Source organism: uncultured Nitrospira sp. (assembly GCA_902500695.1).
Classification (GTDB): Bacteria; Nitrospirota; Nitrospiria; order Nitrospirales; family UBA8639; genus Nitrospira_E.
Map to the genome: position 1 here is coordinate 1 of CABVRQ010000011.1, position 56690 is coordinate 56690.

58 protein-coding genes and 2 tRNA genes (1 of these 60 running past the window's edge) are annotated in these 56690 nt (G+C 50.3%); 31 read left to right on the forward strand and 29 right to left on the reverse strand.

Annotated features, from left to right (window positions below; translation table 11 throughout):
* Both AAH187_RS04390 and AAH187_RS04395 read right to left on the reverse strand, forming a co-directional pair.
* On the reverse strand, positions 1 to 437 hold a 437-nt coding region (locus AAH187_RS04390), incomplete at its 3' end, for a response regulator (protein ID WP_342347221.1).
* Between the two features lie 343 nt (positions 438 to 780).
* A complete protein-coding gene (locus AAH187_RS04395) occupies positions 781 to 1134 on the reverse strand; it encodes an STAS domain-containing protein (RefSeq protein WP_342347222.1) in 354 nt (117 codons plus the stop codon).
* 1067 nt (positions 1135 to 2201) lie between these two features.
* Here AAH187_RS04395 and AAH187_RS04400 point away from each other — a divergent pair.
* The 4 genes from AAH187_RS04400 to AAH187_RS04415 all read left to right on the forward strand — a co-directional run bounded on the left by AAH187_RS04400 (position 2202) and on the right by AAH187_RS04415 (position 4383).
* Positions 2202 to 2277: transfer RNA gene (locus AAH187_RS04400), tRNA-Arg, on the forward strand.
* 534 nt (positions 2278 to 2811) lie between these two features.
* Positions 2812 to 3486, forward strand: a complete 675-nt coding sequence (locus AAH187_RS04405) for a hypothetical protein (protein ID WP_342347223.1) — start codon at positions 2812 to 2814, stop codon at positions 3484 to 3486.
* Positions 3487 to 3604: 118 nt separating this feature from the next.
* Complete coding sequence (locus tag AAH187_RS04410; protein WP_342347224.1) at positions 3605 to 3970, forward strand: STAS domain-containing protein; 366 nt, start codon at positions 3605 to 3607, stop codon at positions 3968 to 3970.
* 2 nt (positions 3971 to 3972) lie between these two features.
* Positions 3973 to 4383 carry a PilZ domain-containing protein gene (locus AAH187_RS04415; protein WP_342347225.1) on the forward strand — a complete coding sequence of 137 codons (411 nt, stop codon included), beginning with the start codon at positions 3973 to 3975 and terminating at the stop codon, positions 4381 to 4383.
* A 237-nt stretch (positions 4384 to 4620) separates the two neighbouring features.
* Here the strand turns inward: AAH187_RS04415 and AAH187_RS04420 are convergent, their stop codons facing one another.
* The 4 genes from AAH187_RS04420 to AAH187_RS04435 all read right to left on the reverse strand — a co-directional run bounded on the left by AAH187_RS04420 (position 4621) and on the right by AAH187_RS04435 (position 7226).
* On the reverse strand, positions 4621 to 5229 hold the full coding sequence (locus AAH187_RS04420) for a RusA family crossover junction endodeoxyribonuclease (protein WP_342347226.1): 609 nt from the start codon (positions 5227 to 5229) through the stop codon (positions 4621 to 4623).
* 71 nt (positions 5230 to 5300) lie between these two features.
* Positions 5301 to 5741, reverse strand: a complete 441-nt coding sequence (locus AAH187_RS04425; protein WP_342347227.1) for a hypothetical protein — start codon at positions 5739 to 5741, stop codon at positions 5301 to 5303.
* Positions 5742 to 5835: 94 nt separating this feature from the next.
* Positions 5836 to 6183: an FmdB family zinc ribbon protein gene (locus tag AAH187_RS04430; protein WP_342347228.1), complete on the reverse strand. Its 348-nt coding sequence runs from the start codon at positions 6181 to 6183 to the stop codon at positions 5836 to 5838.
* A gap of 299 nt (positions 6184 to 6482) precedes the next feature.
* Positions 6483 to 7226, reverse strand: coding sequence for a ComF family protein (locus AAH187_RS04435; RefSeq protein ID WP_342347229.1), 744 nt, complete (start codon positions 7224 to 7226; stop codon positions 6483 to 6485).
* Between the two features lie 154 nt (positions 7227 to 7380).
* Here AAH187_RS04435 and AAH187_RS04440 point away from each other — a divergent pair, with 154 nt between their 5' ends.
* Positions 7381 to 8043 (forward strand): ABC transporter ATP-binding protein, encoded by a 663-nt coding sequence (locus AAH187_RS04440; protein ID WP_342347230.1) that lies wholly within the window; start codon positions 7381 to 7383, stop codon positions 8041 to 8043.
* A gap of 6 nt (positions 8044 to 8049) precedes the next feature.
* On the forward strand, positions 8050 to 8979 hold the full coding sequence (locus AAH187_RS04445; protein ID WP_342347231.1) for a dihydroorotate oxidase: 930 nt from the start codon (positions 8050 to 8052) through the stop codon (positions 8977 to 8979).
* A gap of 100 nt (positions 8980 to 9079) precedes the next feature.
* Here AAH187_RS04445 and AAH187_RS04450 read toward each other — a convergent pair whose 3' ends face one another.
* Positions 9080 to 9370, reverse strand: a complete 291-nt coding sequence (locus tag AAH187_RS04450) for a response regulator transcription factor (protein ID WP_342347232.1) — start codon at positions 9368 to 9370, stop codon at positions 9080 to 9082.
* A 74-nt stretch (positions 9371 to 9444) separates the two neighbouring features.
* Between AAH187_RS04450 and AAH187_RS04455 the strand changes: the two genes are divergently transcribed.
* A complete protein-coding gene (locus AAH187_RS04455; protein ID WP_342347233.1) occupies positions 9445 to 12021 on the forward strand; it encodes an FtsX-like permease family protein in 2577 nt (858 codons plus the stop codon).
* 50 nt (positions 12022 to 12071) lie between these two features.
* Here AAH187_RS04455 and bioB read toward each other — a convergent pair whose 3' ends face one another.
* The 7 genes from bioB to rplU all read right to left on the reverse strand — a co-directional run bounded on the left by bioB (position 12072) and on the right by rplU (position 17181).
* Complete coding sequence (gene bioB, locus AAH187_RS04460) at positions 12072 to 13088, reverse strand: biotin synthase BioB (protein WP_342347234.1); 1017 nt, start codon at positions 13086 to 13088, stop codon at positions 12072 to 12074.
* A 76-nt stretch (positions 13089 to 13164) separates the two neighbouring features.
* On the reverse strand, positions 13165 to 13602 hold the full coding sequence (gene rsfS, locus AAH187_RS04465) for a ribosome silencing factor (protein ID WP_342347235.1): 438 nt from the start codon (positions 13600 to 13602) through the stop codon (positions 13165 to 13167).
* A complete protein-coding gene (nadD, locus tag AAH187_RS04470) occupies positions 13590 to 14261 on the reverse strand; it encodes a nicotinate-nucleotide adenylyltransferase (RefSeq protein WP_342347236.1) in 672 nt (223 codons plus the stop codon). The genes rsfS and nadD overlap by 13 nt, the downstream gene beginning before the upstream one ends.
* Positions 14262 to 14356: 95 nt before the next feature.
* Positions 14357 to 15493, reverse strand: coding sequence for a glutamate 5-kinase (proB, locus tag AAH187_RS04475; protein WP_342347237.1), 1137 nt, complete (start codon positions 15491 to 15493; stop codon positions 14357 to 14359).
* Positions 15475 to 16494, reverse strand: a complete 1020-nt coding sequence (gene obgE / locus AAH187_RS04480) for a GTPase ObgE (RefSeq protein ID WP_342347238.1) — start codon at positions 16492 to 16494, stop codon at positions 15475 to 15477. The genes proB and obgE overlap by 19 nt, the downstream gene beginning before the upstream one ends.
* A gap of 80 nt (positions 16495 to 16574) precedes the next feature.
* Complete coding sequence (gene rpmA / locus AAH187_RS04485) at positions 16575 to 16829, reverse strand: 50S ribosomal protein L27 (RefSeq protein ID WP_312646418.1); 255 nt, start codon at positions 16827 to 16829, stop codon at positions 16575 to 16577.
* Positions 16830 to 16863: 34 nt separating this feature from the next.
* On the reverse strand, positions 16864 to 17181 hold the full coding sequence (gene rplU, locus AAH187_RS04490; RefSeq protein ID WP_312744357.1) for a 50S ribosomal protein L21: 318 nt from the start codon (positions 17179 to 17181) through the stop codon (positions 16864 to 16866).
* A 168-nt stretch (positions 17182 to 17349) separates the two neighbouring features.
* On the opposite strand from rplU, the gene AAH187_RS04495 reads away from it, so the two are divergent.
* Positions 17350 to 18264 (forward strand): branched-chain amino acid transaminase, encoded by a 915-nt coding sequence (locus tag AAH187_RS04495; RefSeq protein WP_342347239.1) that lies wholly within the window; start codon positions 17350 to 17352, stop codon positions 18262 to 18264.
* Between the two features lie 94 nt (positions 18265 to 18358).
* On the opposite strand, the gene secG is transcribed toward AAH187_RS04495, so the two are convergent.
* From secG to AAH187_RS04530, 7 genes are all read right to left on the reverse strand, one after another.
* Positions 18359 to 18730 carry a preprotein translocase subunit SecG gene (gene secG / locus AAH187_RS04500; RefSeq protein ID WP_342347240.1) on the reverse strand — a complete coding sequence of 124 codons (372 nt, stop codon included), beginning with the start codon at positions 18728 to 18730 and terminating at the stop codon, positions 18359 to 18361.
* Positions 18731 to 18761: 31 nt separating this feature from the next.
* A complete protein-coding gene (tpiA, locus tag AAH187_RS04505) occupies positions 18762 to 19520 on the reverse strand; it encodes a triose-phosphate isomerase (protein WP_342347241.1) in 759 nt (252 codons plus the stop codon).
* Positions 19521 to 19566: 46 nt separating this feature from the next.
* On the reverse strand, positions 19567 to 20766 hold the full coding sequence (locus AAH187_RS04510) for a phosphoglycerate kinase (protein WP_342347242.1): 1200 nt from the start codon (positions 20764 to 20766) through the stop codon (positions 19567 to 19569).
* A 79-nt stretch (positions 20767 to 20845) separates the two neighbouring features.
* On the reverse strand, positions 20846 to 21850 hold the full coding sequence (gap, locus tag AAH187_RS04515) for a type I glyceraldehyde-3-phosphate dehydrogenase (protein ID WP_342347243.1): 1005 nt from the start codon (positions 21848 to 21850) through the stop codon (positions 20846 to 20848).
* A 288-nt stretch (positions 21851 to 22138) separates the two neighbouring features.
* Positions 22139 to 23122 (reverse strand): tryptophan--tRNA ligase, encoded by a 984-nt coding sequence (gene trpS, locus AAH187_RS04520; RefSeq protein ID WP_342347244.1) that lies wholly within the window; start codon positions 23120 to 23122, stop codon positions 22139 to 22141.
* Between the two features lie 21 nt (positions 23123 to 23143).
* Entirely contained in the window at positions 23144 to 23827 is a 684-nt protein-coding gene (locus AAH187_RS04525) for a site-2 protease family protein (protein ID WP_342347245.1), read from the reverse strand.
* A gap of 44 nt (positions 23828 to 23871) precedes the next feature.
* Positions 23872 to 25815, reverse strand: a complete 1944-nt coding sequence (locus AAH187_RS04530) for a penicillin-binding protein activator (protein ID WP_342347246.1) — start codon at positions 25813 to 25815, stop codon at positions 23872 to 23874.
* 257 nt (positions 25816 to 26072) lie between these two features.
* Between AAH187_RS04530 and xerD the strand changes: the two genes are divergently transcribed.
* The 5 genes from xerD (at position 26073) to AAH187_RS04555 (ending at position 29818) form a co-directional block, all read left to right on the forward strand.
* Positions 26073 to 27002, forward strand: a complete 930-nt coding sequence (xerD, locus tag AAH187_RS04535) for a site-specific tyrosine recombinase XerD (protein ID WP_342347247.1) — start codon at positions 26073 to 26075, stop codon at positions 27000 to 27002.
* Between the two features lie 203 nt (positions 27003 to 27205).
* Positions 27206 to 27391, forward strand: coding sequence for a hypothetical protein (locus AAH187_RS04540; protein ID WP_312646431.1), 186 nt, complete (start codon positions 27206 to 27208; stop codon positions 27389 to 27391).
* 74 nt (positions 27392 to 27465) lie between these two features.
* Positions 27466 to 28101: a flavodoxin family protein gene (locus AAH187_RS04545; protein ID WP_342347248.1), complete on the forward strand. Its 636-nt coding sequence runs from the start codon at positions 27466 to 27468 to the stop codon at positions 28099 to 28101.
* A gap of 10 nt (positions 28102 to 28111) precedes the next feature.
* Positions 28112 to 28813 carry a hypothetical protein gene (locus AAH187_RS04550; RefSeq protein WP_342347249.1) on the forward strand — a complete coding sequence of 234 codons (702 nt, stop codon included), beginning with the start codon at positions 28112 to 28114 and terminating at the stop codon, positions 28811 to 28813.
* A 234-nt stretch (positions 28814 to 29047) separates the two neighbouring features.
* The gene (locus AAH187_RS04555; RefSeq protein WP_342347250.1) at positions 29048 to 29818 is read left to right on the forward strand and encodes a hypothetical protein; all 771 of its coding nucleotides are present in this window, start codon (positions 29048 to 29050) and stop codon (positions 29816 to 29818) included.
* Positions 29819 to 29859: 41 nt separating this feature from the next.
* Here the strand turns inward: AAH187_RS04555 and AAH187_RS04560 are convergent, their stop codons facing one another.
* Positions 29860 to 30180 (reverse strand): tetratricopeptide repeat protein, encoded by a 321-nt coding sequence (locus AAH187_RS04560; RefSeq protein ID WP_342347251.1) that lies wholly within the window; start codon positions 30178 to 30180, stop codon positions 29860 to 29862.
* Between the two features lie 217 nt (positions 30181 to 30397).
* Between AAH187_RS04560 and AAH187_RS04565 the strand changes: the two genes are divergently transcribed.
* From AAH187_RS04565 to AAH187_RS04590, 6 genes are all read left to right on the forward strand, one after another.
* Positions 30398 to 31348 (forward strand): histone deacetylase, encoded by a 951-nt coding sequence (locus AAH187_RS04565; protein ID WP_342347252.1) that lies wholly within the window; start codon positions 30398 to 30400, stop codon positions 31346 to 31348.
* 4 nt (positions 31349 to 31352) lie between these two features.
* Positions 31353 to 32675 (forward strand): multiheme c-type cytochrome, encoded by a 1323-nt coding sequence (locus AAH187_RS04570; protein WP_342347288.1) that lies wholly within the window; start codon positions 31353 to 31355, stop codon positions 32673 to 32675.
* Between the two features lie 12 nt (positions 32676 to 32687).
* On the forward strand, positions 32688 to 33557 hold the full coding sequence (locus AAH187_RS04575; protein WP_342347253.1) for a sulfurtransferase: 870 nt from the start codon (positions 32688 to 32690) through the stop codon (positions 33555 to 33557).
* Between the two features lie 75 nt (positions 33558 to 33632).
* The gene (smbP, locus tag AAH187_RS04580) at positions 33633 to 33989 is read left to right on the forward strand and encodes a small metal-binding protein SmbP (RefSeq protein ID WP_342347254.1); all 357 of its coding nucleotides are present in this window, start codon (positions 33633 to 33635) and stop codon (positions 33987 to 33989) included.
* A 69-nt stretch (positions 33990 to 34058) separates the two neighbouring features.
* Positions 34059 to 34859 (forward strand): nitrilase-related carbon-nitrogen hydrolase, encoded by an 801-nt coding sequence (locus tag AAH187_RS04585; protein WP_342347255.1) that lies wholly within the window; start codon positions 34059 to 34061, stop codon positions 34857 to 34859.
* A 164-nt stretch (positions 34860 to 35023) separates the two neighbouring features.
* Complete coding sequence (locus AAH187_RS04590) at positions 35024 to 35785, forward strand: hypothetical protein (protein WP_342347256.1); 762 nt, start codon at positions 35024 to 35026, stop codon at positions 35783 to 35785.
* 206 nt (positions 35786 to 35991) lie between these two features.
* Here the strand turns inward: AAH187_RS04590 and AAH187_RS04595 are convergent, their stop codons facing one another.
* The 6 genes from AAH187_RS04595 to rpmB all read right to left on the reverse strand — a co-directional run bounded on the left by AAH187_RS04595 (position 35992) and on the right by rpmB (position 43048).
* Positions 35992 to 36747 (reverse strand): ABC transporter ATP-binding protein, encoded by a 756-nt coding sequence (locus AAH187_RS04595; RefSeq protein ID WP_342347257.1) that lies wholly within the window; start codon positions 36745 to 36747, stop codon positions 35992 to 35994.
* Positions 36740 to 38026: an FtsX-like permease family protein gene (locus AAH187_RS04600; RefSeq protein WP_342347258.1), complete on the reverse strand. Its 1287-nt coding sequence runs from the start codon at positions 38024 to 38026 to the stop codon at positions 36740 to 36742. Before AAH187_RS04600 ends, AAH187_RS04595 begins: the two co-directional genes overlap by 8 nt.
* The gene (lysS, locus tag AAH187_RS04605) at positions 38023 to 39510 is read right to left on the reverse strand and encodes a lysine--tRNA ligase (protein WP_342347259.1); all 1488 of its coding nucleotides are present in this window, start codon (positions 39508 to 39510) and stop codon (positions 38023 to 38025) included. Before lysS ends, AAH187_RS04600 begins: the two co-directional genes overlap by 4 nt.
* Before the next feature lie 358 nt (positions 39511 to 39868).
* Positions 39869 to 40991, reverse strand: a protein-coding gene (gene prfB, locus AAH187_RS04610; protein WP_342347260.1) for a peptide chain release factor 2 whose coding sequence is annotated in 2 segments (ribosomal slippage) — positions 39869 to 40930 and positions 40932 to 40991 — 1122 coding nt in all. Because the reading frame shifts where the segments join, the coding sequence is not laid out codon by codon here.
* Between the two features lie 20 nt (positions 40992 to 41011).
* Complete coding sequence (gene lnt, locus AAH187_RS04615; protein ID WP_342347261.1) at positions 41012 to 42640, reverse strand: apolipoprotein N-acyltransferase; 1629 nt, start codon at positions 42638 to 42640, stop codon at positions 41012 to 41014.
* A 216-nt stretch (positions 42641 to 42856) separates the two neighbouring features.
* On the reverse strand, positions 42857 to 43048 hold the full coding sequence (gene rpmB, locus AAH187_RS04620) for a 50S ribosomal protein L28 (RefSeq protein ID WP_342347262.1): 192 nt from the start codon (positions 43046 to 43048) through the stop codon (positions 42857 to 42859).
* A gap of 301 nt (positions 43049 to 43349) precedes the next feature.
* On the opposite strand from rpmB, the gene AAH187_RS04625 reads away from it, so the two are divergent.
* From AAH187_RS04625 to AAH187_RS04645, 5 genes are all read left to right on the forward strand, one after another.
* Positions 43350 to 43724: a hypothetical protein gene (locus AAH187_RS04625; protein ID WP_342347263.1), complete on the forward strand. Its 375-nt coding sequence runs from the start codon at positions 43350 to 43352 to the stop codon at positions 43722 to 43724.
* A 682-nt stretch (positions 43725 to 44406) separates the two neighbouring features.
* Entirely contained in the window at positions 44407 to 46623 is a 2217-nt protein-coding gene (gene recG, locus AAH187_RS04630) for an ATP-dependent DNA helicase RecG (RefSeq protein ID WP_342347264.1), read from the forward strand.
* Positions 46624 to 46760: 137 nt separating this feature from the next.
* A tRNA-Leu gene (locus AAH187_RS04635) sits at positions 46761 to 46847 on the forward strand.
* A 244-nt stretch (positions 46848 to 47091) separates the two neighbouring features.
* Positions 47092 to 47847: a hypothetical protein gene (locus AAH187_RS04640; protein WP_342347265.1), complete on the forward strand. Its 756-nt coding sequence runs from the start codon at positions 47092 to 47094 to the stop codon at positions 47845 to 47847.
* A gap of 150 nt (positions 47848 to 47997) precedes the next feature.
* Positions 47998 to 48222, forward strand: a complete 225-nt coding sequence (locus AAH187_RS04645) for a sulfurtransferase TusA family protein (protein WP_342347266.1) — start codon at positions 47998 to 48000, stop codon at positions 48220 to 48222.
* Here the strand turns inward: AAH187_RS04645 and rsmI are convergent.
* Positions 48204 to 48950: a 16S rRNA (cytidine(1402)-2'-O)-methyltransferase gene (rsmI, locus tag AAH187_RS04650; RefSeq protein ID WP_342347267.1), complete on the reverse strand. Its 747-nt coding sequence runs from the start codon at positions 48948 to 48950 to the stop codon at positions 48204 to 48206. The two genes, AAH187_RS04645 and rsmI, sit on opposite strands and share 19 nt — an antisense overlap.
* Positions 48951 to 49929: 979 nt before the next feature.
* On the opposite strand from rsmI, the gene ccsA reads away from it, so the two are divergent.
* From ccsA to AAH187_RS04685, 7 genes are all read left to right on the forward strand, one after another.
* On the forward strand, positions 49930 to 50739 hold the full coding sequence (ccsA, locus tag AAH187_RS04655) for a cytochrome c biogenesis protein CcsA (RefSeq protein WP_342347268.1): 810 nt from the start codon (positions 49930 to 49932) through the stop codon (positions 50737 to 50739).
* Positions 50736 to 52094: a glutamyl-tRNA reductase gene (gene hemA / locus AAH187_RS04660; RefSeq protein ID WP_342347269.1), complete on the forward strand. Its 1359-nt coding sequence runs from the start codon at positions 50736 to 50738 to the stop codon at positions 52092 to 52094. Before ccsA ends, hemA begins: the two co-directional genes overlap by 4 nt.
* Before the next feature lie 3 nt (positions 52095 to 52097).
* Complete coding sequence (gene hemC / locus AAH187_RS04665) at positions 52098 to 53042, forward strand: hydroxymethylbilane synthase (RefSeq protein WP_342347270.1); 945 nt, start codon at positions 52098 to 52100, stop codon at positions 53040 to 53042.
* Positions 53039 to 54610 carry a uroporphyrinogen-III C-methyltransferase gene (gene cobA / locus AAH187_RS04670; protein WP_342347271.1) on the forward strand — a complete coding sequence of 524 codons (1572 nt, stop codon included), beginning with the start codon at positions 53039 to 53041 and terminating at the stop codon, positions 54608 to 54610. The genes hemC and cobA overlap by 4 nt, the downstream gene beginning before the upstream one ends.
* A 67-nt stretch (positions 54611 to 54677) precedes the next feature.
* Positions 54678 to 55070 (forward strand): CBS domain-containing protein, encoded by a 393-nt coding sequence (locus AAH187_RS04675; protein WP_342347272.1) that lies wholly within the window; start codon positions 54678 to 54680, stop codon positions 55068 to 55070.
* Between the two features lie 8 nt (positions 55071 to 55078).
* The gene (gene hemB / locus AAH187_RS04680; protein ID WP_342347273.1) at positions 55079 to 56062 is read left to right on the forward strand and encodes a porphobilinogen synthase; all 984 of its coding nucleotides are present in this window, start codon (positions 55079 to 55081) and stop codon (positions 56060 to 56062) included.
* Positions 56059 to 56690 carry the 5' portion of a bifunctional riboflavin kinase/FAD synthetase gene (locus AAH187_RS04685; RefSeq protein WP_342347274.1) on the forward strand. The gene runs 340 nt beyond the window's last position, so only the first 632 of its 972 coding nucleotides appear in the window; it begins with the start codon at positions 56059 to 56061; its stop codon lies off the right edge, out of view. The genes hemB and AAH187_RS04685 overlap by 4 nt, the downstream gene beginning before the upstream one ends.

A 56690-nucleotide genomic window follows, 5' to 3' on the forward strand; every position in this document is an offset into this window, starting at 1 on the left:
AGGTGGTTGAGGAAAGCAGTAGACGCTCCTCCCTTTTCAAAGAACTGTTGACAGGATTGTTTGAGGGATTGCAGATTAAACGGCTTAAGGAAGAAGCCTTGAGCGCCTTCCTTTAACAGCTGACGAAGGGCTGGGAGGTCTAATCCACCGGACATTGCCAACACCGGCACTTGATACCCTAACCAGCGTAATTCATCGAGCATGGTTCGCCCGTTCATCACGGGCATATGCATATCCAGCAAAATTCCGTCCACCGTATGATTCATAATCAGGTCCAAGCCTTCCCGTCCATTTCTCGCCATACACACGTGATATCCCCAATCTCCAAGGACAGTATTTAAAAGCCTTGCCACTGAAGGATCATCTTCAACCACCAAAATACACGGTTGGGTTTTCCTGGTATTTAAGGAATCATGCATTGGGTCTGGTGTGTTCATTTCTGGATTCTCCAGTTCATTTGTTCCATGGGGGGAGGAAGCTAACAGGTCCATCCTGAAAGGCCTTTCTTTGCTCCTAGCATCTGAAATCGGTTGTTTCAAAAATTGGGTCCTTCCGCATTTCCCCGGGAGCATAGTGACACGTTAAGACCGAGAAATTGTTTGAAAAATTGCTAAATAGCGACAGGGAAAGCGATACCTCACCTCTGCAGACTTCATGGTAGAACTCAGGTTTCTTGCTTAGTGAAATCGAGGGTTGCGGAAATAGCTATTCCAAAAAAGTGGGGAGGGCAACTCAAAGGGAGGGCTACCGCCGTTTCTGAAAATCTGAAAATGGTATTGTTCATACATAAGGAGTCTGGGGTTGAGCCTCCACAGCTTCTTTTTCAGATTGATAGATAGGAACAATCTCTGAGAGGTGGGTCGACTCTAAGAGATTTCTGACCGTCGGTTGCGGGCTGACGATACTGAGGTGCACGTGATTGGGTCTCATCTTGTGATACCAAAGGAACAATTGTCCTAATCCCATCGAATCAATCCAGGTAATCTCAGCAAAATTCAGGATAATATGTTGACAGCCCATTTCTTTTGCTCCGAGGATGGCGACTTCAAGGCCTAACTTGGAACTGGCGTCAAAACTTCCTGAGAGGTCCAGTATTTTTGTGTTGTGCTGACAATGCTCTCTGACGGCAAGCATGGGTTCCTCCTCCCTCTGTTTGGATTCCCTTAGGTCTAGCGGAAATTAATTGGCCGATTTTGCTGATTTCTGGGCTGATGGTGAAGAGATCTTGATTGCATTTTCTTGAACAGTTGACGCTTCGGGGAGATGGGTATCAATTCCCCAGACAGGTTAAATTGAAATACGTATATGCCATGGGGAACTTCAGCAATGAAAAACCGACGAATTCGGCTAAGTCTAAAAATTTTGTCATTCCTTACACTTGCCGAACCGCATGCGGCTTTTGCGTCTCCCTAATCTGGTTCGAGGCGAGGAGGCTTAACCCATGTCCAACTTTATAGGAGGTTCCCCGTCTGTTAGGTAGGAGCATCAGCGTCCTGATTGAAAAGACCAATCACAACGGAAAACTTCCTGTTGAACGAAGCATATGAAAAGCTGGTGTTTCGTAGAGGTTCTGGTTGCCCCATACAGGGATATGGCAAATAACCTGGGTGCCATCAGATGGTAAGAGGGGACCCATTATGTGCGGCGAGTCTAAATTTTGAGCAGGATTTTTGCGTTTCCAGCCTCAAGGCATGAAGGTCAGGAGGCGGCGAGGGATGAGACAAATTAACTGCGGAACAAGTGAAGAATAATCTCAGGCGAAAAATAAATCATTCACACCACAAGAAATATATGAACCTCCAGGCAATATGATCCGATACCTTTTATTAATTAAATTGTGGCCCCTCACACAAGAATTCGCCTATCCGAGGCTTCTTACTATTCACGACCACCTGAATGCCACCGGATGTTTAAAGCATCAAAACTTACAAGGGGCGGTTGGTCCTATTTCTACCAATAGAATTGACGCGTTTAGGAAAGAACCGGTATAAGGCTGGTTGTTACAGAATAGATAGAGGTTGACAGCCTACCCGATTTAAAAATTACCGTATCTAAAGTTAAGATATGAAAAGATAGTAAATGGTAGAGTGGATTTTACCAAGACAATGAGAGGAACGGTTTTTTCTGTTTGGCATTTATTTCACGCGAGTCAGGCTATACTGCTTGACGAACTCACCTAACTTATTGAAAATACAGTAAAAGCGCCCGTAGCTCAATGGATAGAGCACTTGACTACGGATCAAGAGGTTGCCGGTTCGACTCCTGCCGGGCGCACCATCTTCGATTATCCATTTTTAGAACGCCTCACATATTTTTCCAAATCCCCAGGTGTAGATTTACTAGGAGCCAGTCTGAGAGGCTGGCTCCGCTTTTTTCACTTAAGATCTGGGTCATATGCATATCCTTGTCGGTATTAGCTTCCGATAAGTCCCTCCTACTCCCGATCCAGACCTTTCGTAATCAACCTCACGCCCTGCCTGATTCCGGGCTGGTCAACTGGGAGTATTGTTGAAATTCCCATTTACCCCATCAGACAGGAAATTCCTGCGGCCATCTGCAAATAGATGAGATGAACAGAGGTGTGGGCGGAGTGCTGATATTGTTGACCCTTTGATGTTCGGGTGAATCAAAAAATGAAATGTGTCGTGCACGAATCTACTCTTTTCCTCAAACCGTCGGCAGGAACCGAATCAAAATGGTCCTAGGGGGGAATCTGCGGACTGATGAGAGACTCCAACGGAGAATTCTTTAAATGGCTAACCGTTTTTCCTTTTCACCGATTCTTAGTCAGGCATTTCAGTCTGAAAAAACATGAAAGGTAAAAAGGCGCAAGTTATGGAGAAAAATATCGCGGTATTCTCAAAAATCGAAAGGTGGGTAGATCATGTTCAACGATGGGGTTTTTCTTTTCTCATTGGCATCGTGTCGACTGGAATTTGCCCTGTTTCGGCTGAAGTCCTTATGACCACGGATTTTGAATCTGGGAACCTTTCTGGCTGGACGGTGTTTTCTACCTCCAATGGAACCTTAGGGGGAAAGGGCTTTCCTGCCGTCAGTTTGTGTAATCATGGGACCCCGTTCTCTCCGTCTCATTGTCTGCAGGTCCAAGTGGGACAGCTTCATTTCGATCCTACCGGTGAGTTGCAACAAGGTGGAGGGATTGGGCTCACCACAATGACTAATTCCGGCCTCATTCAGCTCTCAGCCCGTGTGGGGGTTACCTACCATTCACCCGATTATAAGAGGAATCTGAACGGGGGATTGTTTGAATGGGTTGTTGATGATCAAGTTATAGCCGATCTCGATGTCGGTCCGGTGGATGATGGTGGCACGGTTCAGCAGCTATTCAGTGGAAAAGTCTCTGTGGCGGCAGGTCGTCATACCATACAGCTTCGGGTGACCCGCCCCTTTCAGAGCGGCGCCGGCAAGCCGGCGCCGGTTCAGTTTGTCGATGATGTCATGGTGGAACTCCTTCCCCAACCCTGAGGGGTCCTTTGATTTTTTGAAGAAAAGAATGTCCTTTGCCTGCATCACGGGTTAAGAGTGGAGGGAGGAAAACCGATACAAGAAGACACCAACGGATATCATCACGAAAGAGTCTTCTATGGTTATTTCCGAACGTAGTCTCAACCACGATACCCTCGTAGAAACTTTTGCAGGTCGGTTTGATCAACATGCCAGACAGGATTTTAAATGGCGGATTGATCATGCCATTCTGCAAGGTTATCGGTTTGTCATGTTAAATATGGTGGCCGTTTCATTTATTGACAGCGCTGCCCTCGGGTGGTTGGTTCTTGCCCAACGGCGTTTTCAGCGAATTGGGGGCAAGCTTGCCATCATTTCTCCGATAGGATTTGTTCGCGATGTCCTGGAGATCACTGAAATTGGGGAATGGATCCCCATCTTTTCCAGCGAAGATGAAGCCTTGAAGACCTTTGAACCTACCAAAGAGCATTCATCGGAGTCGTGACGTTGGGAACATCGACCGCACTGAAACAAGATCTTTGGCGACCGTTACCAATCCCCCAAGGAAATCGACGATCATTTCGACGGATGTCCGTCAAACCCTATCAGGTGCTACCGGTAGCCATTCGTTGTGGATCAGACACGGTGTGTCAGGGCCGTGTGCTCAATCTCAGTCCTCAAGGCATGCTCGTGGAATTTCCCGACGACCAAATTCCTCCTGTGCTGAGGGGGACCCAGGTATCCGTCAAACTGCATTACCTCGGTGACAGCATTTGGTTGCCTGGACTTGTCCGGCATTGCAAGGGCCAAAAGATGGGATTTTTGTTCCCCGCCCTGAGCAATCATCCCACGAGGGGGGCCAAGCACCCACTGACCATTGTTCTACATTCTCTCTCCCGCGCAGTCATCTCTCGGTAACATTCTTTTCTTTCCAATTCCTCCATGTTCCTAATCGTGCGTTAGTATTCATCTAAATACCGAGCAGAACGACAAAATGGGTTTTCCTTGTCCACCGTACCACCGCTAAGGGCACCTGCTTTAGGTTCTTGAGGAGGAGAGGTCATGGGAAAGGAAGGTTGATGGGAAACGGCTTATGGAATACCCGGTGATGGAGAATACCAGCATGGCTCGCTTTGGGCGAAGGTTGCGGTCTGCTTAGGATTGAGGGGAAATGCGGTGACTTGTCTTGGGCACCATCGAGAGAGATCTGGAGGAACGCGTGGAACGGGTAATGGGTTCCTGAATGGCTAAGATACATTCCAGGCGTGGGCGGACCGAATCGAGGTCTTTGTGCAGATGAATTTCGGTAATGCGGTTGTCATTTAAATCGATGGCCTGGCAAATGGCATCCTGCGCAATTTTGAGACCGCCATCGAGATCCCGTCGCAAAGCCGTTTTGAAGTAGAAGCGGAGGGAGAGGCTCAGGGCGTGAGTCTCCAGTTGCGATAAAAATTCGGTCCGATGAGAAGATTGACGCAACACAGTGAGTAAGTGGCTAGCCACGGCCGTTTTGTAATGCCGTCCGGTGGAGGCCAGAACTCTTCGCCCGTTGACGGTGGCGTATTGATGATTAACGCTGGGTGGGAGGGGTAAGACAACAAGGAGTTCACGAGTTGACAGAGCATCGCCCCCAAGATGTTCCCAATGTATTAGGGATCCTGCGGTCTTTGCTTTTCGTTTTTTATGGACGGAGAGGAGTACGAGGCCACCCTTCACTTCTGACTGCAAAAGCTTGGGAAGGGAGGGGATGCGAATAGTTCTCAATGACGGTAGTTCTCAATTGGGCATCTATGAAGGGGATCTGGTACTGGTCGTGGAATGAGAAGGATGGCCAGTTAAAGGAGGCTCTGAATTTTGCTCATGCTGTGTTCGAATGTGTCTTCGTTTATATGGACAAAGCGTCGCCATTCTGATGGATTCCACACTTCAAGGCGATGAAACATGCCGACTAACACCACTTCTTGATCCTCATCGACGGGGACGAGTTTGCGAAACCGGCCAGGGATTAAGATGCGACCGGCCTTATCCATTTCTGAAGCTGAGGCTTCCGAGACCATGTGATACATGAAAAGGCGTCGTTGGTCTTCATCGAGAGATTGTTTGGCGTTTTCTAAGATCTTGGCCCATTCCGGGTTGGTATAGGCGGAAACGGGCATATCCTGCCCCTTGAGGAACATCAGACTATTCCCGTGAGTTTCGATTTCTTCACGAATAGGACTCGGGACAACAAACCGTCCTTTTTCGTCGATTTTACAATAGTATTGTCCGGCAAACATGCAGCAGTTCCTTGGATCTCCTGAACGTCCTATCTGTGAGTGTAGCTTAACGAATGTTTAAGAAAAGTCAAGTAGTTTTGCTTGAGTAGTCTCGCTAATCTCCTTCGGCGGCAGGCATCCCCATATCTATATCGTCGGTGTCCATCCTGTCCATGGCCTCGTCCATGTCCTCTCCTAAGTCTTCCCCCATCTCCTTTCCCATTTTTTTCATGAAGCGGGCCATGCTCTGTGGGTCATTTTCATCAAGGTCGCCAAAGTTGCTGGGATCGGCCAAGGCTTCCATCCGCGCCTCTTCCGATTTGGGTGCCGCGAAGCGGGACATGATGCGTTCCAGTTTGACACTCTGGCAATGTTTGCAGGATGGGGCTGGGGCGCTCAAGGTGAGGATTAAAAAGGAATTGCGTTTCCGGCAATCCTGACAACGGTATTCATATATGGGCATCGAGTCGTTTCTCCTGATCGCAATGTACTGGCTGTATATATCGCAAAACAGGCTTTTTGGGAAGAGTCGGATTTTGATTTCTACGAATGGAAAGATCTCATATGCTTTAATAGAGCGAATCCTTCTGGCTCATTCCGGGAAGCCTCACGATAAGAGGATGGTCAAAGGGGCGGTCGAGAAAGGCCAGGCAAAGTGAGAAGGAAGGGATATGCAGATTAATTTAGAGAAAACAGCTAGCAAAAGAATCTTGCAGGGAGCCTCTTCGCCTCAAGCAATGCAGGGATTGGCAATTAATTCCCTTACACCATTCTAGCGAGTGTCAGCCCATACACCGGGCCTGAGCCGGCACGCCGAAGCGTCTTCGCGCATTCATGCAAGGTTGTGCCAGTGGTAAAGACATCGTCCACCAATAAAATTCGTTTGCCTTGAATGTGGGTCGGCTTGGCGACGGAAAAGGCCCGACGCAGATTCGTGAGTCGCTCCTTCCTTGATAATGAGGTTTGGGGGACCGTGGGTCGAATTCTGAGCAGACATCCCAGTAACAGAGGAATCCCAGTGGAGTGACTGAGTCCGTCGGCTAGCAGCAGGGATTGATTGTACTCACGTTCCCGTAATCGTTGCGGATGAAGGGGGACGGAGATGATGGCATCTAAGGGTGGTAAAGCGGGCAACGCCTCAACCATGGCTTGGGCGAGTGGGTGAGTCAACGACAGTTTTCCACGGTATTTGAATAGGGTAATGGCTTCTTTCAGTGGGGGTTGGTAGGGAAAGAGACTCCAGACTTGCGTGAGGGCCAATGGTCGTGCGCGGCAGGCTCCGCACTGATGGGCCGGACTATGAAGTAAGGCAGTGGGGGAAGCAAAGGGGCGTCCACATCGCGGACAAACCGGGCCTGGAATAGGTTGAAGCCTTTCCCAACACCGGCGGCAAAAAAATGGAACGGGATCGTCCCACAAGGGATTCTGACAGCTAGCACAGGCGGTGGGAAAAATGACATGCAGGAGCGATCGAAGAAGGCGAGTCGCGGTAAGTGGTGGAGCCATGGAGGCGAACTTTCAGAGCTGAGGTCAACAGGGAAATAACCCTAATATTCGTGGGGCGCCTTGGTCCATTTACCTTCGGTATGATATAGGAGGGGTAGCAAATATACCATGATTCAAGTGCGTTCCTGACCGCAGCATTTCCGGATAGGTGTCCGTGATTCAGTTTCAACATGTCTATAAGGAATACCGGCGCGGATCCACTCCGGTCGTGGCGCTGCGGGATGTCTGTGTGGACATTCAGCAAGGAGAATTTTGTGCGCTCATGGGACCCAGCGGGAGTGGAAAAAGCACACTATTGCATTTGGTGGCGGGGCTGGACTGGGTGACCTCCGGCGACATCCTGCTTGATGGCCGATCCTGCCTGGCATTTGGTGATCAGGAATGGACCCGATGGCGTCGGGAACAGGTGGGGGTTGTGTTTCAGGCCTTTCATCTGATCCCGGGATTGACGATCGAAGAAAATGTGGCACTTCCCTTGCGCTTACGGGGTGAAGAATCCCGGACGGTGCGAACACAGACAGCCGACATGCTGGAGAGGGTGGGGATGAGTCATCGGCTGGGTCACCGATCGCATGAATTATCCGGAGGGGAGCAACAGCGGGTGGCGCTTGCCCGAGCCTTTGTGCATCGCCCTCGACTGATCGTGGCCGATGAACCCACCGGCAATTTAGATGGTGAAACCGGGGGGAGAATTGTGTCGTTGCTGCGTCAATGTTCGAAGGAATTTGGCCAGACGGTGCTCTTGGCAACCCATTCATTACGCGCCGCTCAGACGGCGGATCGGATCGTCGCGATTCGAGACGGACAATTGGAGTAATACGCAATGGATCTTTCAACGGAAATTGCCGGTGTGTCGTTTTCATGTGGAGTGATGAACGCGTCAGGAGCCTTGTGCGTGACGCCGAAAGAGCTGGAGGCCCTGGGCATGTCCCATGCCGGTGCGATTGTGACCAAATCCATGACGCCTCTTGCCCGTGAGGGCAATCCCCAACCAAGGTATGTGGCGTTTGACGGTGGCTCGATCAACTCGATGGGCCTTCCCAATTTAGGATTTCCCGCCTATGCGAAACTGATTCCAGAGTTGAAGCGATTCGGGAAGCCTGTCATCGCCAGTCTGGCCGGCCTGCATCCCAATGATTTTCTCGAAGGCGCCAAGGCCTTGGAGATCGCTCGACCGGATTTGATAGAAGTGAACTTGTCGTGCCCGAACATTCCTGGTAAGCCACAGATCGGGTATGACTTTGAGGAAACGGAACGGTTATTAACAGAGATCCGTGCGTTGCTGACCGTGCCGTTCGGAGTGAAACTCCCGCCCTACTTTGATCCCATTCATCATCAGAAAATTGCCGAGGTGCTTCAGCGAAGTGGCGTGGCCTTTGTTACGGTCATCAATTCAGTGGGGAATACCCTTGTCGTTGATCCGGAACGGGAAATGGTGGTGATTAAGCCCAAAGGGGGATTTGGCGGATTGGGAGGACGGATGATTAAGCCTGTGGCCCTGGCCAACGTTCGCGCGTTTTGGAAGATCTGGGGTGATCGGATTCCTATTATTGGTACCGGTGGGGTGGAAAAGGGAGTGGATGTGTTCGAGCATGTGTTGTGTGGCGCCTCAGCAGTTCAGATAGGCACTGTGCTGGTTGAGGAAGGCTGCGAGGTGTTTGCAAGGCTCCAAGGGGAAATTGCCGATTGCTTGCAACGGAAAGGCTATCCGTCGTTAATGGCATGTCGAGGGAAATTACGGGAGATGGATTGAAAAAGAGGGATATTGACCGGCAAGATAGGTAAAGTCAAAATGAGCTGTAGCTCTGCGTTCTTGACCTTTTTATGACAGGCTAGGTTGAAAGATACGTCATCTAGGCCGTTGTGGTCTGGGTCGGTGGGCCCTTGGGAATGATTCGAAGCGCAATGGCTTGCCGGAGTAACTGGGCCACGTTTCTGACCCGTAGACGCCGCATCAAATTGAAGCGATGGACTTCAACGGTTCGCACGCTAATGTTTAGCTGTTCACCAATTTCACGATTGGTAAAGCCTTGAGCCACCAGGCTCAAGATTTCCTTTTGCCGGGCGGTGAGAGATTGGCTCTCGGAATTGGGTTCCAAGAGTTCTTCTGTTGATTCCGATTCCGTCACTTTCCCTTTTGGCATGTTGAGACAAGACCCCACGCATAATTTTCTAGTTGTTTTAACATACGCCCCTTACTTCCGACAACCGCTCTAATATGATACGAATTCTTCTTCTCTTGGTCTTTGACCATGTTCGCCATCGTCCATTTCGAGTCTTTCTCACGGTGGTCGGGGTGGCAATTGGTGTCTCCGCCTGGTTGGCCATTCGCCTGGCCAATGGCCAAGTCTATCAATCCTTTGAACAGTCGGTGGAGTCCGTTGTGGGAAAGGCGTCTATTACCCTGTCCCGAGGGGCCGAAGGGATGGATGAAGCGATCATTGAGGAAATTCAACGTCATCCCGGGGTCCAATCGGCTCAGCCCGTTCTGAAAATTGAGTCCTTGATCCAGGAAGGCTCATCCACGGGTCACATGCTCGTGATTTGGGGAGTCGATCTTCTGAGCAATGAGGAGCTTAGGCCATCAGGGGATTCAACCAATGCGGTTTCGGACAATCAGTGGAAGCAGGTGTTTTCTCCCAGGACCGTCTTTTTAGGAAAAGAGTTTGCCAAAGAATTAGGGCTGAGAGAGGGGCAGACGTTGACCGTGACGGGTCATGGCATTTCTCATGATCTGATCGTGGGAGGTCTGTTGAGATCGTCGGATGCTCTTCTCCAAGGCACTGAGCGACAGGCGATCATGGATATTGCCGCAGCCCAATGGTCGTTTGGCTGGTTGGGACGTTTGCATTCCATTGCCGTGGTTCCTGAACCTGGTGTGGCGGGGGCTACACTTATCCAATCCTTGCAAACCGTGGTGCCTCTGGAAATTCGAATGAGCCAATCCTCGCGACGGACCGGGCAAGTGGAATCGATGTTGAAGGCCTTCCAGTTTAATCTCACCATGCTCAGCGGAATTGCGCTGCTTGTTGGGGTGTTTCTGGTCTATAACACGATGGCATTTTCGGTGGCACATCATCGTCGGGAGATTGGCATTCTGCGGGCACTCGGCATGGAACGGCGAGCCATCACGGGATTGTTTCTCTTGGAGGCGGGTCTGCTCGGCCTTGTTGGCGGAGTCATGGGCTGTTGGTTCGGGGTTTTTCTGGCTGGCGGGTTGACGACGCTCATCGGGCAGAGTGTCGGCGAATTATATGGGGTAACGTCTTTGGGCGTTTCGCAGATTCATCCCTGGCTATTAGCGGAGGCGATAGCGATTGGGTCTGGGGTTTCTCTCCTCGGAGCGCTCCGTCCTTCCTGGGATGCCAGCACGATAGCTCCGGTTCAAGCCTTATCGGTAGGCCAATCCGAAGATGAAGAAACTGGTTCGTACAGGAAGTCAGGGTGGATCGCGATGATCGCCTTTGCTGGAAGTGCGGCCTTGAGTACTATGGCCCCGGTTGATGGTATCCCGGTCGGAGGGTATGCTGCGGCATTTTGTCTTCTGGTGGGTGGAACCGCTCTGGGGCCCGTGCTGTGCGGGTTGATTCATGAGTGGAGGAGAACATGGCAAAGCGGGCGATGGGGCCTCTTGCCGTCCCTCGCGGCAGAACAAATGAGCCGCAATCCCGGTCGGACCAGTGTGACCATGGCGGCGATTGTGGTCGGGCTGGCCATTATGGTTGGGGTGGGCATCATGATTCAAAGTTTCCGGCATACGGTAAACATCTGGATTGAGCAAACGATGCTGGCGGATATTATTGTGGCTCCGGTGTCCTGGCTAGGGGACCAAGATGGCGAGAACGAAAAGCCTGGTCTGCCATTGGCTCTGGTCAAGATGGTGATGATGGTCCCAGGTGTCGAGGCGGTTGATCCATATCGAGAAACGGTGGGGGAGGTTTCAGGACAGACGGTGTCCCTTGTCGCACGCGACTTGCGCCTTCATGCTGGGCGCAGCCGATATCTATTTGTGAAAGGCGATTCCACTAGGATTTTACAAGAAACGATCGAAGGTGAAGGTGTGATTGTGTCTGAAGTGTTAGCCGGGCGGCTGGGGCTGGCGGTAGGAAGCCAAGTAGATTTAAAAACACCTTCAGGAATCCAGTCACTTCCCGTGAAGGGCATTTTTTATGATTATGCCACCGATGGGGGAAAAGTAGTCATGGACGACCAACTCTTTCGTCGGCATTGGGGAGAAACCGACGCGACCGTCTTTGCGGTGTATCTCAAGGCCGGTCAGGCGCTCCCGGTTGTGCGACGTGAGATTGAACAGGTGTTAAAAAATAACATCCCTATCGTCACGATCAGTAATGGAGAACTGAAGACCGAGATTCTTGAAATTTTTGACCGGACGTTTCGCGTCACCTATGTGTTGGAGTTGATTGCCCTGAGCGTGGCGGTGCTGGGGATTATCAATACGCTCATGACCGCCATTACGGAACGCCGGCGAGAGCTGGCCACGTTGCGGGCGTTAGGCGTGAGTCGCCCGCAAATTCAAAGGCTGATCTTCTGGGAATCCTGTTATGTGGCCGGATTGGGTGCCAGCCTAGGAATTCTTGTGGGATTGGCGCTGTCGGTATTGTTGATCAACGTGATCAACAAGCAATCATTTGGATGGACCATCCAGTTCACTCTACCATTGGAAACGTTGGGGATGGCTGTGCTTGTGGCTTTGTTGGCCGCGTTTCTAGGCGGGTGGGGGCCCGCCAGATGGGCCAGCCGGCAGTCGATCGCCGATGATTTGCGGTATGAATGAAATATGTGAAGAGAATGCTAAAAAAGTCTTAAGACAATGTGACAAGCAATTCAGCGTGAACAGGTTTCGGCCTTTGCCGTTTCGAATCCTTCGTATTTTACTTCCACCGTAAAGCCCAGGTCTTCGATCATATCCCAGACTTCTTGGTGTGCAAGGCCCGGTGTCGTTAAGTAGCCATCGACGAAGAGTGAATCCGCCACGTAGAGCGCTAAGGGTTGGAGGGAGCGGAGATTTTTTTCGCGTCCTCCTGCCGCCCGGATTTCCGTTTTGGGGTGGAAGAACCGGAAGAGACAAAGAATTTTTAAGCAGCGCGAAGGTGTGAGATTTTTCATTTCGTCAAAGGGTGTCCCTTCGACCGGGTACAACATATTTAAGGGGATAGAATCGGGTTGGACGTCCTGTAACGCCAGGGCCAGATCCACCAGATCTTCATTCCCTTCGCCCATTCCGACAATACCGCCGCTGCAGAGTTCCAATCCGGCTGCGCGGGCATGTTTCAGTGTGTCGATTCGATCTTGATAGGTGTGGGTGGTGCAAATAGAGGGGTGATAGGCTTCACTGGTGTTGAGATTATGGTTGATCCGATCAACCCCCGCCTCTTTTAGCTGGCTGGCTTGCTCGCTATTTAATAAGCCTAGTGAACAACATATTTGAATGGGCAGCTCTTCTTTGATCTGTTTGACGGCGCTGGTGATGTGTGTGAGTTCTGATTTTAACGGGGAGCGGCCGCTGATCACGATGCAATACCGCTGCGCTTTGGCTTGTGCGGCGCGTCTGGCACCTTCCAGCATTTTTTCCGGAGAAAGAAGGGAATACCGCTCGATGGGGGCGGTGGAAATGGTTGATTGGGAGCAATAGTGACAATCTTCCTGGCAGGCTCCGCTTTTGGCATTGAGCAACATTTGCAGGCGGACGGTTTTGCCAAAATATCGAGACCGAATCCTATAGGCCGCATTCACAAGATCAAGCAGCTCGTCCTGCGGGGTGTCCAGAATGGCCAAACCTTCCTGTCGACTTGGGATGGTTCCCTCCAGCACTCGGTCTGCCAAATTTTGGTATGAGCTCATGGGTTATTCTCCCTTACGTTTTCTTAATATTTTCGATGACTAACCTGCGGATCAAAAAGAAAATGTTCTATATAACTTAGGAAAGCCTGGCGACTCTGGCTGGTGCTTTTGGCGCTCGTGCCACCTGCGGAAAGGGTGTGCGGCTTTCAGGAATAGAAATCTGTGGAGCGTCTGCCCACATACTTTCTAGCGCATAATATTTCCGGATGTCTGATTTGAATATATGGACGATGATGTCTCCATAGTCGAGTAATATCCAATTGGCCGTTTCTTTTCCCTCGATCTCTGGGCTTATTTCATAGCGTGTGGACATGACTTTTTCAATGAACGAGGTAATCCCTCGTACTTGAGGTACTGAATCGCCAGATGCAAAGACGAAATAGTCTGCTATTGACGTCATTGCTCCCACATCAAGCACCAACACCTCTCCGGCTTGCTTTTCTTGAGCCGCCTGAGCGATGAAGACCGCTTGTTCGAGGGTAGGAGATGGTTTCGGGTGGGTTAGTCGGGCCATTGGTACAATCGTTGGTGAATTATATAGGACTCCACGGTGGGCGGCAACCAATGGCTTACGGAAGAACCAAGGGCCAGGTGCTCTCGAATCGTCGAGGCTGATATCTCGCACGGCGGTATGGATAGGAGATAAATGGTCTTACCGGAAGGAAGAAGGATGTCCAGACGCGTCGTGTCCTGTTGGTCAAGGCTTTGAAATGCTTGAGGCTTTGTCGCAGGAAGGAACGGCAGGGCTTGAAGTTGTGTGAAGGCAACCCCTGGTCTTGAGCAGACAATAAAATGACAGAGGGTGAGCAAATGGTCCACGTTCCTCCAACTACAAAAATCGAGAAAAGCATCCAGCCCCACAATAAACCCCAATTCCGTTCCTTCGGGGCATTCATTTTTGAAATGTGTGACCGTGTCGACACTGTAGGACACCGCCGATGATTGGATTTCGTGATCGGATACCGTGCAGTAGGGAAACGGGGCAATCGCCTGCTTCACCATTTCTAACCGATTGTGGGCTGGAGCAAGTGAGGCTGATGGTTTGTGTGGAGGATCTCCTGTCGGGACGAAAATAATCCGATCAAGGTGGATCCTGTTGTAGACATACTGGGCAATATGCAAATGCCCATTATGAATGGGATTGAATGAGCCGCCTAAGAGGCCGATAAACATCAGTCTAGAATTTTCTCATGTGGAGAGTGTTGAAAAAGGCCATCTATATCTATTATGCCAAGGGAGGATTGTGCGATAGCCGAGAGTCATGTCGCTTATGAAGCCTGCGGCTCAGTCAGGACCAGATTGTCCCGGTGAATGACTTCCTCATACTCCAATGTGCCCAGGAGTTGCCTGATGTCTGACGTTTTTCTTCCCTTGATGCGGTGGAGGGTTTCAGCAGAATAATTTGTGAGTCCCTGCGCGAAGGCCATTCCCTCCCTGGTAGCGCATGTAATGGGGTCTCCTGTCAGAAAGATGCCTGTGATGTCCAGAATACCTGATGGCAATAAACTTTTTCCTCGAAGGGTGAGTGCGGCCACGGCGCCTTCGTCCAAGCGGAGCTCACCTTTTGGTCGAAGTGTATAGGCAATCCACTGCTTTCGACTGGTCAGGGGTGATTGGTCTGACGCAAAAAATGTTCCTCCGGGCTTTCCGTTCAGGACCTCTCCTAAGGCATTGGGAGTTTCTCCATTTAATAAGAGGGTAGGGACCCCAAACCGTCCTGCCTGCTTGGCGGCTCTGATCTTGGTGACCATGCCTCCACGGCTGGCTTGTGTTCGAGAAGATCCCGCAAGGTCTTCAATGTCTTTGGTGACATTGGCAACCAGAGGGATTAATTCAGCGGAAGGATTGAGGTGAGGATCCTGGCTATAGAGTCCATCGACATCTGATAAAATCACCAGCAGATCTGCGTCAACTAAATGGGCCACTTCTCCAGCGAGGGTATCGTTGTCACCAAATCTGATTTCATCGATCGCCACGGTGTCATTTTCATTGATAATCGGAATGACCCCTAGCTGAATAAGGGTATTTAAGGTATGGCGCGCATTCAAAAATCGTCGACGGTCGGATAAATCCTGGTGAGTTAAGAGGATCTGGGCAATCTTGTTTTTCGTGTCCTCAAACGCCATCTCGTAGGCTCGCATGAGGCGGCTTTGTCCGACTGCAGCAGCGGCTTGCTGAAGGGGTAATTCAGTGGGATAAGAAGAAATGGCGAGGTGTGCGATGCCGGCAACGATGGCCCCGGAGGAAACCACGACAATTTGTCGATTCTGAGCCTGCAGTGTGCCCAATTCCTGGGCTAAACGGTTAATACGGTCGAGACGTAAACCGCCCTGCGAAGAAGCCACCAGGCTGCTTCCCACTTTGACGACGATCCTCTTGCACGCCGCTAGCACTTGCTCGCGCATGAAGTCTTTGCTTCCAGAACGGCTTTCCCTAAATAGGTCACGAGTGATGGGAGGCCTTCCCTGGTCACGGCCGAAATGGGAAAGAATGGATAGTGGTGTGTAGCGCAATACTCCCGAAGGGCTTCCAAGTGCTGGCCGTTTCCCTGTGAATCCAATTTTGTGGCCACGATGGCAAACGGCCGTTCAAGGAGTTCGGGATCAAAGGCCTGGAGTTCTCGTTGTAACGTTTCAACGATCACAATGGGATCCTCTGAAATCCATTCGGTGATATCGACCAGATATAACAAAAAAGCGGTTCGCTGGATATGTCGCAGGAATTTAACTCCTAACCCTTTCCCTTCATGAGCGCCTTCGATCAATCCTGGAATATCGGCTACGACAAATGACGAATGTTCCATCCATTCCACCACTCCCAAATGAGGGCGAAGAGTCGTGAATGGATAACTGGCAATTTCTGGATGGGCAGAAGAAATCGCTGAAATTAAAGTGGATTTGCCAGCGTTAGGAAAGCCTACCAGGCCGACATCGGCTAACAGTTTTAATTCCAGATTCACCCATCGCTCTTCGCCGGGGGTCCCTGGTTCAAATTGACGGGGCGCTCGATTTGTTGACGTGGCAAAACGCGCATTGCCCTTTCCGCCTTTGCCTCCTTTGGCCACAATGGCGGTTTGTCCTTCCGCAATAAGGTCGGCGATGATGTCGCCGTCCTCGGTTTTCACGAGAGTCCCGACAGGAAGGGCAATTACGATATCGGAGCCATTGGCTCCGTGGCAGTTAGTCTTGAGACCTCTGACGCCGGACGTGGCCTCGTAGTGTTTTTGATATCGCAGGTCGAGCAGGGTTGAGACTCTATTGGAGGCCACAAACACCACGTCTCCTCCATCACCACCGTCGCCACCATTGGGACCACCAAATTCAGCAAATTTTTCTCGTCGAAAGCTACAGTGTCCGGTGCCACCGTCACCAGCTTTGATGAATATCCGTGCTTGATCAATAAACATACTGATCCTTAAATCCTAGCGGACTTACAAGGGACAAATGAAGGAGATGAATTGAAAAAAGCAGGAAATGGGAAGGGAAGCTAGACGGGAGGATAGACGCTCACCTTGCGGCGGGCGATTCCTCCTTCAAACTTAACGATCCCGTCTACTTTGGCAAAGAGTGTGTAGTCGCTTCCAAGTCCGACATTTGTCCCAGGAAAGAATTTCGTTCCGCGTTGACGAACGATGATACTTCCGCCGCTCACCTTTTCGCCGGCATAGGCTTTGACGCCTAAATATTGTGGGTTGCTATCGCGACCGTTGCGGGATGATCCGCCGCCTTTTTTATGTGCCATGAGTCAAACCTCCAAATAATTTCAAAGACCAATGTTAAGCAGATGCCACAATTTCAGTGATTCGAACCTGCGTGAACCCCTGACGATGGCCCTTGGTCCGTCGATAGTTTTTACGTCGTTTCTTTTTGAAAATGGTAATGGACCGGGTTCGCGCATGTCGGATAATCTCCCCTTTGACCACGGCATCTGTAATCATGGGAGAGCCGACAATAGGCGCCTGGTCCGTTTGGACAAATCGTACTGAGTCAAATTGAATGATAGACCCGACATCGCCTTCAAGGGACTCGACTTGTAGGATACCGTTCGGTTCCGCCCGGTATTGTTTTCCACCTGTTTCGATAATTGCATACATAGTGTTTAGCTCCTTAACAAACACGCATTTTGCCAGTATGTTTACATTTATGTCAAGATTTTAGTATATCATCACGCGTTCTTGGTGTCTGACAAAAATAAATCCGTGATGCCCTTGGTTACCACGCCTTGTTTTTTTCAGCCTTATGTCAATCGGAGAAGTATTTCTATGGTGACTGTGTCAAAAAAAATCTGGATGGATGGAGCTCTTGTCGACTGGGATGAGGCCTCGGTTCATGTTCTGACTCATTCTCTCCATTATGGTCTCGCGGCATTTGAGGGGATCCGTTGTTATGAGGGCGAGGCCGGATCAAACATCTTTCGGTTAGAGGAGCATGTCGACCGGCTGTTTGAATCTGCCCATATCACCATGATGCCCATGCCTTTTACCAAAAAAGAAGTGTCGGACGCTATTGTTGAGACGGTTCGAGTCAATCAATTAGCCTCGTGTTACATCCGTCCCATCGCGTATGTGGGGTATGGCGCGATGGGAGTGTACCCTGGTGACAACCCGATTCGTTTGGCTATTGCGGCTTGGCCATGGGGTTCGTATTTAGGGGAGGATGCTCTGGCGGAAGGAATCAGGGCAAAAATCTCATCCTTCACCCGGCACCATGTGAATGTATCCATGACTCGGGCAAAAATATCCGGATATTACGTCAATTCGATCTTAGCCAAATGGGAGGCAAAGAAGTCTGGATATGCCGAATGTATCCTCCTTGATCCTGATGGTTATGTTGCTGAGGGGACAGGAGAAAACGTGTTTATTGTGAAAAAGGGGGTCTTAAAAACGACTCCCTTGACCTCTATTCTTGACGGGATTACCAGGAATTCGATTCTTGAATTGGCGAGAGCAAAAAAAATCCCGGTGATTGAGGAACGCTTTACTCGTGATGCGATGTACGTGGCAGACGAAATATTTCTTACCGGAACAGCTGCCGAAGTGACACCGGTTCGCGAATTGGATGATCGAAAAATCGGCGAAGGTAAGCCAGGACCTCTCACAAAATCCCTGCAAGATGATTTCTTTAGGATTGTGCGTGGCGAAGATGCGGCTTATGCCAATTGGCTGACTCCTATTTAGGAGCTGAAATTCTGACAGGTGGCCCCATGATTCTGGGCCATTCCACCAGTTGTCCTGCGGTCAAACTAGTTGCCGACTCAGCAATTGAAATAGTTTATGGAGTAGTCGGGTCGGCAGTCGTCTCTGGCGCTGGTTCAGTTGCGTTGGTTTCCGTTGAAGGAGTTGCCGCGGGTGTCGATGGAGAAGGCGATTCATGATGGGAGGTTGGGTGAAGATCGATCACCGTGGACGAAGTATTGGCCTGTTTAGAAAGTAGAGCCAGGCTGAGGGATGTCAGCATAAATACAATAGCGGCTCCCACGGTGATTTTACTCAGAAACGTACCGGGGCCGCGGCTTCCAAACACCGTTTGAGAAGACCCTCCAAACGATGCACCGATCTCAGCGCCTTTTCCTGCTTGGAGCAAGATGGCGGCAATCATGAGAAAACAGACTATGATATGAAGAATGACAGTCAGAGTATACATAATGTGTGCGTGTTTATTGCCGTGTTTATGGTTAATTGTAAGCAGCTAATTCGGCTATCTTAACAAAGGATTCGGAATTCAAACAAGCTTTTCCCACGAGAGCCCCATTTATTTGTGGAGATTGAAAGAGACTTTTGGCATTGTCTTTGGTCACGCTCCCCCCGTAAATGATTCTGGTTTGATCAGGTTTGATGTCCCATTGCGTGGCGAGAAAGGATCGGATGTGGCTATGAACCTCGGCCGCCTGGTCGACGGTAGCCGCCTGGCCGGTTCCAATCGCCCAGACAGGTTCATAGGCGATGGTGATCTCTGTAAAATTTTTCGATTCGAGACCTTCAAGTCCTGTTTGTAGTTGATGCTGAATGACTGCCTGCGTTTTATTTGATTGGCGCTCATCCAGACGTTCCCCGACACACAAAATTGGTAACACGGCATGGTGGAGGGCGGCGTGGACTTTTTTATTAATATCCTGGTCGGTTTCTCCGAAAATATGCCGTCGTTCGGAATGTCCAATAATGACATAGTGACAGCCGACGTCCCGTAACATGGGTGGCGAAATTTCTCCGGTAAAGGCACCTTCGTCACTGGCACAGGTATTTTGAGCGGCCAATTTGATGGGTGTGGAGGCCAGCAGGCGTGAGACCGCTGGTAAGGACACGAATGATGGGGCGATGGCCAACTCTACTGAGACCTGTGGTTGATAAATCTTCAGTATATCCTTCACCAGGGACTCGGCCTGGGAAATGGTCTTGTGCATTTTCCAATTGCCGACAATAAGGCGATGCAACATGAGAACCTCTTAACTTTTGGAAGTAAAAAAAGCGGGGTCGTTGGGATCAAAGACGATCGGGTAAGGCTGCAAGCCCTGGCATATGTTTGCCTTCCAGGAGTTGGAGGGCCGCACCACCACCGGTTGAAATGAAGGACATACTTTCGGATTCTCCTGCGCGATATACGGCGAGAGCCGTATCTCCTCCTCCCACAATCGTTTTGGCATAGGCATTGGCTACAGCATGGGCCATGGCAAAGGTCCCGCGTGAAAATGCATCACGCTCAAAGACTCCCATGGGTCCATTCCACAAAATCGTTTTGGCGTTTTGGACGGCTTCACTGAACAGACGGACCGACGCGGGCCCGATGTCCATGCCATACCAGCCCGCAGGGATTTCCTGCACCGGGACAATTTTTGTTTCCGCTTCAGGGTCGAGACTGGCGGCGACGACGCAATCCACGGGAAGATAAAATTTGATTTTTTGAGCCATCGCCTGTTCGTGAATGCGTTTGGCAAAGTCCAGCATGTCTTTTTCGACGAGAGATTGGCCGATCTCCAATCCCATGGCCTTGATAAAGGTAAAGGCCATGCCGCCACCGATGATGACTTTATCAACCACCTTGCCGAGATTTTCAATGACCCCGATTTTCCCCGAAACTTTTGCCCCTCCCAAAATGGCCACAAACGGACGAACGGGGTTCTCCACCGTGCCTTCCAAGGCTTCGACTTCCCGTTTCATCAAAAATCCTGCTGCGGATACTTTGACATATTTGGTGATGCCAACGGTGGAGGCATGAGACCGGTGGGCGGTTCCAAATGCGTCATTGATGTACACATCTGCCAATGAGGCCAATTGTGCCGAGAACTGGTCGTCGTTTTTTTCTTCTTCCGGATGAAATCGCAGGTTTTCTAATACGACCACATCGCCGGGTTTGGCTTTATTGACGACAACTTCCACTGCCGGCCCGATGCAATCGCCAACAAATTCAACCGGTTTATTCAACAGTCGCTGGAGTCGTTTGGCAACGGGAGCCAGGCTGAGTGCCTGGTTGATGGTTCCATCTGGCCGTCCCAAGTGAGAACAGAGAATGACGATAGCGTCTTCATCCACGGCACGATTAATGGTCGGAAGGGCCGCCCGGATCCTGGAATCGTCAGTGATTTGGCAGGAATCATCAAGGGGAACGTTGAAGTCCACTCGGATGAGTACGCGTTTGTTGCGGAGGTCAACCTGATCAATGGTTTGTTTTTTTAAATGCTTCATGCCTTCCTTTCCCTTCCGAGGTCGACGGCTGTATTGCTACACGGGGGAAAGCCCTATATTTCTGCGGTGATGCGATTCTCTAACGGTGTTGAGCGAGAACATTGATCAGGTCGTGTAAGCGGCATGAATACCCCCATTCATTGTCATACCAGGCAAACACTTTGACGAGCCGTTTATTGATGACGGAAGTGAGAGGTGCGTCCACGGTGGCTGAGTATGAACAGCCATTGAGATCACTTGAAACAATTGGGGCTTCAGAGACCTGCAAATAGCCTTTTAGCGAACTCTGAGCAGCTTGTTGAAAAGCCGCGTTCACCGTTGCCGCATCACAATCGCGTTCGACTTCAACTGAAAGGTCAATGAGCGATACATTGGGGGTCGGCACTCGAATGGCCATGCCATCGATTTTCCCTTTTAGTTCCGGGATGACCAGGTACAACGCTTTGGCCGCCCCTGTTGACGTGGGAATCATGGATAAGGTGGCCGCTCGTGCCCGTCGTAAATCCTTATGAGGCAAATCAAGCAGTTGTTGATCGTTGGTGTAAGAATGGATGGTGGTCATAAACCCATGCTTGATACCGAATTCCTGTAAAAGGACCTTCGAAACCGGAGCAAGACAATTCGTCGTACAAGAGGCGTTGGATATGATGGTGTGTTGTTGAGGATTGTAGTCGGAGTCATTCACTCCTAACACGATCGTGATATCCGGGTCTTTGGCGGGTGCTGAAATGATGACCCGCTTGGCTCCGGCAGAAATGTGTTGTCCCGCGCCTTGCCGGTCTGTAAATCGACCAGTGGATTCAATGACGAAATCGACCTGGTGTTCTTTCCAAGGCAGAGATTGAGGGTCTTTGATGGCCAGGATCTGAATCTTCTTCCCATTCACGGTCAAAAAGCCGGGCCCGTCTTGAATATCGGCTTGAAATTTTCCATGAATCGAGTCATAGGTCAAAAGATGAGCCAGGGTTTTTGAGTCAGTCAGGTCATTGATGGCCACAATCTCGATGGAAGGATCATTGAAACAGGTCCGGAAAAAATTTCTTCCGATGCGACCAAACCCATTAATGGCAACGCGGATACTCATAGTTTGATATACCTAACTAAATGAAAATAAGGAAATCTTTCATAGGTATATGATCGTAATTTCACAATAGCATGAAGTCAAGAAAATATCGCAAGTCCGGCTCAAGAAAATTCCTCGTTTGCCGGGTTGTGAGAGCCATTAGCCTTTGTAAGGTCAGGCTATTTCCGTGAACTATGGTTTCTCTGTGAGCACTTTGGAGTGAGGAATATGAAATTGTGGTCCTTGTTGGTCTCTCTGTAGAAGAGTTCTTCTACAGAAGGTGCTCGGGGATTAGGTGATTCGAGGTTGCTAGAGAATTTTCATCGCGGTTTTCACTTCCTGCATCGTCTCGTGCGCCTGCTGAGAGGCGCGTTTCCGTCCTTCTTCTACCATTTCCTGCATGTGTTCAGGATGTTGAAGAATTGTCGCCCGTTTATCCCACATAGGGCTGTAGCGTTCGACCATGGCATCGGCAACTTGTCGCTTGCAATCGATGCATCCTATGGCCGCGGTGCGACAATCCTGGTTGACCTGTTTGACGACGTCGGCCGAGGAATAAATTTTGTGGAAGTCGAATACCGGGCAGACATCAGGATCGCCCTTGTCGGTCCGGCGAACCCTTGCCGGATCCGTCACCATGGTTTTGAGCTTTTGTCGAACGACCGGCTCGGTATCGGACAGATTGATCGTATTGCCGTAACTTTTACTCATTTTTCGTCCGTCGGTCCCCAAGACTTTGGGAAACTGAGTGAGATATTCCTTGGGTTCAGGAAACACGGGTGAATAGAGATTATTGAATCGGCGCCCAATCTCACGCGTGAGTTCCAAATGGGGAAGCTGGTCTTTGCCAACCGGAACGATATCGGGTTTGTATAACAAAATGTCTGCCGCCTGGAGCACCGGATAGCCTAAAAAACCATAGGTGGAGAGATCTTTTTCTTTAATTTCGTCCTGTTTTTCCTTATACGTAGGATTTCGCTCCAGCCAGGGAATCGGCACAATCATAGAGAGAAGCAGATGAAGAATGGCGTGTTCGGGAATGCTGGATTGGACAAACACGGTAGCCCGGTTCGGATCAATGCCGGCTGCCAGCCAATCAATCAGCAATTCCTGTGTGAATTCTTTAATCCGGCTGGTGTCGGCATAATTCGTCGACAATGCATGCCAGTCGGCCACAAAAAAATAGCAGTCGTATTGGGTTTGTAACGTTTTCCAATTTTCCAGCGCACCAAGAAGATTGCCTAAATGCATGAACCCGCTCGGTTGCATACCGCTGAGTACACGTGTGGTCATAGATTAGTATTCCGGTTTTAGTTAAGTGATAAAAGCAGGTAGAAAGAGATATTGAAATATCTGAAACACCATTCCGATAAAACTGCTGATTATGGGGATAGACGAATTCAGCATCAGAAGTCCCAAAATAAGAAACATCCCATAGGGTTCCAACCGGTTTAAGACTTCCGCGGACCTGACCGGGAGAAGGCTTCGGAGGACCCGGCTCCCATCCAACGGAGGAACCGGCAAAAGGTTGAAGGAAAATAACACGATATTAATGATCATGGAAGATAAGGCCATGGCCGTGAGGGGAACCAAGATCATTCCGAGAAGGTCCCGTCGTGGTTCAACTCCTGGCTGGGGAGGCCAATTGGCCTGGAGCGTAGGGTCGAGATAGAGGAACAGGGTTAGCATGAGGCTACTGACAATGGCCAAGAATAAATTCATGAGTGGTCCGGCCGCAGCAACAAATGCCATGTCCCGTCTGGGATTATGGAGTTGTGCGGGATTGACCGGAACGGGTTTGGCCCAACCAAAGACAAACCCTCCAGGAATCAGGGATAACATCAGTGGCACAATAATGCTTCCATAGAGGTCGATGTGCGGTAGGGGGTTGACGGTGAGTCGTCCCAGGTTTTTGGCGGTCTGGTCTCCAAAGAAATTCGCGACCCATCCATGGGCGCATTCGTGTAATACCACTGCGGCCATGAGTGGAACCAGCATGAAAGAGAGGTTATAGAGAAAAGAGGAAAGGGAATCCATGTCGCTTAGTTGAGTTGGGTAAACGCCTTATTTTTAACCTGGAGTAGGTAGAGCCTCCGGTTCAGAATGCCAGCCGAACTAAAAGAGGCAAATCCGCTCAACGCCGGCAAGTCAGAGCGTCGCACAAGTTGGTCCCAGATCCCCTGTCCGGATTGAGCGCCATGGCGGATCGTTTCCATGACCATGGTTGCGGCATCATAGGCTTGAAAGGCAAAGAGGGAGGGTTCTTTTTGAAACTGGCTGCGATACCGATGAACAAACATCTGAATGTTGGGGTCAGGGCTGTTGGGGAAAAACCCATCGACAAAAATATGGCCGTCCAGATCGTGTTTGGCCCACCGAAACAACTCAGGATTATGCCAGCTATTACCGCCTAAAATCGGCACATTCATGTCATAAAATGCCAGTTGGGCGGCAATGAGGGCTAAGTGTACCGGCTGTCCTGGGACAAACACGGCGTCAAACCCTGGTGTGTAGACCGTCCGATCTTCCCCGGTTCGGGTCTTTTCATTTTCGGTTGTGCCGTATGTGGCCAGATCTTTTTCCTTTAAGTGGCGTAATTGTTCACCAATATCGGTCTGGTCGTCAGCATAGCCTTCAGAAGCGATAATTTCCCCGCCGGAGTGCAACACTTCCTTAGCGAACATAGCAGCCATTTCACGTCCATACGCTGTTTGGGGATAAATAATGCCAAAGCGATGATATCCCAGCTTTAGAATAGCGTATTCTACCAGGCGTTTGGCTTGGACGGATGAGGTCATGGCGGTACTAAACCAAAATGATCCAAATTGCCGCACGTTCAAGAGTGTGGATGAAGGGGTAACGAATGGTATGGCATTTTCATCAGGGAGTCGGGCGAGTTCCTGTATCTCACGGGATAACAAGGGCCCCACGACCGCAATGGGCCGAAATTCATCAAGCATTTGTTGGATCTCGACGCGTAACGGGGCGGTGAGGGTTGTGGTGTCTTTTACGACCAGCCCAACCGAGGTCAGTCCCCATTGTTCCTTGGCGATTTCGAGGGCGAGACGAATGCCGTTTAACGAATCTGTGCCATAGTTTTTCATTGGACCGGAAAAAGGCAAGGCGGCTGCCACAATATGAGAATGGAATTTGATCTTGCTGATAAATGATTGCAGGAGGGCCATCGCAGTTTGAGCATAAGGATGGGTGGGATAGCGTTTGAGAAATCCCCGGATATCCCGTTCGGCCAGGACCTCATCTCCGTGGGCGGTATGCAGTTCAATCAGCCGGATGGTCGCGATGTCACCTGGATAGCGGGAGGCATACCCTTCCACAAGTTCCTGGAGGGCAGGTTCGTCTAACTGTTGCAAAATCAGAGATTGAGTGAGGCCTTCTAATTCGAGCCGTTCTGTTTGATCGGCCAGACCCATTTCATTTAATGCAGCTTTTACGGCACCCAGCGGGTTGTGATTGGCTAACTCGGTTTGACGGATCAATTGGAATATTGACCGGCGTAGGTCCAGGTCAGTGGCATAGTCCAGTGCCTGATACAATTGATCCAGGGCAGGCTGATAGTCCTGTAATTCGATATAGAGTTCGGCCATCAAAACACGAGCAGGGTTCGTGGAACGTGAAAAGGGAAATTCTTCCAGGAGTTGCTTTAAAACCGTAAGGGCATCCGTCGGCTGGTGATCATGTTTCAGTGCGGTCGCTTGCAAGAGATAGGCTTCTTCCAGGATATCCGGAGGAGGGAATGAATCAATCAATTTCTCGAGAGTGAGGATGGCGGCTGCAGGGTTACCTGCTTCCAGCTCCGATCTTGCCCTGTCCAGAAGAGGGGGAGTCGAAGCTTGTTGGGCGAATACGAGGTCGGTCGCCACGCCAATGTGGAGTACCCCTCCCTGGTTCAACAGCGATCCCAAGCCCCCAAGGATGAGAATCAATAGGGTTCGCAGCAACAGATATTTGAGTAAGACAATCGTCAAAGGGAATTTACCTACACGCCTTGGAAATGGAAGGGTATGTCCGTATGGATACAGTCCTACACCCGAATGAATGTGTGGGTGGATAATTCAAGAGCAGGATACGGTGACGACAACACTTTTCTTGTTTAGTATATCAGGAAGTTCTCTTACCAAAATAGAAGAACGCAAGAAAAACTCTTGATCGGATTACGGCCGGTGGGGTCATGAAAACGTTTGGGGTTCTTTCATCATGAAGATGAGGGTGGGGCAAAGAGCTAATGCAGGAATTCGTTGATCGCTATCTCACCATGTTGCAAGTGGAGCAGGGCTATGCCGCGAATACGATTGAGAGCTATCGCCGGGATCTCAGAAAGCTCGAGACCTTTTTTCGAGCCCACGACATTGCTGATCCTACGCACCTTTCCAAGCCGGTGTGGTTTCAATTCTTAAGCAGTTTGAAAGCCGAAGGCCTGGCCTCCTCCTCAATTGCCAGGTGCCTGGCTTCTGTCCGGGGTTTCTATAAATCCTTTGAGCGGGGAAAGGATGATCCGACCTTTGACGGCATGTTGAAGGGGACGCCAAAGCAATGGAGTCAATTGCCAAAGCTATTGTCCGAAGCCGAAGTGACCAGATTGCTCACCCTGCCTATCATGGACACCAGGGAGGATTCTCGTGATGCCGCCATGGTGGAATTGTTATATGCGACTGGTCTTCGGGTGTCTGAACTCATCAATTTGGAAGTGGCGCATCTCAATTTGGATGTGGGATTTTTGCAAGCGACGGGAAAACGGGACAAACAACGAATCGTTCCCATCGGAGATAAGGCACGCCAATTGGTCTCGGCCTATTTGCAGTCTTCTCGCCCGGCCTTTGTCAAAAAGCGAACGTCTTCGGCACTATTTCTCACCAGGCTGGGTCGGGCCATGAGCCGGCAATGTTTTTGGAAAATACTCAAAGATCGCACGGTTCGCGCAGGCATCACCAAGCCCATCTCCCCTCACATGCTTCGCCACTCGTTTGCCACGCATTTATTGGATCATGGTGCCGATCTTCGTTCGGTCCAAATGATGCTCGGCCATGCCAGCATTGCCACGACACAAATCTATACCCATGTTGAGCAAGCCCGCCTCAAAAAGGTGCATGACCAGTACTTTCCCCGAAAACAACGTGCCAGGGTCATTGGAGCTTCCAACGGCTCTGAGTCGTGAGCAGGGTTATCCCCCATGTGGCTTTTTCGTTATTATGCCAGGACACTTTAGCTCCCCTCTATCCAAAGGAATTGAGGGAGCCTTTGAGTATGTATCCCATAGGCTGCTATGTCGAGGGATCGTAAGCATCAAAATTTGCAATTGGAAAAAGGCCTATGGCAGGCTAGCACCGGTCGTTTATTTCATATTTGGAGGGTTTGGTTATGAAGTATCGGAAGCAGGTACATTATGTTAAAGGGGTATTTGCCTGCCCCAAATGTCATCAACATTTTGTGCAAGAGAAGTGGTTGGAGGAATTTCGAGTGCGGTGTCATAAGTGTGATTATCGAGGGGCCTTGACGCATGTATCGGTGGAAGAGCAAATGGACGAAGAAATTGAACGGCGATAGCGAAGGGTGATTTCCGCCTGGATTGGTTCTTAAGGTAAAAATAGTTTGTGCCTTTATTCCAATTCAATTCTCCTATGAAGATTTTTCGGGGAAATATCTTATGGATTGCTTTGGCTGTCCTTGTTTGGTTCTGTGGGTGTGTGCAAGTTTCTGCTCAAGTGCAGCCTTCTCAGGTTAGCCATTCCCTGCGGGTCTTAGTCGCCTATCATTCCCTTTCCGGTCATACGGCAGATATGGCCAATGCTGTGCAAAAAGGTGCTGAATCGGTTAAAGGGACTACCGTACTCCTGAAAACGGTAGGGCAGGTGACAGCCGATGAGTTGTTTGGCAGCGATGCCGTCATAGTGGGTTCGCCGGTGTATTGGTCGAATATGTCAGGTGAAGTCAAAACTTTTTTTGACCGGTGGCAGTTTGAATTTGGCGTGTTTCCTGAATGGAAAATGCGCAATAAAGTGGGAGCGGCGTTTGCCACGGGTGGACAAGTATCCAGCGGGAAAGAGGTGACGATGTTGACCATCCTTGCAGCCATGCTCGGGAACAAGATGATTGTGGTGAGTGACGGAGGAGCGTTTGGCGCCTCAGCGACGACGGAGGGTGACAGCCCTGGCATTGATGATGGGGAGCGGGCCGATGCATGGGCGTTGGGGAAGCGGGTGGCGGAAGTGGCATGGATGATCAAGCGAGGACAGGCGCTTGCAGGTCAACCATGAATGACGTTCAATGAGTGCGTTGCCGGGAAGCACAGACGAAAAATGGGTCATTTATTGGGAGCGGGAGTATTCCACCGCCTTTGCTCCGGAACGACTTACGCTTGATTTTCATCCCCATCGTCCCCTGATGACCAACATGCCCTTGTCCGAGCAGCGGGAGGTTGCGGCCAGCGGATATAAGGTCATTCCGGATGATTGCGGGCCGGTTCGCTTCGTCGGGCAATATGGGTGGTTGATCCGTTCGCCGGCGGATTGTCGTATTCGAAAAAAAGGGAGTGGGTTTGAATGGCAGTCTCCGCCTATTCGACCTGAAGAGCAGCTTTTGGGCTACAAATCGTTTTCAGGAATGTATGTTGATACGATTCTTAATAGTGGATTTCCTAAGCTCTATTGTGGAATTCGTTTTTATTACCCCATGCAACTTGGCATGATGATGAAGGATCTTCCCAATCATTTTTATTATTTCCCAAAGCGAACCTTCTCCATCTGGGAAGGGATTGCGACGCAGGAATACAAGGTGACACCGAATGATTTTCTTCCTGGCTACGCAGCCTTTGTCACGAATTTTCTGCTCCAATTGGACGCATCCACCGAGGAGCCTACCACTATATTGCGCGGGGATCCCATTGGCCTTGTCATACCGGTCCTACTCCCCAAGCATTTTACCTTACAAGAGTTGAAGCGCACCCCTGAAGAAGCCTCCAACCCGTAATGTAATGCACGCCCAATCTCCGGTCTGAGAACCCCACTTTTCAAGGTCCTCTTTACAAGGGGAAAACATGATCCATGCCAAGCAGGTAGCCTGAATACGAATGAAGATGTGGTGTGAATCATCTTGTGCTCCGGTTTCAATTCTGTGCCTGGAATCTGCTTTGAGTGGAAGGCCTGCGGGAGTCCGTAAGGTGAGTGATTACCGAAGCCTGTCCGCCGTTTATAAAATAATGGGATGGATGTGAACCTTCGTCCACCTAAGGGGGATTCGATTCTTCGCCAATGGCAGGAACTTGCCCGAGCCTGTCTAGATGGAGAAAGTCAGACTCGCCTGGCGATGCTGTGGGACCACATCAATCGATTCCCGGTCAGGCAGGCGGCATCCGCGCATGCCGAGATCGAGACCGCGTATTTTTTCGCACAAGCGGGATTTTCCGTGGCATTTTTAGAGGCCTCTGGTGGGCGAACGGCGGACTTGGAATGTTATGAGGGCACGCATCGATTTTTTGTGGAAGTGACGGTCATTCAATCGACCCAGGGGGCTACCCGGAAATCACCTGCGGTGCGGCTGCAGCCTCACCAAATTTTAGAATCTTCGGATGAATTTTTTGAACAGGCCTTAGTCAAACGGTTGTTGTCACGTATGGCCGAAAAAGCTAGACAATTAGAACGGTATTGCGCACCCGTGTTGCTGGCAGTCAGTGTTCCTGATTTACCATGGGGGAAAGGGCGTCCTCAGGACATTCCTCCTTTGGATCTTCAGCGATTAGCCGCGATGTTAGTCGGAGTGGTTGTCGACGTTCCTCAGTTCAGTGCCATCCTGCTGACATTGTGGAAGGCCCCGGCTCAGGAATTGCGCAATCCCATTCGTATTCGCCAGGTCACTTGGGTTACTCGACCACCAGGGAATCCGCGCGATCCTCGAATTCGAATGTTGGCAGTGAACCCGGTTGCTCGATATCGTCTCAGCTCCCAAGAACTCAAGAGGATCAAGGAAGAGATGTGAAGACGATGCGGCGGGGGAAAGATTGGAACACGTGAGGGCGGTTAGGATGAAGGCAGTGACGTTTTGAGTGCTTCCAAATCTTTAATGACGAGTAAATTGCCATTCTTCGTCGCGACCGTGATGCCCTCGGTACATATCGCATGGCATTTCTCGAATTCCTGTGCCTGTTTGAGCGATTGAGCCAGCGCTAAATAGGCGGCTGAATACTCGGGTTTCACCAGGATACATTGCTCCAAGGCGGGAATCGCCTCCTTCCAATTTTCGTCACTCATGTAGGCTTTTCCGAGGCCGAACCACAATGTTTCGTCCTTGGGGTCCATTTGGAGCACTTTTTTGAATTGTTCGATCTTAGGATTGGCCATGGGGTGAAATCCAGTCAGAAAAAATGATGACAGAAAATGAACGAAAACCAGCCTATCATGCGGGTGCATGCGTTGTCTAAGCCATTCCCCTATGCTAGGATCTTTCATGTTTTTCCTTCCGGCTCTTCAGTATTTGTAAGTGTTGTTTGGCCGACATTGTTGATCGAGTTTTTCCTCTGTGCATGATTTCCTTTTCCATTTTCCATCTTGAGAGTTTATGAGCATGGGCCGTGTTGGATACGTTTCTCATCCGACCTATGAGCTCCATGAGATGGGCAGAAGCCATCCGGAGTCCCCTGAGCGGCTTCGTGCGATACGGGCGCAATTAGAGCGTTCGGGAACGTGGTCCCGGCTTCATCAGGTCGCACCGCGACGGGCCGAGCGGAAATGGATTGAACTTATCCACGATTCGTCCTATGTGGAGAGTCTTGAACGACGTTCCCCCTCAAGTGGGTATGCTTCCCTGGATCCTGATACATCGATGTGTCCGGGAACGCTGGAGGCTGCCTATCTGGCAGTCGGCGCGGGGTTGGCGGCGGTGGATGCGATCATGAACCACGACATTGATCAGGCTTTTTGCGCCGTGCGGCCTCCTGGGCATCACGCCGAGGCGGATCGAGCGATGGGTTTTTGTTTTCTGAATACCATTGCGATTGCCGCCCGTTATCTTCAGCAACAGTATGGACTACAGAAGATCATGATTGTGGATTGGGATGTGCACCATGGCAATGGCACGCAACAGGCCTTCTATGATGATCCTACGGTTCTGTTTTTTAGTACGCACCAGTCCCCGTTTTATCCCGGGACAGGACGGGCGACGGAAACCGGGGAAGGTCAAGGGAAAGGTCTGACTATCAATGTGCCGCTCTCAGGAGGACAAGGGGATGAGGAGTATGGGGAAATGTTCCAGAGGATCCTGGTTCCCGCCGCCGAACACTTTCAACCGGAATGTATTCTGATTTCCGCGGGGTTTGACGGTCATCGGGATGATCCGTTGGCGAGTATGGTCTTAACGGAGCAGGGCTATGCCGACATGACCACAATTGTCTCGAAGATTGCCAGAAAATTTGCAGGTGGACGAATCGTGTCATGTTTAGAGGGGGGCTATCATCTGAAAGCGTTGGCGGGATCGGTGGATCGCCATCTTCAGGCTCTGCTGGATAATTGACGTGATGAAATCAAAGCGATCATGGGGAGGAAAAGCGTGGCTGTTGCTCCTGTTGGTGCTGGGGGTAGGGATCTACATCTTTTATACGGAAATTCGTCCCACCGTCATATTCGGATTACGGGAGGATTACGCGAAACCCATTCCCTATCAGCAGATTCCAGTGGGATTGCAGAGCTTAAAAGCGGAGGAATGTGGAAGTTGTCATGTCGAAATCTACGAAGAGTGGAAATCCAGTATTCATGCCGAAGCCTTTCATGATCCGTTTTTTCAAGCCTATTGGAAAAAAGATGATAATATTTGGGTCTGTTTGAATTGCCATACGCCATTAGAAAATCAGCAACCGACCCTTATTCAAGACCTTCCCCGTGAACGAGTCGAAAAAGCCGTGCAAATTCCTAATTACCGGTACGATGCGGAATATCAACAAGAAGGTGTGACTTGCGCGGCCTGCCATGTTCGGGATGGGATGATTCTCGGGCCGTATGATGATTCGGCGGCGCCGCATCCCACCCAATTTGATCCTTCCTTCAGAACGACCCAAGTCTGTTATCGCTGCCATAATGTTGTTTCGGGACCCATGCAATTCTACAATGCGGGGCCTTGTGGCACGTATCCTGAGTATGAAGGCAAGTTTTTCATGAAGGAAAAGGGACTGATTTGTCAGAGTTGTCATATGCCGGAAGTCGAGCGGCCGGTTGCCAAGGGTAGCCCTATCCGATTCGGTCGACGGCATCTCTGGCGAGGAGGCCATGATCCGGACATGGTCAAGCGAGCGGTCGCTGTCCAAGTGCAGGCAGACCCTCCCACACCCCAACCAGGTGACGATGTCAAATTGACGCTGACGCTGATTAATGCGGGGGCTGGACACAAAGTCCCGACAGGGGACCCTGACCGGTTTTTTACCGTTGAATTTACGGTGCGCGATTCGAACGGCACGGTGGTGCATGAGCAATCTGATACCATGGGCCGTTGGATCCTGTGGCAGCCGGTGATTGTGGAAGTCTACGATAACCGACTGTTGCCGCTTGCCAGCCGGGATTATTCCTTTGAATATGAAATCCCGGAAAAAGAAAAAGGGTGGATGGTTCAGGCGCGGATTCGGTATCATATTCAGACCGAGAGTCAAAATCAGATGTTGAGAAATCAGTATGGTCTGACGGGTGAAGATCCATATGTCTTTACAATCTATGATCGTGAGTTCCCTTTGGATGCGACCCTGTCTACGGCTTTACAGGATCACGAACCCGATCCTCGGGTAGGGTGCATCGCACCATCCGATGGGCTTGCTCCCCATCACCCGGCAGATACCTCTTCACTTCATTCATAAAGGGAAAGAACTGTGGCTGAAAATTTTTTCATTGATACGGAATCACTAGCCCAAAACCTGGGACGTGAAGACTTAGTCATTATTGATGTGCGTGGACGCGGAGCGTATACGTCTCATATTCCCGGTGCTGTTCATAGCACCTGGCATGAGTACAGCGATCCATCCGCTGTGGCAAAGGGGGTCTTAGATCCTGACCTGGGGAGAATTGAACAGCGCCTTCGATCGCTCGGCATTAACCAGTCCAGCGACGTGGTCATTTATTGTAACCCCTTTGATAATTGGGGTGATGAGGGGCGCATGTTTTGGATGTTAACCTTTTTGGGACATTCCAGCGTTCGAATTCTGGACGGTGGGTGGGTTAAGTGGACCGCCGAGCAGCGTCCCATTGAACATGAAGCGATTCGACCAACGCTGGGTGATTTTACTGTCACGGCCAATCCGGAACTCATTGTGAATAAGGACGGATTAAAAAAACTGCTCAAAGGACCTCACCCGGATACCATAATTCTTGATGCCAGAAGCGTGGAGGAATATGCGGGGAAGGAGATCGATGGGTTGCCTCGGGCCGGCCATATTCCTTCTGCCATCAATATCCCATGGAATCGGTTTTTACAACCGGATGCCACGGTGAAACCTCCCGAGCAGGTAAGGGAAATATTTGAAGATCACGGGCTACGGGACAATCAGGAAATCATGACGTATTGCTTGGGTGGCGTCCGGGCGGCTTGGGTGTTTTGTTTGCTTCGATACGTAGGGTTTCCACGAGTGAAAGTCTATCCAGGATCGTGGTGGGAATGGTCCAGGGATTTTGCGGCACCGGCAGAAAAAGACGTGAAGTTATTATTTCGAGTCACCAATCAGGATCAGATGAAATCATCTTGATCTTGTGTATGAGGAATGAGAGGATAACTTAGTCTCTCAGTTTAATATTAATCTACTTTTTCAAGGAGGTCAGGGATGAAAAAGCAAATGGTCAGTAAGGCAATTGGCATCGTTGCCATGCTCGGGATTCTGGTTGCGGGGGCGTGGGGGTCTGTCGCGCTTGCAGGAGCCAATCCACATGTGGCTGAAGCGATTGCTCATGCCCAGGGAGCCGTGAAACATGGCGAACAGGGACATGCTGATGCGTTGGTTGAGCATGCCCAAGAAGCCTTGACCCACGCCCAGGGTGCTCAAAAAGACGTGAAGAATCCTCATTTAGATGAAGGCGTTCACGAACTCATGGAAGCGGTGGAGCATGGCAAAGCCGGGCATGCCGATGTCGGGACCAAGCATGCGAAAAGTGCCGTTATGCATTTGAAAGAGGTTAAGTAATCATAAAGCCTTAATCTGATAAAGAAGCGGGTAGAGTCTACCTCTGCCCGCTTTTTTTGTGGGGTGGTGATGTCAACGATCAGTGGAGGGTTTTTTCAATTTTCTCCCGTATTTGGAGAGGTTCAACGTAATCTGGAGACTATCCTGAATGCCATCCATGCCTTTGAGGGACATCTCCTTGTTTTTCCCGAACTTGCCCTCTCTGGATATCAATTCCTTTCTAAAGAAGAAGTCCGTGAGCTGGCAGAAGACATCCCTTCTGGTCCAACCATCAAAGCCTTGGAAGAAGCCGTTCGAGGCCGTGACCTGCACGTGGTGGTCGGGTTGGCTGAACGAGAGCATGACCGGATATATAATTCGGCAGTGCTGATCGGCCCGAAAGGGTATATCGGGACCTATCGCAAAACGCATTTATTTTTTGAGGAAACCCTCTGGTTTGCTCCTGGAGATACGGGATTTCTTGTCTGGGATATTGGAAAGGCCAAGGTTGGTCTTCTCGTCTGTTTTGATTGGTTTTTTCCCGAAGCCGCAAGAAGTCTGGCCATCAAGGGCGCCGATATTCTCTGCCACCCCAGCAATTTAGTGTTGCCCTATTGTCCTGATGCCATGGTGACAAGATGTTTGGAAAACGGGGTGTTTGCCATAACAGCCAATCGAGTCGGCAGGGAACAACGTGGGGAAAAACCAGCATTGCCATTTATTGGCATGAGTGAGATGGTGGCTCCCGATGGACGGATTTTGTGTCGGTCTTCCCAAAAGGACGAAGAGTTTGGTCTGTACGAGATGGATATGGCGGAAGCTCGGAACAAACGAATCAATCCCTATAATGATTTGCTCAAAGACCGACGTCCTGAATGGTATGTCTTGTAATCCGCAAGTACCGGAATCTACAGGTCAGGGCGGTGGCCTGGCTTGACATAACCGCGAGGATGCCATAAATCCTGAATAGGGGTATAAACCTAAGAACCAGATTGTGGTCAGGAGGAGATTGTTTAAGGATGAATCTTTCTATTGGTAGGGATGAGGAGGATATTATGAAGAGGTGGGTGGTCATTTCGGTTGTGCTTCTGATGGGATTGTCCGGGTGTATGGTTTCGAAGACGAAATATGAGGCTTCGGTGGCGGATATGGAGTCGGCCAAGGCCGAGTTGGAAAAAAGCCGGATGCATCAGGAAGCCCTTGAAGAACAAATACGCAATTTAAAGGGATTGAACGAAAAAGTCTCTACAGATCTAGAGACCATGACCACCGAAGTGCAACGGATTAAGGAAGGGCGAAAAAATGAGCACACCTTATTGGAAACACGTGAGCGGGAATTAGATCAGGAGAAAGAGCAGCTCACATCAAAGTTGCGGGTGGTTGTGGACCAATATCAAAAAGTCAAATCGCAAAACAAAGCACTGAAAGAGACGGTGTTGCGCTATCAGAAGGAATTAAAAGATACCCGTGAATCTTCCGTGGGGAGTACAGCCGGAGTGATGAAACCCTCGGAAACCACCGATATGTCCAAAAGCGGAATTGCCCAGCCAGTGACGCCTAGCTCTATCGTTTCGTCCAAACCGCCAGTGCCAAAAATTGTGACTTCTCCAACACTTCCAAAAATGGGAGGTGATTTAGTCAATATTAATAAGGCGCCGGTGAGTGATCTGGTTTTAACACTGGGGTTAACCCGTGAAGTAGCTGAGGAAGTGATTTCCAACCGGCCTTATCGGCTTCGTGGCGAACTTGTGGCGAAAAACATTATTCCCAAGGCCACATTTGACGAGATCAAGGATCGTATCACGGCTTCTCCGTAATGGGAGTGGTGAAAAATGCCGCCAGCGGCGTTCTCGCCGTCTGGCCGTGCTCACGTACTCCTCCGTACACTCCGCTTGTCTAAGCCGCTGCGGCCTTCCCTTCGAGAGGTCTTAGGTCAGGACGAGCCTTTGAACACTCCCAGGATTCTTCTACAAGGGGAACTTCATCAACAGAGATGGAGTTCCCCTTATTTTTCTGTGTGGTCTTACGACATGGTTCCAGTGTTGGACCCATCGGTGAGGCAGCGATCTTCGATAATTTGTCCATCCTGCAGTTGAATCAGCCGGTCAGTTTGAAGGGAAAGTTTTTCGTTGTGGGTCACAATCACGAAGGCTGTTCCATGCGTGTGATTGAGTTTTCGTAAAAGCGCAAATAATTCATCACCGGTATGCGTGTCGAGATTGCCTGTTGGTTCATCCGCCAACACCAGGTCAGGATGTCGGATCAAGGCTCTGGCTACGGCGACACGTTGTTGCTCTCCTCCGGATAATTCCCCTGGTTTATGGTGTAGGCGGTGAGAGAGCCCCACTTCAGAGAGAAGTGATTGAGCCGCGTCCATAGCCTGCTGTTTTGGAATTTTTTGAATGAGCGCCGGAAGGTAGGTGTTTTCCAATGCGGTGAATTCAGGCAGGAGGTGATGAAATTGAAAGACAAATCCGATGGATCGATTCCGGAATCCCGCTAAGGCAGTTTCGCTGACCCTAAACATATTCTTTCCCTCAAACAGCACCTCTCCGCTGGTCGGGCGATCTAAGGTTCCCATGATGTGGAGCAATGTACTTTTCCCTGCCCCTGATGCTCCGACAATCGACACCATTTCCTTTCGCGCTAAGGTCATGGTAATGCCGTTGAGAACATGCACCGTTTGCTTGCCCATTTGAAATGAGCGACAAAGATTGTCAATGGAGACCAATGGCAATGGCACTTGAGGAGTGAACTCTGAATCGATGGGGTTATTCATAACGAAGTGCGCTGACTGGGTCTAATTTCGCCGCTTGCCATGAGGGGTAGAACGTGGCGGCAAAACTGATGAGGATGGCCGAAGTGGCTACCAACAGCACATCCAATGGTAGGATATGCACGGGAATGCGGGATATGTAATAGACGGAGGCGTCGAAGGTCCAATAGTTCTGAATGAGCCACAAAAAGGTATAGCCGAGAGGGACCCCAATGCCTGTTCCCACGAAACCGATCACCAACCCGTTTAGCATGAAAATCCGCATGATGGCTCCTGGCGTGGCGCCCATGGCTTTGAGGATGGCAATTTCACGTTGTTTCTCGTTAACAATCATCGTCAGGGTTCCTACGATATTGAACGACGCGACCAGGGTGATCAAGACCAGCAGGAGAAACATCATAGTCTTTTCGAGTTTCAATGCCGAAAACAAATTTCGATTTAACTGCATCCAATCCCGTGCGATAAAGGTGGAGCCGAGTGTGGCTTCCAGGCGTTGGGCAATCTGCTGTGCCAAAAATACGTCGTTGACTTTGACTTGAATCCCGGTGACCGTCTCACCGAGATTGAAAAACTTCTGGGCTTCTTCCAGACTGATATACGACAACGAAGAATCATATTCGAACATGCCGGATTCGAATACACCGACAACGGTGTAGGGCCGAATTTTCGGTGTCATGGTCAATGAGGTCATGGGGCCGACAGGTGATACGACGTTGATGGTATCGCCGATAAACACGCCAAGCCGAAAGGCCAGTTCCTTCCCTAAAATAATTCCGGGCGGATTGGAGGGCGAAGGAGTGGGGTTGTCCTGGTCAGAATTGGGAGATGTTGATGTGGGTGGAGTAAAAGGGCGAGTCAGGTCAGCCAAATCCCCGAATTTCATGTTGGCTTCTAAATCGGTCACGCGTGTTTCCTGCGAGGGCTGAATGCCTCGGAGGATGATCCCTTGCACAGCTGTTTTGGAGGTGACGAGCACTTGCTTGAAAATAAACGGGGCGGCCGCGATGACATCGGGCACAGCTTCAATCTGATCGACAAGGTCCGCATAGCCTTGCATGTCGATGCTACCACGTTCCTGTACGATCACATGCGCGGTCGTTCCAAGAATTTTCGACTGAAGATCCTCCTTGAAGCCGGTCATGATGCCAAGCGTTCCAATGAGTGCTGCGACACCAAGCGTGATTCCGGTGATGGAGATAAACGTGTTCAGCGAAATCGTTCGTTGCCGACGTTTGGCCCGAAGATACCGCAGCCCAATTAATATCTCATACGGGAGGGTCACAAAGGCCGATCCGGTCGAAGTTGGGGAAAGAGAATGACATCGCGAATCGAGGCCTGATTGGTGAGTAGCATGACGAGTCGATCAATCCCAATACCTTCTCCTGCTGTGGGAGGCATGCCATATTCGAGGGCTCGAATAAAGTCCTCATCCAGATAATGGGCTTCGTCGTCTCCCGCATCCCGCAAGGCCACCTGGGCTTCAAAGCGTTGTCGCTGGTCCAACGGATCGTTTAACTCCGAAAATCCATTTGCTAATTCCCGTCCACCGATAAAGAGTTCAAAGCGGTCTGTCAGGGCCGGGTTGGATTCTTTTTTTCTGGCCAACGGGGAGATTTCGATAGGGAAATCGGTAATGAAGGTTGGTTGAGTCAGGGTTGGCTCGACTGTGGCTTCAAAGAGGTTGACGAGGATGTCGACATGGCTGGCTTGCGGAGCACAATCAACACCTAACCGTTTTGCCGCGTCCACGGCTTTCTTGTGATCGGACAAGACTTCAGGATCTAACTGGTTGACCTCTACGATCGAGTCCAAATAGGGCACCCGTCGCCAGGGCGGTGCCAGGGAAATGCTTTGTCCCTGGTAATCCACCGTTGGGCCTCCGCATATTTCCAGACTCAAGGTGTGAAACAACTGTTCGGTCAGGTCCATCAGATCATTGAAATCCGCATAGGCCTGATAAAATTCCAACATGGTAAATTCAGGATTGTGTATGGTGGAAATGCCTTCATTGCGGAAATTGCGGTTAATTTCAAAGACGCGCCGGAATCCCCCGACAATGAGGCGTTTGAGGTATAACTCCGGTGCCACACGCAAATACAAGTCCACGTCGAGGGTGTTGTGATGGGTCACAAACGGGCGAGCGGTGGCTCCGCCAGGGATGGAATGCATCATCGGCGTTTCCACTTCGAGATATTCTCGTTCCGTGAGAAACGAACGAATGATATTGATGATTCGACTGCGCGTGCGGAAAACCTGGTGCACCGATGGATTGGCAATCAAATCCACATAGCGTTGCCGATACCGGGTTTCGATGTCGGTGAGTCCGTGCCATTTCTCAGGAAGAGGCCGTAACCCCTTCGTGAGAAAGGTGAGAGTATGGACTTCCACCGTGAGTTCGTCGGTTTTGGTGCGAAATAACTTGCCTTCGACTCCGATCCAATCCCCTAAATCAAACGACTGGGAAAGTTCGTAGGTCTGATCCCCAAGCAGATCTTTCTTAAGATAGACCTGGAGACGATGGCCTTCCTCCTGTAAGGCTGCGAAGGCGGCTTTTCCAAAACGGCGCATGGCCACAATACGTCCGGCCACCGTGCACGAAATCGGGGTGCCTTCAAGCTCTTCTTTGGTCGAGTCCGTATACGATTGAAGAATAGTCTCAAGGTTGTGGGTGGTGGGAAAACGTGTCCCAAATGGACGGAGGCCTCCATCTTGAAGCGCGTGAAGTTTTTCCAGCCGTTGTTGTTGTTGTTCGTTTAATTCTTCCATAACTGACAAGGCTCTACTGATTCATGAAGGTGAATATCTCAAGAGCATGTTGAAAAATGCCGCCAGCGGCGTTCCCTGCCTTCGCCGAAGCGGCTTCGCGCAGGCAGGTCGCCCCTTGGCCGTGCTCACGTACTCCTCCGTACGCTCCGCTCGTCCAAGCGGCTGCGGCCTTGCTGGACGGGCCTTTTTGAACACTCTCTTCTATTCCTCTGGTGAGGCTCGATCACTCATATGTTGAGGAAACGGCCAAATGATTGAAATATTTAACAGCCCCCTCGATGGTCGTCTGGCCAGCCTATGGAGCGCGAATATGTTCGGTGTTGAATCATAAAGACTGAGTGTTGAATGGAGATGCGTATTAATTGGCCGGCATGTGTGACGCTTTCGAGGCCTTCATCGTTAAATACGCTTCAATGAAAGAATCTAAGGCTCCATCCATGACCGCAGCGACATTGCCTGACTCATGGTTGGTCCGGTGGTCCTTGACCATTTGATACGGTTGGAACACATACGAGCGAATTTGGCTACCCCAGGCAATATCTTTCTTTTCCCCAACAATATTTTGAAATTCAGCATCCTTCTTTTGTTGTTCCAGCTCATACAGCTTCGCTTTTAACACCCGCATGGCGCCGATCCGGTTTTGTAATTGCGACCGTTCATTTTGGCATTGCACCACGGTTCCTGTGGGAAGATGGGTCATGCGAATAGCGGTTTCCACCTTGTTTACATTTTGCCCGCCCGCCCCGCCCGCGCGAAAGGTATCGATTTTCAGATCCTTATCGTCAATCACAATTTCAATATCGTCGTCCAATTCCGGATAAACCCCCACTGCAGCGAACGAGGTATGTCGACGCTTGTTAGCGTCAAATGGGGAGATCCGAACCAGCCGGTGCACTCCAGCCTCTGAGTGCAGGTATCCATAGGCCAATGGACCGGCAATCGCCAATGTCACGCTTTTGATTCCGGCTTCATCGCCTGGTTGCAGATCGATGGTTTCCACTTTGTATCCGCGTTCCTGTGCCCATCGAACATACATGCGCATGAGCATCTGTGCCCAGTCCTGGGATTCGGTTCCCCCTGCTCCGGGATTAATGCTGAGAATGGCATTATTCTGGTCATGTTCGTCCGATAACAGCTGCTCCAAGCGCCAAGCTTCCAGCGTGGCCTCAATGTCTTTGATGCCCTTGCTCCACTCAGCTTCTAGTTCCGGATCGCCCTGTTGGCCAATCAGATCGAGAATGGCGAGAAGGTCATCCCGTTGCTGGTCGAGTTGGTGGAGGCGTGCGAGTTGGCGTTCGATCTCGGATTGACGTCGTCCGGCTTTGGCGGCCTGACGGGGATTATTCCAAAAATCCGGTTGGGAGGTCTCCCGCTCGAGTTCTTCCAGTTCAGTTGTTAGCCGAGGAACGTCAAAGATACCTCCGGAATTCCAGAATGTAGTCGTTGATTTTTTCCATTCGAATGCGAATATCTTCGAGCATGGGCAGCACTCCTCTCGTGGCTATATCGGTAAAGGCCGTGGTTTGCGCGTGGAAAGCGGTGTGGTAAACCGACACCAAGTGAACAAAATACCAGCCATTATAACACAACCCCAACTAAAGACATCCCCAAATTGAGTGTAAAAGGTGGGTGATGAGGAACGGAGGGGCACTAATCCTGTCACCGCTTGTTCTGAGAAAATTGATGTCCGGGAAAGAATGCGTCCGTCCGGGGCAATGAAGCCGGAAATGCCGGTGTTGGCGGCTCTGGCAAACGCCAGATGATTTTCCACGGCACGAAAGACGACCATGCCGAAATGTTGATGTGGCGCAGCAGAATCCCCGAACCAGGCATCATTGGTAATCGTGACGAGAAAATTAGCACCCTCCTGGGCCATCCGGCGAACCAGATCGGGGAAAATCACCTCGAAACAAATAGCCACTCCGAATCTCGGACCACTGTCTGGGGGAACCGTTGGGACTTGCATAGTCATGATTCCCTGACCGGATTTGAAGTCGCCGATCCCCACCACGAGCTTGTCCAGAAAAAAGAGAATTGATCGCAAGGGAATGTATTCCCCAAATGGCACCAGATGCCGTTTGTCATACCGGTCTGAGACCCGTCCCGCAGCCGTCACTAGAAAGGCACTGTTGTACAAATACGGACGGCCGTCTTGTTGAAATCGAAGTGTGGGGCTGCCAAATAGCAACGAGCTGTGCGTGTCTTTCGCAATATCGAGGACCTGACTCTGGTAGACGGGTTCCTGCTCGAAGAGGAATGGTGTGGCCGCCTCCGGCCAAATGAGCAGATCGGTATTCTTCCCGGCTTCCTGACTGAGCGAGGTGTAGCGTCGAAGTGTTTCATCCCGATAGGCCTCGTTCCATTTGACGGCCTGGTCAATGTTGGCCTGGACCAAACCAATCGACAGCGTGGGTGCCGAGGCATCAATGTTGGCTTGTTCCTGCACTCGCCAGGTTCCGTAGGCAAGGACGAGAATCAGAGTGCAGATAAAGCTTGCCACGGACGCCCAGGGTCCTGGGAGGGCGAACCCTCGTGTTTTGCCATAGATCCATAACAGGAGAGAGGCGAGCGCGACATTGCCCATGACGATTAAAAATGACACACCATAGACACCCGTCACGTCGGCAAATTGAATTACCGAAAGCCATTGATATTGGGAATAGCCCAAGAGCGCCCAGGGAAACCCGCTCAACGCATAGGTTCGCACAAATTCCAAGGTGACCCACAGGGCAGGAGCTCCAAGCCACAATAGGTTGGGACATGCGTGTTGGAACTTGGCAAATCCCCAGCTATAGATACCCATGTATAAGCCAAGATAGGCAGACAAAAGGAGCATCAACAAGGCACTCACGATGAACGGCACTTGACCAAATTGATGCATGGCCGTGATGACCCATGTCACGGTTCCCGCAAAGGCGACCGTTCCCGCGAGCCACCCATAATACAATGCCCGTTTTGGCGGGAGGTCATGAATGAGAATGTGGAGGGGAATCAACGCCAACCAGGCCAGCCATCCGAGATCAAATGGCGGGAAGCTGACAGGATGAAGGATGCCGGTTAATGCAATGGCCAGAAGAGCCGCCAACGGCTTGCGAGAGAGAAAGGATGCGGGTGGAATGGTCTGTCCCACGTTTACCAGGGAGCAATGATTATCTTCAGGGGCGAGCCCTGAAGTCTTATCAGGTGTGGACTCATAAAGCCAGGATTACACCTGAAAATTAGAGTAGACGATGGCTGGTGTTGAATGAAGATAATGATTGCAGGAGAGCTGAGGAATACGATTGATCGCGATAAGAGGACCAATTTGAATATGCCGTTCACCCGGTATGAACGGCATGAGGTCCGATTAGACGGCTTTTTGGACCAATCCGGACCGCAGGCAACGGGTGCAAACTTTAATACGTTGTGCTGCACCCTTCACAAGTGCGCGAACTGTGCGGAGATTCGGCCGAAACACGCGTTTTGTCCGATTATTGGCGTGACTGACATTGTTTCCCACTAAGCGGTTTTTTCCGCACACGTCACATGAAAAAGCCATTGTCTTCTCCCTGGATATTTAAAATGACCAAAATTTCAATGAGTTTATGTTTGTTACCACAGGTGCCATTGTACACACAAGTCCCCGAAAATCAAAAATTTGTTGTACTCGTGGATCTCGAACGGTGAAACGGTGGTTGTTCGACGTGCGCAATAGAGGATCACTGGAACCCGCTTTTACCAGAGAAGGAGAACGAGCACATTTGAGGAAGTAGTCTAGTGTGCCGTAGATAAGCATTTGATTTTGCAGTAAACTTGCCACTAAGACTGCGTTGAGGCCAGGTTGGAGAGGAGTGCCCGTTGTGGCCTTCTGGGAGATGAAATCCCTTGAAAAATCTGTGCGGGATGAAAATGGCTGCTTTCAGCTCAAAGGATTCACAGCAAGATGGGCTAGTGGGGCGGTTACAGAAGTGCCAGTAGTTCGAGTCTGCGGTGAAACGGATGGCAATTATAATTTCGTCCTGCCACGCGTTATGAACCATCCGAACTTTGAAAAAGATCTGCAATTTGCCTTCCAAGTCCAAGCTGTCAGAACTCAGAAATCTCAGGCTGAAGCCTCTCAGGCGGCTGCATCCACCGCGATGTGGTCAGCCGCAAAGCTAGGACAGGTGACACAAAAGCCGATTCATTGTTCCACATATAACTTGGGCAATACTATTCAAACAAATTGTCAGTGAGTCCGTGCTTGCTGTCAAAGACTCTAATTATAGATGACGCCACAAGATCCCACACTTAGGCGAGGCGATAATGGAGTCAAGGATTCCGAGATTCCCAAGTATGTCCGGAAACTCAAAGGATTCCTGGGACACGAAGCTCTGAATCGAGTTTTTTTCGGTCTAAGCGCGAAGGCGAATCAGGGTTTGATCCTGTAGTCTTTCGGTGTTGTCGCCCGCGTAAGACCCCCGAAGAATTGCTGGATTACATTTACAAAACTCTCAAGGAGAAGGTGAGCACACAGCTATCAGGTGTCAGAGCGGGGGTGGCTATCGCTCATTTTAGCGGCATATACGATCCAAATGTGTTTAATGATTCAGAATGGAAGCAAAACGTCCTCCGTAAGTTATTCAAACGACGGTATTTGGCGGCTATTGTCCTACAATGTGCCGGCCGGATAGAAATCAGGGCAACAGACATTCTTCACTCCACTCCAGCCATTGTATTCAGGAACCCAGAAACGGATTTTCCGCTGGTTTCTGGGGCCCAACACCTAACTCAGGCAATAGGTTGAATCTTGTTTTTTTTCGCTCTCTCCTTTTCCCTTAGGCTTTGCCTGAAAAGAGGGTTGATGTCTGTACGGTTCTTCATGGTCATTTGATGTAAGGCTTCCGTTTCTGGCGTAATAGGATTTTTCTAATCATCATGCCGATTCAATCTTCTCTCTCTGAGATTCCCATTCAATTTGCCAAAGGGGTGGGGCCCCGGAGGGCTCGTTTGTTGGAAAAATTAGGGGTGCAGACAATAGAAGATGCTTTTTGGTTTTTGCCCTGGCGATACGAAAACCGATTGGAAGTGTTGCCCATCGGGAATCTTCTCCCAGGCATGAAGGCCACCATTAAAGGCAGAGTGCAGAAAGTGTGGGTGAAAACCACCTATCGAAAACGTCTGGTGGTGGTCACGGTTACGGTGAGGGATGAGACGGGTCTTATCGAATGCGTGTTTTTTAATCAGCCCTATTTGGAGAAAACCTTCTGGCCTGGTGTGTCTCTGTTATTAACCGGGCCAGTCTTGTCCAATTCTTCTGGAAGCCTTCCGATGACGATGCGCGGGCCGGAGTATGAATTGTTGGATGAGGACGAATTGCCGGACATGTGTGGGGGCCGGATTGTTCCCGTCTATCATGAGACGAATGGCCTGAGCTCCAAGCAGATTCGACGAATTATGCGATCAATTTTTGACCATTATGCCAGCCATCTTCAGGAGATGTTGCCGATGGCAATGCGCAGGCAATTGGGGGTCCCAACCCTCCCAGAGGCGTTACCCGTCTTACATTTTCCCAATCAGGAGCGTTCTGTGGAGGTCCTGAATCAACAGGCAACTCCCGAGCATAGGCGGTTGGCGTTTGAAGAATTGTTTCTCCTGCAATTAGCACTCGCCATGCGGCGCCAAGGGCAGACTCAGGACCTTGAAGGCATCGCATTTGCTGTTCGCAATCCGTTGGTCGAACAGCTGAAAACCGTGTTGCCCTTTTCGCTCACTTCGGCACAGGAGCGGGTGATCCAAGAAATTAGCCATGCGATGGAACTTCCAACGAGTATGAACCGCCTCCTGCAAGGAGATGTCGGATGCGGGAAAACGGTGGTGGCCCTTCATGCCATCGTGATGGCTTGTGGGTCCGGGTATCAAGCCGCTCTGATGGCACCGACAGAAGTGTTGAGTGAGCAGCATTATTTATCGTTGTTTCCGCTGTTTGAGGCCCTCGGTGTCCGGTGTCTCCTGTTGAAAGGCGGGCAAACCGGACGCGAGCGAGGCGAAATTCTCGCAAGAATCCAGTCAGGGCATGTGCAGGTGGTGGTGGGTACGCACGCATTGTTACAGCCGGATGTGCACTTTGCCAAGCTTGGGTTGGTGATTGTGGATGAGCAGCACAAATTCGGCGTGCTGCAGCGCGCGCAGCTTCGTGGAAAAGCGGCCTGGCATCCCGATGTCTTGGTGATGACTGCCACGCCTATTCCCAGGACCTTAGCGATGACGCTCTATGGCGATTTGGATGTGTCGGTGATTGATCAGTTTCCTCCAGGGAAAAAACCCGTAAAGACGATGTTGTTCCCGACCGGTCAACGGAAAGAAGCGCATCGTTTGATGCGAAAGGAATTAGAAGCGGGGCGGCAGGCCTATGTGGTGTATCCGCTCGTTGAACCATCAGAAAAAATAGATTTGCAAGCAGCCGTTGAGGCTGCCGAGCAATTACGCGAAGAATTTTCTCCTTTTCGTCTCGGCTTGTTGCACGGTCGTTTGTCTTCCCGGGAAAAGCAAGCCGTTATGGCGCAGTTCAAAGAGAACGAGATTGATGTGTTGGTGGCCACCACCGTGGTCGAGGTGGGTTTGGACGTTCATAATGCGACGGTCATGCTTATTGAGCATGCGGAACGTTTCGGGCTTGCGCAACTTCACCAATTGCGTGGCCGGGTCGGGCGAGGTCTTCATCAGGGATATTGCCTTCTGATTCATGCTTTGGGAACAATTCCGCCCTACTCACAGCAAATGCCCATGAAACTTGAGGCGGGTCAACAGTTTGCTGATGAAATCATCAATAGCTCGGAAGGGAAAGCGTTCTCTCGATCAACGGCCCGTCGACGGCTCGGAGTATTTGCGCAATGTGACGATGGGTTTGCCTTGGCGGAAGAAGATTTGAAAATTCGCGGGCCTGGCCATGTTCTTGGGGTAAAACAATGGGGTGATATCGATTTTCGGGTGGCGGATTTGGCTCGAGATACCCTGCTATTAATCAAAGCCAAGCAGATGGCAGTGGAATTATTGGAACGTGATCCCCATTTGATCCTTCCCGACCATCACATTCTCAAGGAAACCCTTCGTCGCAAGTGGAGTGAAAAGTTGGCGTTGGGGGGAATTGGATAAAACCAAGGGGCATGATTACTCTTGCAATGACCTAATGAGATGATATTGATAGGGTAAATCCTACGTAGTAAATGGAATCCTATCCCGATTGACCTGTCAGGAGGTTCATGGTAGATATCGCATGTCAAATTGGCATTGCCCGGATGGCGGAACTGGCAGACGCGCCGGACTCAAAATCCGGTTCTTTCACGAGAGTGGGAGTTCGACCCTCCCTCCGGGCACCAGCATAATTTCTATAATATTTTGTGACATGGATAAAGCAAAATTCATCATACATTAAATATGGGATTCTGGTGAGGTTTATCAGGGGTATTTCGAGTATGGCGACCGGAAAATTGATGTCAAAAATTGACTTGACAGGGGCTACCGCCTTGACTATAGTTGGTGCCCTTGATCCTGAAATAAAATCGTATATTTGAATTAGTTCGTTTTTTTGATTATTAACTCACACTTCCAAGGAGGAGCCACATGCGGAAGGTAGGGTATTTTGGATTAGCAATGATTTTTGCAGGCTCGGTGAGCGTGGCGGTGGCGCAAGAGCGTCAACCACAGCATGTAGGGTATGGTACGGGGGTCGGGGAATCCCAGGGTGTTGGCGACAGGTCGCGAGTGATGGATCAAGACGACATGTTACGGTATCTCTCGGCGAATGAAACCATTCAGGGAGAAGTTTTGGCCATTGATCGGGCCAGCCACGAGCTGCTTCTCATTAAAGGAGGAAGTTCGCAGGATGAACGGCAGACCCTGAGAGGGTCTTTGAACATCATGACCCTGTATTTAGACGATAAAACGAATTATGAGAACTTGAAGGCGGTTGGGAAGGGCGACTATGTAACCGTCCAGGCTGAGAACGAGACGACAGAGGCCCAAAAGTTTGGAACAGGCCGGAAGTTAGTTCGTGATGTGTATGTATTAGACGGGAGTCAATTGCTAGGCGGGATCGACAACCCTAACTTTAAGGGCGGGTTTGGTCAAGGGCCCGATCCTAATATGGCTCAGGGTCAAAATATTATGAATGATAGCTATACTGGTGTGCCTGATGGTGGGACTCAGGCCGGAGAGGTTCAGTCTGGGATCACCAGCGAGGTGGGTATGATGACTGGTGCTGCTCCTTGCTGGCAATGTGCTCCACAACCTACGACCGTCAATGAGAAGACGGACAAAACCGTTGCGACGGACTACGGTGATGATCGCAAGAACTATAACAAGGGCACGGTTCAATAAGTTCCTGGTTATAAGAGAGTTTTGTGGTTTAAAAGAGCGTGCCGGTTATTATCCGGCACGCTCTTTTGTTATTTAGCCCATGAAATCAATCAGGATTGAAGAATATAAGTTTCTGTTAATAAGCTGTCGGCGGGAGAAGAATGAGAGCACATGGAAGAATTGGATCTTCGAGGTGTGATTTGTCCGTACAACTTTGTGAAGACGAAGCTTAAGCTGGAATCTTTAGAAATCGGTGACCAATTGAGGGTGTTGTTGGATGAAGGCGAACCAATTCGAAATGTCCCTCAAAGCATCACCAATGAGGGTCACCAGATCCTAAAACAAGAAAAAGTTGAACACTATTACCTTGTCGTTATTCAGAAGGTAGGTGAGTGATGGGTACTCGTGCTCGTACTTTCAGGTACCGGTTCAAATTGCCTTTTACTTCTTTGAGGTAACCCCTGAATCAAAAGGGTTATTTCTCCTTTAATTGATTTTTCTTTTAACTGTTGAGCCACTTCCTCTATTTCCCCTCGCAGAATTTCTTCGTTGAGTTTTGTCAGTTCTCGTGTCAGTACAATGTTTCTGTTTCCCATGACGGCAGTGATGACTTGTAATGTTTTAAGAATCCGATGCTGGGTTTCAAAAACAATAATGGTTCCTTTCTCTTCTTTAAGATTTTGGAAAAATTTGTCCCTTGCGCCTGGTTTTCTTGGCACAAATCCCTCAAAGATAAACCGATCCGTTGGTAGGCCTGACACGCATAATGCCGTAAGAACGGAGGAAGGTCCTGGAATAGGAATAAGTGGAATGTTTGACTTGATGGCCTGGCGAACCAGATAAAAGCCTGGATCAGAAATAAGAGGGGTCCCCGCATCGCAGACCAATGCAACGGAACTTCCTTCCTGGAGACGATGGAGGAGAATATCGGTTTTCTCCTCCTTATTGAAATCGTGATAACTGGTGAGTGGTGTGCCGATGTGATAATAGGTGCAGAGTTTTTGTGTACGCCGCGTGTCCTCAGCTGCAATAATGGCCACTTCTTTTAGAATGCGGATAGCCCGGAAGGTCATATCTTCCAGATTACCGATAGGAGTGCTAACAATATAGAGTGTTCCGGTCATGGCTTGTTGAGGAAAATGATGCAAGGCAAGGTTGGGATGGTACTGGGTGAGTCTGTCATTGTCCAGGAAGGTCCAGTCCTAATTGCCTCGTCCCTCTGTTTCGGGGAGGTGCATGGGTTGGGGTCACCATTGCCAAGGCGTTTGTTGAACAAGGAGTTCGTGGCGCTGTTTGTGTAAGACGTTGGGGAAATTTAAAGCGTATAGCCGTGGCTATGACTGAAGGCCGTGGGGAAGTGCTTTCCTTATCATGTGTTGCGACTAAACGGGACGATGTTGAGCTTGCCGTTAAGACGGTGATCCAGAAATTTAGGCCGAATTGACATTCTTGTTCATAACGATGGAGCATCAGGTCGAACGTCGATCCACGATGTGGGTGATTTGAAATATCAGAATATTCTTCGGGTGATATAAATAGGCAGCTACTTGGTGCCAAGCTCGCTGTTGCCCATACGCTCACTCACGACTATGGACGTATGGTCAATGAATCATCGCCTTGGGACGGTTTGGTGTGTCAGGTTATTGGCGTATTGTCCCGCGAACCATGGCATTTTAGAGTTCAAGCCCTGGCGTTAGAGGTCGCCTCCTAAGGCATGACGATGAATGTCATTTGCCCAACGTGAGTGGATACTGCCATGGTCAGGCAGGGGATCAAAGAAAGTGCCGCCAGCCTTGTGGTTTCCCCTGATGAATTTCGTGAAATCGCGATTAGTACGATTCCGGTAAAAAGAATGGCAGAAGCCGACGAAGTGGCCAGTGTCGTCCTGTATCTTTGCTCACATGCGGCTAGGGCAATAACTGGGCAAGGCTTAAACATATGTGGTAGAGCTCCCCTCGGCATTGCATCGGTGGATAGGCTTGGTGAATTTCGGTTTTTGTTAAATCGGAAATATTGGTAACTCGTTGATTTTCTTGACCTTCTATAGAGCCAGCTCTATACTCGACATGGGTTTCTCTGCATGCGCCTTTACTAGGATATTCCATGCCTGAATTGCTGCCATATCTCACCATGGGCCTTTATTTTGGAGGCACGCTCCTTTTCCTTTTATATCTCTGGCATCGTTCTGATGTCATCGCAAATATTTCACTTGGGATCACAGGTTTAGGGTTTCTTTCTCATACTTCGGCGCTAATTTTGGCTATGGTATCGACGGGGCATGTCCCTATCATGACCTTTAGGGATGCGATGTCATTTTTTGCCTGGGGGCTTGTCCTGGTTTTTTTGGTGGTTGGCCTAAAAAGGGGGTTAGAAGTGTTAGGCGCATTTATCCTTCCCCTGGCCTTTCTGTCTCTCGTTTCGGCAACTCTTGCGCCTCAGTCAGCCGGCACTCTCGCCCCGGTCTTTCAGACGGTATGGGTGCATGTGACCCTGAGTATCCTGGGTACCATCGGATTTGCTGTGGCCTTCGTGGCCGGGCTGATGTATGTGATGCAAGAGCGTCTTTTGAAGTCAAAACAATTTAATGTGTTATCTTTCAAGCTCCCACCGCTGGATTTTTTGGATTCTTTAAATCAACGATCTATCCTTTTTGGGTTTCCCTTATTAACCTTGGGAATCCTGACAGGGGCGGTTTCAGCCCAATTGACGATAGGTTCGTATTTAAGTTGGAATTCTGAACAAATTTGGGCGTTAATTACCTGGTTCTTTTATTTTGCGGTTTTGATGGGAAGAGTGACAGCCGGATGGAGGGCGAAAAAGGCCGCCTATCTAACCATTGTGGGATTTGCCGGGGTGATTTTGACTTTTGTCGGCATCCTTATCAAAAGTCCGCAGCCAATGTCACCGCTATGAATATTATCGTTTTAGGCCTCAATCATCGGACGGCTTCCGTTGAACTTCGTGAATTACTGGCTATCCAGGATAGTCGAATGGGGGAAGCATTGGGTCGACTCATGGCGTATTCCGGAATCAAAGAGGCCATGTATCTGGGCACCTGCAACCGCGTTGAAGTGTATGCCGTCGTGGAAAAAGGTGAATGGGGTTTTCGTCAATTGGAAGATTTTTTGGTCTCAACCCATTTCTCTTTGTCCTCGGAGGATTTACTCCCTCACCTGTATCGATACAGTGATGATGAAGCCATCGCGCATTTGTTTCGGGTATCGGCCAGCTTAGATTCCATGGTCGTGGGAGAACCTCAGGTCCTCGGGCAAGTAAAGGAAGCGTATGAGCTGGCTTTGACCCATCGTTCATCCGGAGTCATTCTTAATAAGGTCGTCAAAAAAGCGATTTCGGTTGGGAAAAGTGTCCGGACGAACACGCGGATTGGGGAATATGCGGTTTCCGTCAGCTATGCTGCTGTGGAATTAGCCAAAAAAGTTTTTTCGAATCTGAAGCAACGAGTCGTGTTGTTAGTGGGAGCAGGGGAGATGGGGAAGTTGGCGGCCCAGCATTTGGTGAATCAGGGTGTGAAGGAAGTCCTCATTACCAATCGAAACCATCATCGTGCTTTCGCCCTTGCGGAGCGCTTTCATGGACAGGCGGTTCCATATGAACAGCTTCGAAGCACGCTTCCCAAAGTTGATATTGTGATTTGCGCCACCGGTGCTCCCCACTATGTCATTACCAAAGATGATATCGAAATGGCGGTGTATCATCGAATGAACCGACCAATGTTTTTGATTGATATCACGGTGCCTCGAAATATTGATCCGACGGTTAAGGATGTTGATAACGCCTATGTGTTTGATATTGATGATCTCAAGGCCCATGTGGGGCATAATCAGGAGGAACGATTGAAAGAGGCCGAAACCGCGGAGTGCATGGTGAGGGAGGAAGTCGGCAGTATGGTGGCCTGGGTTCGCGGACTGGAGGCAACGCCCACCATTGTGGCTCTGAGAAAAAAAGCGGAAGAGATCAAGCAAAGCGAGTTGGAGAAAGTCTTCGGTCGTTTGGGGGAATTGTCGCCGAAGGAGCGAGCTGCCATCGAAGGGCTGGCCTCGGCAATTGTGAATAAATTACTACATGGTCCGGTCGTGACATTAAAATCCGAAGCGCAATCTCAAAATGGATTTGCGTTTATTGAAGCCGCCCGCCGGTTTTTTGAACTTCGGGAACGGGAGATTCACTCCGAAGAGGTCCAGCTCCTGGAAGATGAGACAGGTGATGGCGTCAGCGAGGAGCCCCTGCCGCAAAAGGATGGCGTGTGAATCATGAGGGATAGTCGAGCACGATCTACGCTCATCGTGGGAACACGAGGAAGCCAATTAGCCATGTGGCAAGCCGAATGGGTGCAACGCCAGCTCAAAGCCCTTGCTCCCGATATTTCTGTTATTCTGAAGCGCATCCAAACCAGTGGGGATAAAATTCAAGACGTGCCGTTGGCCAAAATTGGAGGAAAGGGGCTGTTTGTTAAAGAAATAGAAGAAGCGCTGCTCCGACGAGAGATTGACCTAGCGGTGCATAGCATGAAAGACGTACCTTCAGAGTTACCTGAAGGACTGGAGATTATTTGTGTTCCCGAGCGGGAGGATCCCAGGGATGCGTTAATTGCCCATGAAGGCCATATTTTAGCGACATTGCCGGTTGGTGCACGAGTCGGAACCAGTAGTTTGCGAAGACAGGCGCAGTTGTTACATGCGCGTCCGGATCTTGAGATTGCGATGTTGCGTGGGAATGTTGATACCCGACTTCGCAAGGTTCGCGAGGGTCATTATGATGCCATTATTCTGGCCGCCTCCGGCCTCAAGCGCTTGGGTTGGGAACAAGAGGTGACGGAATATTTGTCCGTGGATGTGAGTTTGCCGGCAATTGGGCAGGGTTCGTTAGGTCTGGAAGGACGAAAAGAGGATATCTGGGTTCGAGATCTGGTCGCTCAGTTTGAACATCGGTCCACCAGGGTTGCGGTCACTGCCGAACGAGCATTGCTTGCAGGCCTTGAAGGCGGATGCCAGGTTCCCATTGCTGGTTATGCGACTATCCAAGGGGACACTCTGACCCTGGTTGGTTTGGTCGCGAGCCTTGATGGGAAGCGATATATCCGTCAGGTGGTATCGGGCCCAAATGGGGAGGCTGCTTCAATTGGCAGGAGGGTGGCTGAACAACTGTTGGATGGGGGGGCGCAGCCCATTCTCCAGGAAATTTATGGGATGGCATGACCAAATCAGTTGTAAATCATGGGCGGGTGTTTTTGGTTGGAGCCGGGCCCGGAGATGCCAAGTTGCTGACCTTACGAGGGAAAGAATGTCTCGAGCAGGCGGACGTGGTGCTCTACGATCACCTGGCTAATCCGGAGTTGTTGAAATTTGCCCCTTCTCATGCCGAGTGTATTTACGTCGGGCGAAAAGGGCGTGGGGCCTACCGGGATCAGGCAGAGATTCATGTCTTGTTGGTTACTAAGGCTCAAGAAGGCAAGTGTGTGGTGCGACTCAAGGGTGGGGATCCGTTTGTGTTTGGCCGTGGAGGTGAAGAAGCCGAAGTGATCGCTGACGCAGGGATCCCATTCGAAGTTGTGCCTGGAGTGACGGCTGCCGTGGCCGTGCCGGCTTATGCGGGTATTCCCGTGACACACCGCACTCTCGCCTCGACGGTCGCATTTGTGACCGGCCATGAAGATCCGACGAAACCATCGAGTGCGATGGAATGGCCGCGTCTCGCTTCGGCTGAAGGGACCCTGGTTTTTTTGATGGGCATGAAAAATCTTCCGCAGATTGTGGACAGGCTCATTCAGGAAGGCAAGCCTGCGACAACTCCCGTGGCGGTGATCCGATGGGGGACCTATGCTCGTCAACGAACGGTGGTGGGGACATTATCCGACATTGTGGAATTAGCCTCTCAGGCAGATATGAGTCCGCCATCAGTGATTGTCGTGGGTGAAGTCGTTCGGTTACGTGAGCGACTGAATTGGCATGAATCACGGCCTCTGTTTGGACAAGGGGTCCTAGTGACCAGACCTCGTGCCCAGGCACCGGCTCTTTCAAGCTTGTTGGCGGCGCAGGGTGCGGAACCGGTGGAATGTCCAACGTTGGAGATTCATCCTCCTGATAGTTGGACCCCTGTGGATGAGGCGATTGCTGCAATTTCGACATACGATTGGGTGATTTTCACGAGTGTGAATGGCGTGCAATCCTTTATGAAACGTCTCTGGTTTCATCACAAAGATGTACGGAGTTTTGCTGGAATCCGTGTGTGCTGTATTGGTCCTCGGACTCGGGAAGAGGCTGCTCGTTGGGGAATTGCATCGGATCTGGTTCCTCAAGATTTTCAGGCAGAAGGAATTTTGCAGGCGCTCGGCGGGTTAGGGGTCGCCGGGCAACGGATTTTGATCCCTCGAGCCAAAGTGGCACGCGAGATTCTCCCTGACCAGTTGGAAGCCATGGGTGCCACGGTTCATGTAGTTCATGCGTATCAAGCTCTTCCTCCTTCGGTCGATATTGGCCTTCTTCGTGATCGACTTCGCAATAGAGAAATCCAGTATGTGACCTTTACCAGTTCTTCCACGGTGAGGAATTTTTGTCAGTTGTTTGAGAATCGCCAAGAATTACAGGAATTAACCCGGCATATGACCGTAGCGGTCATTGGCCCGATCACAGCCCAAACTGTACAGGAAGAAGGGCTGTCGGTGGATGTTGTGGCGTTGGAGAGTACGGTTCCGGCGTTGGTCGATGCCATGATCATTCATGCCCAGCAAGCTCCGAAGGATACGCGATTGGTATCGTCTTCATAATTATTCTATGGTGGAGGAAGTTCTGGACACCATGTTTTGTTAACCGATTGATGGGAGGAGTAGCGTCATGGTTCCTGTAAAATCTTGTATGGTCCCGGTTGATAAAATTGTCAAAGTTGACCGGGATATTTTGGTCAAGACCGCTGCAGAAATGATGCGGGATAATGGAATCGGAAGTGTGATTGTGACCAGTGGAGAGGAAATCATCGGCATTTTAACCGATACGGATTTGGTTCGACGTGTGGTCGCTGCGGGTGCCGACCCGATGCGGACGACGGTTGAAAAAATTATGTCCGCTCCGATTGTCAGTATCGAGGCAGATCGAACCCTGTTAGATGCAAATGATCTCATGGCTAAAGAACATATTCGGCATCTGGGAGTTACCCAGGCGGGGAATATGGTGGGGATGATCTCTGTGCGGGACCTCGTTGTCTTTTTAACGAATCTTCCTCGAAAGTAAGGACGAGTATGGGATTTCCCGTTCATCGTTTACGTCGTATGCGGCAACATGAATCCCTTCGCCGAATGGTCCGTGAGACGCAGCTGGATCCGGCAGATTTCATTTATCCCTTGTTTGTGACCTTTGGCGAGAATAAGCAAGAGCCGATCGCCTCGATGCCTGGTCAATGGCGGTGGTCTGTCGATCGGGTAGTTCAGGAAGCCAAAGATGCCTGGGAATTAGGGATTCCGGCCGTTATCCTGTTTGGGATTCCTGAACACAAAGACGAGCGTGGATCTTCCGCCTATGAGAAGGAAGGGGTTGTTCAGCGTGCGGTACGGGCGATTAAGGATCATTTACCCGATTTAATGGTGATTACCGATGTGTGCATTGATGAATATACTTCCCATGGTCATTGCGGAATTGTTCGAGACGGCCGGATTCTGAATGATGAAACGCTGGAGTGTCTTCAGGCAATGGCGCTGAGTCATGCGGAGGCGGGAGTGGATATGGTTGCCCCTTCCGATATGATGGATGGCCGGGTTGCTGCGATTCGACAAGCCTTAGACCAACAGGGCCTCTCTGAAATGCCCATCATGGCCTATTCCGCCAAGTATGCTTCCGCGTTATATGCCCCGTTTCGCGATGCGGCCTTCTCTAGCCCATCTTTTGGGGACCGACGGTCCTACCAAATGGATGCAGCCAATGCGAGGGAGGCGCTGCGTGAGGTTGAACTGGACATCCAAGAAGGTGCCGATATTGTGATGGTGAAGCCAGCCTTGTTTTATTTGGATATTCTTCGACGGGTTCGTGAACTTGTGGCCGTTCCCGTGGCGGCGTATCAAGTGAGTGGAGAATACAGCATGATTAAGGCTGGGGCACAACTAGGCTGGATTCATGAAGCATCGGTGATGATGGAAAGTTTACTCGCGATTAAACGCGCAGGGGCTGACCTGATTCTCACATATTTTGCCAAAGAAGCTGCATGTCTCCTCAACCGTGATGGTGTATGAAGATTACTCGAGGAATACCCACGGTTCGTCCCGCCTTCTGCCCTGTTCTCACTATAGGCAATTTTGATGGGCAGCATTTGGGGCACCGTGCTCTTGTCCAAGCTGTCGTAAATTGCGCTCGGCAGGTCAACGGATTTCCTATGGTGTTGTCCTTTGCTCCCCATCCTGTGGAGGTGTTGCGTCCGGGATCTGTCCATAAATTTTTATCTGAGGATTATGAAAAAGTAGCGTTCTTTGAACGTCTGGGAGTCGGGGAACTGGTGGTTCTCCCTTTCACTATAGAGTTGGCCAGTCTGGGGCCGGACGAGTTTGTCCATCAGATTCTTCGTGACGGGCTTGGGATCCGAAAGCTATTCGTTGGAGAAAATTTTGTATTCGGTAGGGGACGAAGTGGTGGAGTGAAGGATCTGATAGAGCTGGGTGCCATAGCAGATTTTTCGGTTGAGCCGATTGCGCCCGTAATTGTGGGGCAGGAGGTGGTGAGTTCGACGCGCATTCGCAAATGCCTGGCAGCTGGAGACGTGGGTCATGGGGCCCAATGCTTGGGGCGCCCTTATATGTTAGGAGGGATGGTGATTCCCGGTGAGAAGCGAGGAAAACAGTTTGGATGGCCGACGGCCAATCTTCG

What these genes read in the sequence shown, in the direction of transcription:
- nadD (WP_342347236.1), bottom strand. Translation starts at nt 14,261, where the DNA reads ATGTTTATCGGCCTCTTAGGCGGCTCATTCAATCCCATTCATAATGGG.
- AAH187_RS04395 (WP_342347222.1), bottom strand. Translation starts at nt 1,134, where the DNA reads ATGCTTGCCGTCAGAGAGCATTGTCAGCACAACACAAAAATACTGGAC.
- rplU (WP_312744357.1), bottom strand. Translation starts at nt 17,181, where the DNA reads ATGTATGCAATTATCGAAACAGGTGGAAAACAATACCGGGCGGAACCG.
- lysS (WP_342347259.1), bottom strand. Translation starts at nt 39,510, where the DNA reads ATGGAAGAATTAAACGAACAACAACAACAACGGCTGGAAAAACTTCAC.
- AAH187_RS04540 (WP_312646431.1), top strand. Translation starts at nt 27,206, where the DNA reads ATGAAGTATCGGAAGCAGGTACATTATGTTAAAGGGGTATTTGCCTGC.
- trpS (WP_342347244.1), bottom strand. Translation starts at nt 23,122, where the DNA reads ATGACCACACGTGTACTCAGCGGTATGCAACCGAGCGGGTTCATGCAT.
- AAH187_RS04455 (WP_342347233.1), top strand. Translation starts at nt 9,445, where the DNA reads ATGATACGAATTCTTCTTCTCTTGGTCTTTGACCATGTTCGCCATCGT.
- AAH187_RS04590 (WP_342347256.1), top strand. Translation starts at nt 35,024, where the DNA reads ATGAAGAGGTGGGTGGTCATTTCGGTTGTGCTTCTGATGGGATTGTCC.
- bioB (WP_342347234.1), bottom strand. Translation starts at nt 13,088, where the DNA reads ATGAGCTCATACCAAAATTTGGCAGACCGAGTGCTGGAGGGAACCATC.
- smbP (WP_342347254.1), top strand. Translation starts at nt 33,633, where the DNA reads ATGAAAAAGCAAATGGTCAGTAAGGCAATTGGCATCGTTGCCATGCTC.
- gap (WP_342347243.1), bottom strand. Translation starts at nt 21,850, where the DNA reads ATGAGTATCCGCGTTGCCATTAATGGGTTTGGTCGCATCGGAAGAAAT.
- AAH187_RS04640 (WP_342347265.1), top strand. Translation starts at nt 47,092, where the DNA reads ATGCGGAAGGTAGGGTATTTTGGATTAGCAATGATTTTTGCAGGCTCG.
- obgE (WP_342347238.1), bottom strand. Translation starts at nt 16,494, where the DNA reads ATGTTTATTGATCAAGCACGGATATTCATCAAAGCTGGTGACGGTGGC.
- rpmB (WP_342347262.1), bottom strand. Translation starts at nt 43,048, where the DNA reads ATGGCTTTTTCATGTGACGTGTGCGGAAAAAACCGCTTAGTGGGAAAC.
- AAH187_RS04675 (WP_342347272.1), top strand. Translation starts at nt 54,678, where the DNA reads ATGGTTCCTGTAAAATCTTGTATGGTCCCGGTTGATAAAATTGTCAAA.
- AAH187_RS04645 (WP_342347266.1), top strand. Translation starts at nt 47,998, where the DNA reads ATGGAAGAATTGGATCTTCGAGGTGTGATTTGTCCGTACAACTTTGTG.
- secG (WP_342347240.1), bottom strand. Translation starts at nt 18,730, where the DNA reads ATGTATACTCTGACTGTCATTCTTCATATCATAGTCTGTTTTCTCATG.
- AAH187_RS04550 (WP_342347249.1), top strand. Translation starts at nt 28,112, where the DNA reads ATGAGTGCGTTGCCGGGAAGCACAGACGAAAAATGGGTCATTTATTGG.
- AAH187_RS04410 (WP_342347224.1), top strand. Translation starts at nt 3,605, where the DNA reads ATGGTTATTTCCGAACGTAGTCTCAACCACGATACCCTCGTAGAAACT.
- AAH187_RS04425 (WP_342347227.1), bottom strand. Translation starts at nt 5,741, where the DNA reads ATGTTTGCCGGACAATACTATTGTAAAATCGACGAAAAAGGACGGTTT.
- hemA (WP_342347269.1), top strand. Translation starts at nt 50,736, where the DNA reads ATGAATATTATCGTTTTAGGCCTCAATCATCGGACGGCTTCCGTTGAA.
- AAH187_RS04525 (WP_342347245.1), bottom strand. Translation starts at nt 23,827, where the DNA reads ATGCTGGTTCCACTCATGGCCGCAGTGGTATTACACGAATGCGCCCAT.
- AAH187_RS04405 (WP_342347223.1), top strand. Translation starts at nt 2,812, where the DNA reads ATGAAAGGTAAAAAGGCGCAAGTTATGGAGAAAAATATCGCGGTATTC.
- AAH187_RS04545 (WP_342347248.1), top strand. Translation starts at nt 27,466, where the DNA reads ATGAAGATTTTTCGGGGAAATATCTTATGGATTGCTTTGGCTGTCCTT.
- AAH187_RS04555 (WP_342347250.1), top strand. Translation starts at nt 29,048, where the DNA reads ATGGATGTGAACCTTCGTCCACCTAAGGGGGATTCGATTCTTCGCCAA.
- AAH187_RS04560 (WP_342347251.1), bottom strand. Translation starts at nt 30,180, where the DNA reads ATGGCCAATCCTAAGATCGAACAATTCAAAAAAGTGCTCCAAATGGAC.
- ccsA (WP_342347268.1), top strand. Translation starts at nt 49,930, where the DNA reads ATGCCTGAATTGCTGCCATATCTCACCATGGGCCTTTATTTTGGAGGC.
- AAH187_RS04510 (WP_342347242.1), bottom strand. Translation starts at nt 20,766, where the DNA reads ATGAAGCATTTAAAAAAACAAACCATTGATCAGGTTGACCTCCGCAAC.
- AAH187_RS04450 (WP_342347232.1), bottom strand. Translation starts at nt 9,370, where the DNA reads ATGCCAAAAGGGAAAGTGACGGAATCGGAATCAACAGAAGAACTCTTG.
- AAH187_RS04435 (WP_342347229.1), bottom strand. Translation starts at nt 7,226, where the DNA reads ATGGCTCCACCACTTACCGCGACTCGCCTTCTTCGATCGCTCCTGCAT.
- recG (WP_342347264.1), top strand. Translation starts at nt 44,407, where the DNA reads ATGCCGATTCAATCTTCTCTCTCTGAGATTCCCATTCAATTTGCCAAA.
- AAH187_RS04585 (WP_342347255.1), top strand. Translation starts at nt 34,059, where the DNA reads ATGTCAACGATCAGTGGAGGGTTTTTTCAATTTTCTCCCGTATTTGGA.
- AAH187_RS04495 (WP_342347239.1), top strand. Translation starts at nt 17,350, where the DNA reads ATGGTGACTGTGTCAAAAAAAATCTGGATGGATGGAGCTCTTGTCGAC.
- hemB (WP_342347273.1), top strand. Translation starts at nt 55,079, where the DNA reads ATGGGATTTCCCGTTCATCGTTTACGTCGTATGCGGCAACATGAATCC.
- AAH187_RS04570 (WP_342347288.1), top strand. Translation starts at nt 31,353, where the DNA reads ATGAAATCAAAGCGATCATGGGGAGGAAAAGCGTGGCTGTTGCTCCTG.
- AAH187_RS04565 (WP_342347252.1), top strand. Translation starts at nt 30,398, where the DNA reads ATGAGCATGGGCCGTGTTGGATACGTTTCTCATCCGACCTATGAGCTC.
- AAH187_RS04430 (WP_342347228.1), bottom strand. Translation starts at nt 6,183, where the DNA reads ATGCCCATATATGAATACCGTTGTCAGGATTGCCGGAAACGCAATTCC.
- proB (WP_342347237.1), bottom strand. Translation starts at nt 15,493, where the DNA reads ATGCGCGAGCAAGTGCTAGCGGCGTGCAAGAGGATCGTCGTCAAAGTG.
- tpiA (WP_342347241.1), bottom strand. Translation starts at nt 19,520, where the DNA reads ATGTTGCATCGCCTTATTGTCGGCAATTGGAAAATGCACAAGACCATT.
- AAH187_RS04595 (WP_342347257.1), bottom strand. Translation starts at nt 36,747, where the DNA reads ATGAATAACCCCATCGATTCAGAGTTCACTCCTCAAGTGCCATTGCCA.
- cobA (WP_342347271.1), top strand. Translation starts at nt 53,039, where the DNA reads ATGACCAAATCAGTTGTAAATCATGGGCGGGTGTTTTTGGTTGGAGCC.
- xerD (WP_342347247.1), top strand. Translation starts at nt 26,073, where the DNA reads ATGCAGGAATTCGTTGATCGCTATCTCACCATGTTGCAAGTGGAGCAG.
- AAH187_RS04445 (WP_342347231.1), top strand. Translation starts at nt 8,050, where the DNA reads ATGGATCTTTCAACGGAAATTGCCGGTGTGTCGTTTTCATGTGGAGTG.
- rsfS (WP_342347235.1), bottom strand. Translation starts at nt 13,602, where the DNA reads ATGGCCCGACTAACCCACCCGAAACCATCTCCTACCCTCGAACAAGCG.
- rsmI (WP_342347267.1), bottom strand. Translation starts at nt 48,950, where the DNA reads ATGACCGGAACACTCTATATTGTTAGCACTCCTATCGGTAATCTGGAA.
- rpmA (WP_312646418.1), bottom strand. Translation starts at nt 16,829, where the DNA reads ATGGCACATAAAAAAGGCGGCGGATCATCCCGCAACGGTCGCGATAGC.
- hemC (WP_342347270.1), top strand. Translation starts at nt 52,098, where the DNA reads ATGAGGGATAGTCGAGCACGATCTACGCTCATCGTGGGAACACGAGGA.